This window comes from Amycolatopsis palatopharyngis, from assembly GCF_003385185.1.
In the GTDB taxonomy this organism is placed as follows: domain Bacteria; phylum Actinomycetota; class Actinomycetes; order Mycobacteriales; family Pseudonocardiaceae; genus Amycolatopsis; species Amycolatopsis palatopharyngis.
Map to the genome: position 1 here is coordinate 57672 of NZ_PQHZ01000002.1, position 57671 is coordinate 115342.

General features: G+C 68.9%; 49 protein-coding genes (2 of these 49 cut by a window edge). 15 read left to right on the forward strand and 34 right to left on the reverse strand.

What is annotated here, in order from left to right:
• On the forward strand, nt 1-619 hold the 3' portion of the coding sequence (locus D0C15_RS01630; RefSeq protein WP_116040633.1) for an NADPH-dependent 2,4-dienoyl-CoA reductase. The gene continues 1406 nt to the left of window position 1, outside the view; only the last 619 of its 2025 coding nucleotides appear in the window; the start codon falls outside the window, past its left edge; its stop codon occupies nt 617-619.
• Between the two features lie 9 nt (nt 620-628).
• Here the strand turns inward: D0C15_RS01630 and D0C15_RS01635 are convergent, their stop codons facing one another.
• Nucleotides 629-1651, reverse strand: a complete 1023-nt coding sequence (locus D0C15_RS01635; protein ID WP_116040634.1) for a polysaccharide deacetylase family protein — start codon at nt 1649-1651, stop codon at nt 629-631.
• A 132-nt stretch (nt 1652-1783) separates the two neighbouring features.
• Between D0C15_RS01635 and D0C15_RS01640 the strand changes: the two genes are divergently transcribed.
• Nucleotides 1784-3355 (forward strand): putative glycoside hydrolase, encoded by a 1572-nt coding sequence (locus D0C15_RS01640; protein WP_116040635.1) that lies wholly within the window; start codon nt 1784-1786, stop codon nt 3353-3355.
• Here the strand turns inward: D0C15_RS01640 and D0C15_RS01645 are convergent.
• From D0C15_RS01645 to D0C15_RS01675, 7 genes are all read right to left on the reverse strand, one after another.
• On the reverse strand, nt 3325-3714 hold the full coding sequence (locus D0C15_RS01645; RefSeq protein WP_116040701.1) for an allophanate hydrolase-related protein: 390 nt from the start codon (nt 3712-3714) through the stop codon (nt 3325-3327). The two genes, D0C15_RS01640 and D0C15_RS01645, sit on opposite strands and share 31 nt — an antisense overlap.
• 119 nt (nt 3715-3833) lie before the next feature.
• The gene (locus D0C15_RS01650) at nt 3834-5282 is read right to left on the reverse strand and encodes an NCS2 family permease (protein ID WP_116040636.1); all 1449 of its coding nucleotides are present in this window, start codon (nt 5280-5282) and stop codon (nt 3834-3836) included.
• A gap of 116 nt (nt 5283-5398) precedes the next feature.
• Nucleotides 5399-5902, reverse strand: coding sequence for a nucleoside deaminase (locus tag D0C15_RS01655; protein ID WP_116040637.1), 504 nt, complete (start codon nt 5900-5902; stop codon nt 5399-5401).
• Nucleotides 5903-5961: 59 nt separating this feature from the next.
• Nucleotides 5962-8298: a xanthine dehydrogenase subunit D gene (gene pucD, locus D0C15_RS01660; protein WP_116040638.1), complete on the reverse strand. Its 2337-nt coding sequence runs from the start codon at nt 8296-8298 to the stop codon at nt 5962-5964.
• Nucleotides 8299-8371: 73 nt separating this feature from the next.
• Nucleotides 8372-9730 (reverse strand): 8-oxoguanine deaminase, encoded by a 1359-nt coding sequence (locus D0C15_RS01665; protein ID WP_116040639.1) that lies wholly within the window; start codon nt 9728-9730, stop codon nt 8372-8374.
• On the reverse strand, nt 9727-10200 hold the full coding sequence (locus tag D0C15_RS01670; protein WP_116040640.1) for a (2Fe-2S)-binding protein: 474 nt from the start codon (nt 10198-10200) through the stop codon (nt 9727-9729). Before D0C15_RS01670 ends, D0C15_RS01665 begins: the two co-directional genes overlap by 4 nt.
• Nucleotides 10191-11072, reverse strand: a complete 882-nt coding sequence (locus D0C15_RS01675; protein ID WP_116040641.1) for an FAD binding domain-containing protein — start codon at nt 11070-11072, stop codon at nt 10191-10193. The genes D0C15_RS01670 and D0C15_RS01675 overlap by 10 nt, the downstream gene beginning before the upstream one ends.
• Before the next feature lie 200 nt (nt 11073-11272).
• On the opposite strand from D0C15_RS01675, the gene D0C15_RS01680 reads away from it, so the two are divergent.
• Nucleotides 11273-12796: a PucR family transcriptional regulator gene (locus tag D0C15_RS01680; RefSeq protein ID WP_116040642.1), complete on the forward strand. Its 1524-nt coding sequence runs from the start codon at nt 11273-11275 to the stop codon at nt 12794-12796.
• On the opposite strand, the gene D0C15_RS01685 is transcribed toward D0C15_RS01680, so the two are convergent.
• Nucleotides 12760-14004: a DUF6986 family protein gene (locus D0C15_RS01685; RefSeq protein WP_116040643.1), complete on the reverse strand. Its 1245-nt coding sequence runs from the start codon at nt 14002-14004 to the stop codon at nt 12760-12762. The two genes, D0C15_RS01680 and D0C15_RS01685, sit on opposite strands and share 37 nt — an antisense overlap.
• Complete coding sequence (gene aceB / locus D0C15_RS01690) at nt 14005-15585, reverse strand: malate synthase A (RefSeq protein WP_116040644.1); 1581 nt, start codon at nt 15583-15585, stop codon at nt 14005-14007.
• Nucleotides 15586-15712: 127 nt separating this feature from the next.
• Here aceB and D0C15_RS01695 point away from each other — a divergent pair, with 127 nt between their 5' ends.
• The gene (locus D0C15_RS01695; protein WP_116040645.1) at nt 15713-16495 is read left to right on the forward strand and encodes an IclR family transcriptional regulator; all 783 of its coding nucleotides are present in this window, start codon (nt 15713-15715) and stop codon (nt 16493-16495) included.
• 14 nt (nt 16496-16509) lie between these two features.
• Here D0C15_RS01695 and ftsY read toward each other — a convergent pair whose 3' ends face one another.
• Nucleotides 16510-17991, reverse strand: a complete 1482-nt coding sequence (gene ftsY / locus D0C15_RS01700) for a signal recognition particle-docking protein FtsY (RefSeq protein ID WP_116040646.1) — start codon at nt 17989-17991, stop codon at nt 16510-16512.
• A gap of 227 nt (nt 17992-18218) precedes the next feature.
• Here ftsY and D0C15_RS01705 point away from each other — a divergent pair, with 227 nt between their 5' ends.
• Both D0C15_RS01705 and D0C15_RS01710 read left to right on the forward strand, forming a co-directional pair.
• A complete protein-coding gene (locus D0C15_RS01705; RefSeq protein ID WP_116040647.1) occupies nt 18219-19460 on the forward strand; it encodes an anhydro-N-acetylmuramic acid kinase in 1242 nt (413 codons plus the stop codon).
• Nucleotides 19447-20955, forward strand: coding sequence for a sodium:solute symporter (locus D0C15_RS01710; RefSeq protein ID WP_116040648.1), 1509 nt, complete (start codon nt 19447-19449; stop codon nt 20953-20955). Before D0C15_RS01705 ends, D0C15_RS01710 begins: the two co-directional genes overlap by 14 nt.
• A gap of 90 nt (nt 20956-21045) precedes the next feature.
• Here the strand turns inward: D0C15_RS01710 and smc are convergent, their stop codons facing one another.
• Together smc and D0C15_RS01720 are read right to left on the reverse strand one after the other, a co-directional pair.
• Nucleotides 21046-24663, reverse strand: a complete 3618-nt coding sequence (gene smc, locus D0C15_RS01715) for a chromosome segregation protein SMC (RefSeq protein WP_116040649.1) — start codon at nt 24661-24663, stop codon at nt 21046-21048.
• A gap of 125 nt (nt 24664-24788) precedes the next feature.
• The gene (locus D0C15_RS01720; RefSeq protein ID WP_116040702.1) at nt 24789-25076 is read right to left on the reverse strand and encodes an acylphosphatase; all 288 of its coding nucleotides are present in this window, start codon (nt 25074-25076) and stop codon (nt 24789-24791) included.
• A gap of 245 nt (nt 25077-25321) precedes the next feature.
• On the opposite strand from D0C15_RS01720, the gene D0C15_RS33900 reads away from it, so the two are divergent.
• Nucleotides 25322-25999, forward strand: a complete 678-nt coding sequence (locus D0C15_RS33900; RefSeq protein WP_162829871.1) for a hypothetical protein — start codon at nt 25322-25324, stop codon at nt 25997-25999.
• A 3-nt stretch (nt 26000-26002) separates the two neighbouring features.
• Here the strand turns inward: D0C15_RS33900 and D0C15_RS01730 are convergent, their stop codons facing one another.
• Together D0C15_RS01730 and D0C15_RS01735 are read right to left on the reverse strand one after the other, a co-directional pair.
• Nucleotides 26003-26719, reverse strand: coding sequence for a response regulator (locus tag D0C15_RS01730; RefSeq protein WP_116040651.1), 717 nt, complete (start codon nt 26717-26719; stop codon nt 26003-26005).
• The gene (locus tag D0C15_RS01735; RefSeq protein WP_116040652.1) at nt 26716-29301 is read right to left on the reverse strand and encodes a DUF4118 domain-containing protein; all 2586 of its coding nucleotides are present in this window, start codon (nt 29299-29301) and stop codon (nt 26716-26718) included. The genes D0C15_RS01730 and D0C15_RS01735 overlap by 4 nt, the downstream gene beginning before the upstream one ends.
• 381 nt (nt 29302-29682) lie before the next feature.
• Here D0C15_RS01735 and D0C15_RS01740 point away from each other — a divergent pair, with 381 nt between their 5' ends.
• Both D0C15_RS01740 and D0C15_RS01745 read left to right on the forward strand, forming a co-directional pair.
• Nucleotides 29683-30984: an ROK family protein gene (locus D0C15_RS01740; protein WP_116040653.1), complete on the forward strand. Its 1302-nt coding sequence runs from the start codon at nt 29683-29685 to the stop codon at nt 30982-30984.
• 215 nt (nt 30985-31199) lie between these two features.
• Nucleotides 31200-31721, forward strand: a complete 522-nt coding sequence (locus D0C15_RS01745; protein WP_116040654.1) for a YflT domain-containing protein — start codon at nt 31200-31202, stop codon at nt 31719-31721.
• Nucleotides 31722-31779: 58 nt separating this feature from the next.
• Here D0C15_RS01745 and D0C15_RS01750 read toward each other — a convergent pair whose 3' ends face one another.
• The 10 genes from D0C15_RS01750 to rsmD all read right to left on the reverse strand — a co-directional run bounded on the left by D0C15_RS01750 (nt 31780) and on the right by rsmD (nt 38912).
• On the reverse strand, nt 31780-32952 hold the full coding sequence (locus D0C15_RS01750) for a DUF1700 domain-containing protein (RefSeq protein ID WP_116040655.1): 1173 nt from the start codon (nt 32950-32952) through the stop codon (nt 31780-31782).
• 30 nt (nt 32953-32982) lie between these two features.
• The gene (locus tag D0C15_RS01755; protein ID WP_116040656.1) at nt 32983-33306 is read right to left on the reverse strand and encodes a PadR family transcriptional regulator; all 324 of its coding nucleotides are present in this window, start codon (nt 33304-33306) and stop codon (nt 32983-32985) included.
• Nucleotides 33307-33393: 87 nt separating this feature from the next.
• Complete coding sequence (gene mutM / locus D0C15_RS01760) at nt 33394-34257, reverse strand: bifunctional DNA-formamidopyrimidine glycosylase/DNA-(apurinic or apyrimidinic site) lyase (protein WP_116040657.1); 864 nt, start codon at nt 34255-34257, stop codon at nt 33394-33396.
• A 6-nt stretch (nt 34258-34263) separates the two neighbouring features.
• On the reverse strand, nt 34264-35010 hold the full coding sequence (gene rnc / locus D0C15_RS01765) for a ribonuclease III (RefSeq protein WP_116040658.1): 747 nt from the start codon (nt 35008-35010) through the stop codon (nt 34264-34266).
• 19 nt (nt 35011-35029) lie between these two features.
• Nucleotides 35030-35212, reverse strand: a complete 183-nt coding sequence (gene rpmF / locus D0C15_RS01770) for a 50S ribosomal protein L32 (protein WP_091672203.1) — start codon at nt 35210-35212, stop codon at nt 35030-35032.
• 88 nt (nt 35213-35300) lie between these two features.
• On the reverse strand, nt 35301-35921 hold the full coding sequence (locus tag D0C15_RS01775; protein ID WP_116040659.1) for a YceD family protein: 621 nt from the start codon (nt 35919-35921) through the stop codon (nt 35301-35303).
• Nucleotides 35922-36024: 103 nt separating this feature from the next.
• Nucleotides 36025-36744 (reverse strand): flotillin family protein, encoded by a 720-nt coding sequence (locus D0C15_RS01780; RefSeq protein ID WP_116040660.1) that lies wholly within the window; start codon nt 36742-36744, stop codon nt 36025-36027.
• A 104-nt stretch (nt 36745-36848) separates the two neighbouring features.
• Nucleotides 36849-37550 (reverse strand): ribonuclease domain-containing protein, encoded by a 702-nt coding sequence (locus tag D0C15_RS01785; RefSeq protein ID WP_116040661.1) that lies wholly within the window; start codon nt 37548-37550, stop codon nt 36849-36851.
• A 235-nt stretch (nt 37551-37785) separates the two neighbouring features.
• Nucleotides 37786-38268 (reverse strand): pantetheine-phosphate adenylyltransferase, encoded by a 483-nt coding sequence (coaD, locus tag D0C15_RS01790; RefSeq protein WP_116040662.1) that lies wholly within the window; start codon nt 38266-38268, stop codon nt 37786-37788.
• Between the two features lie 80 nt (nt 38269-38348).
• Complete coding sequence (gene rsmD, locus D0C15_RS01795) at nt 38349-38912, reverse strand: 16S rRNA (guanine(966)-N(2))-methyltransferase RsmD (protein ID WP_211323060.1); 564 nt, start codon at nt 38910-38912, stop codon at nt 38349-38351.
• Between the two features lie 285 nt (nt 38913-39197).
• On the opposite strand from rsmD, the gene D0C15_RS01800 reads away from it, so the two are divergent.
• From D0C15_RS01800 to D0C15_RS01810, 3 genes are all read left to right on the forward strand, one after another.
• Entirely contained in the window at nt 39198-41351 is a 2154-nt protein-coding gene (locus tag D0C15_RS01800; protein WP_116040664.1) for a HelD family protein, read from the forward strand.
• Nucleotides 41352-41597: 246 nt separating this feature from the next.
• The gene (locus tag D0C15_RS01805; protein WP_245975518.1) at nt 41598-42563 is read left to right on the forward strand and encodes a glutamate ABC transporter substrate-binding protein; all 966 of its coding nucleotides are present in this window, start codon (nt 41598-41600) and stop codon (nt 42561-42563) included.
• Nucleotides 42564-42669: 106 nt separating this feature from the next.
• Entirely contained in the window at nt 42670-43650 is a 981-nt protein-coding gene (locus tag D0C15_RS01810; protein WP_116040704.1) for an LLM class flavin-dependent oxidoreductase, read from the forward strand.
• Between the two features lie 14 nt (nt 43651-43664).
• On the opposite strand, the gene D0C15_RS01815 is transcribed toward D0C15_RS01810, so the two are convergent.
• The 3 genes from D0C15_RS01815 to D0C15_RS01825 form a co-directional block, all read right to left on the reverse strand.
• A complete protein-coding gene (locus D0C15_RS01815; protein WP_116040665.1) occupies nt 43665-45236 on the reverse strand; it encodes an adenylate/guanylate cyclase domain-containing protein in 1572 nt (523 codons plus the stop codon).
• Nucleotides 45237-45380: 144 nt separating this feature from the next.
• Entirely contained in the window at nt 45381-48755 is a 3375-nt protein-coding gene (locus D0C15_RS01820) for a pyruvate carboxylase (RefSeq protein WP_116040666.1), read from the reverse strand.
• Between the two features lie 103 nt (nt 48756-48858).
• Entirely contained in the window at nt 48859-49818 is a 960-nt protein-coding gene (locus D0C15_RS01825; protein ID WP_116040667.1) for a S8 family peptidase, read from the reverse strand.
• 213 nt (nt 49819-50031) lie between these two features.
• Between D0C15_RS01825 and D0C15_RS01830 the strand changes: the two genes are divergently transcribed.
• Entirely contained in the window at nt 50032-50226 is a 195-nt protein-coding gene (locus tag D0C15_RS01830) for a hypothetical protein (protein ID WP_116040668.1), read from the forward strand.
• Nucleotides 50223-50954, forward strand: a complete 732-nt coding sequence (locus D0C15_RS35385; protein ID WP_116040669.1) for a peptidoglycan recognition protein family protein — start codon at nt 50223-50225, stop codon at nt 50952-50954. Before D0C15_RS01830 ends, D0C15_RS35385 begins: the two co-directional genes overlap by 4 nt.
• Before the next feature lie 21 nt (nt 50955-50975).
• On the opposite strand, the gene recG is transcribed toward D0C15_RS35385, so the two are convergent.
• Both recG and D0C15_RS01845 read right to left on the reverse strand, forming a co-directional pair.
• Nucleotides 50976-53126, reverse strand: a complete 2151-nt coding sequence (recG, locus tag D0C15_RS01840) for an ATP-dependent DNA helicase RecG (RefSeq protein WP_116040670.1) — start codon at nt 53124-53126, stop codon at nt 50976-50978.
• Nucleotides 53127-53272: 146 nt separating this feature from the next.
• Nucleotides 53273-54937 (reverse strand): DAK2 domain-containing protein, encoded by a 1665-nt coding sequence (locus D0C15_RS01845; RefSeq protein WP_116040671.1) that lies wholly within the window; start codon nt 54935-54937, stop codon nt 53273-53275.
• A gap of 181 nt (nt 54938-55118) precedes the next feature.
• On the opposite strand from D0C15_RS01845, the gene rpmB reads away from it, so the two are divergent.
• Complete coding sequence (rpmB, locus tag D0C15_RS01850) at nt 55119-55310, forward strand: 50S ribosomal protein L28 (RefSeq protein WP_116040705.1); 192 nt, start codon at nt 55119-55121, stop codon at nt 55308-55310.
• 108 nt (nt 55311-55418) lie between these two features.
• Here rpmB and D0C15_RS01855 read toward each other — a convergent pair whose 3' ends face one another.
• The 4 genes in view from D0C15_RS01855 to D0C15_RS01870 are tightly spaced (at most 32 nt apart) and all read right to left on the reverse strand, a layout consistent with a single transcriptional unit that may run on beyond the window.
• A complete protein-coding gene (locus D0C15_RS01855) occupies nt 55419-56096 on the reverse strand; it encodes a uracil-DNA glycosylase (RefSeq protein ID WP_116040706.1) in 678 nt (225 codons plus the stop codon).
• Nucleotides 56097-56128: 32 nt separating this feature from the next.
• Nucleotides 56129-56650 carry a gamma carbonic anhydrase family protein gene (locus D0C15_RS01860; protein WP_116040672.1) on the reverse strand — a complete coding sequence of 174 codons (522 nt, stop codon included), beginning with the start codon at nt 56648-56650 and terminating at the stop codon, nt 56129-56131.
• A gap of 30 nt (nt 56651-56680) precedes the next feature.
• Nucleotides 56681-57157 (reverse strand): GNAT family N-acetyltransferase, encoded by a 477-nt coding sequence (locus D0C15_RS01865; RefSeq protein ID WP_116040673.1) that lies wholly within the window; start codon nt 57155-57157, stop codon nt 56681-56683.
• Between the two features lie 22 nt (nt 57158-57179).
• On the reverse strand, nt 57180-57671 hold the 3' portion of the coding sequence (locus tag D0C15_RS01870) for a thiamine-phosphate kinase (RefSeq protein ID WP_116040674.1). It continues 507 nt past the right edge of the window; the window shows 492 of its 999 coding nt (coding positions 508-999); the start codon falls outside the window, past its right edge; the stop codon is at nt 57180-57182.

The window sequence follows — 57671 nt, forward strand, 5'->3', positions numbered from 1 at the left end:
CGTCGTACCCCGCACGCCCGCGATCCCCGGGGTCGACCACCCGACCGTCTTGTCCTATGTGGATGTTCTACGTGGTGCGCGGGTGGGCCGCAGGGTGGCCGTCATCGGCGCGGGTGGTATCGGCTTCGACGTCTGTGAGTTTCTCACCAGCACGGACAGTTCCGCACTCGACGTCAAACGGTGGCGTGCGGACTGGGGTGTCGGCGATCCGGAGATGGCCAGGGGCGGTGTCGAAGGGGTGACGCGGGCGGCGCCGTCCTCGCCACGCCAGGTGTATCTGATTCAGCGAAAGACCAGCAAGATGGGCGCGGGACTGGGCAAGACCTCGGGATGGGTGCACCGGACGACGCTGCGGAACAAGCAGGTCGAGATGATCACCGGCGCCGGTTACCGCCGGATCGACGACGAGGGTCTGCATCTGGAGGTCGGGGCGGAGCAGCGCGTACTCGCCGTCGACAACGTCGTGGTCTGCACGGGCCAGGAGCCGCTGCGCGATCTGGCCGGGGATCTGCGAGCCGCCGGGGTGCGCACGCATCTCGTGGGTGGCGCCGACGTGGCCGCCGAACTGGACGCGAAGCGGGCGATCGACCAGGCGACCCGGCTCGCGATCACGCTGTAGGGCAGCGGCTCAGTAGGCCACGGCCCTCGCCGCGAACCGCTCGGCGGGCGATCCGGTGCCCTCCGGATAGGAAATGACCTTCGGGTCCCCATCGGAGGTGTAGCGGCCGCCGGGATCGGCCTCGAGTTCGTCGAGCCAGACCGTCGAGCCGTACTTCGCCTCCTCGCCGTCCGCGCCCTGGGATCGAATCCGCGGGATGGCCTCCGGATCGAAGTCCACCGAGTACGGCGAAGGAGCCGGGTTCGCGCCGACGAGCAGCGCACCGGCGTAGTCGTACCCCGTCCCGCGCAGCACGAGTCCGTCCGTCCCGGACCGCGCGCCGAACGGCAGTGCCAGCGTGGTGGGGCGGTAGCCGGGCAGCGCCTGCCGAATCGCCTCGTCACCGCGTGCGATGTCCTGCCGTGCTTCGCCGTCCGAGACCGAGCTCAGATTCGTGTGCCCGTATGTGTGGTTGCCGATCTCGAAGCCGTGGCCGTGCAACCAGGCCAGTGCCTCTCGGCCCGCGGCACCGCCTCCGAACGGATCGGCGTTGATGTAGAAGCTCGCGACGGGACGAAAACCCGGATTCGCGGCGGCCACCTCCTGGAGGATTCGCACGGCCGTTCCCTTCGCGGGCTCGCCGTCCTGGCCGAGGGCGAACGTACTGGGGTCACCGTCGTCGAATGTCAGCACCACGGGGTGCTTGCCGGCGGGAATGTCGATCTTTCCAGTGACGAAGTCCGCTGTGGTGATCGGCACGTAGTCCGTCCGCGCCAGCCGTTCGAGTTCGGCCCTGAAATCCGCGGGCGTGCGGTCGTAGACCGAACTCGGTTTCGCGATGATCCGGTGGTACATCAGCACCGGAACCACACCGAGTTCGTTCGCTCGTACGTCCGCGGGTCGCACGGCGGCGACCGGAGGCTGTTGGTCCCCGGAGGCCGGCGCGGGGCTGCTGGATCCGACCAGCTCCTCGACCGGTGGGGACAGGCCTCCGCCGCAGCCGGTCAGGAGCAGCACTGTCGTCGCCGAGGCGATCAGCCGAGGAATGCCCATACCAGCAACGTAAGAGCGGGACCTCCGCCACGCAGTCCAATCACTCGACCGGGGGGATCTCGCCGATCGGTGGGAAAACGTCGTCCTACGGGTACTCGGACAGCACGACCGCGCGAGACCGGAGGTGGAGTGATGGCGTCGAGTTCCTTTGTCCGGAGCACCCTGCTCGTTCTCGCCGCCGCGGTACTGGCCGCCGCGGCGGCCGTCGTGTCGGTGGCGATCACGATGCGACCCGACGTCTCCGTGACCGCGCTCGGCAACGGCGACATCGTCACCCCGGCTGTGCTGGACGAGGTCACCATCAGCACGAGCGGCGACATCGAACGCGCCGAGGTCCTGCTCGACGGAGCGGCGGCACCGGTCGAGCGGGAAGGCGATCTGCTGCGGCTGAACGCACCGGAACTCGCCGAGGGCGTGCACACCCTCGTGGTGCGGCTCCCGCACCGGATCGCCGCACTTCCAGCAGGCGAGTCGCTGCGCATCTTCTCCGTGGACAGGACTCCACCCGAACTGTCGGTCAACCCCGTGGAACCGGTAGAACCGAACGTCGCGGCCCAGGTCCACGGCAGCGCGGGTAAGGCTTCCTCCGTACACGTACAGGGCAAACCGGTGCCCCTGGCCGAGGACGGCACCTTCACCGCGCGCACCGAACCCGGAACCACCACCGTCACCGTCGAGGCCAGGGACAAGGCCGGCAACGCCGCGACCGAGGAGATGGGCATTCCCGTACGCCACCCCGGAATGCGCGCCGTGCACATGAGCGCGAGCGCATGGAGTGCCCCTTCGCTGCGCGACCCGGTACTGCAGCTGGCCAGGGAGAAGCGCATCGACACGGTCCAACTGGACATCAAGGACGAGAGCGGGGAGATCGGCTACCAGTCCGCGGTCCCGCTCGCACGGGAGATCGGCGCGACCCGCGACCACTACGACGCCAGGGCCGCACTCGACCAGCTGCACCAGGCCGGCGTCCGGGTGGTGGGCAGGATAGTGGCGTTCCGGGATCCGATTCTCGGCAAGCACTCCTGGGAGAACGGGCACCGGGACCGGGTCGTGCAACGGGCGAACGGCACCCCGTGGACGGGCGGGTACGGCGAGTACGCGTTCACCAACTTCGCCAACCCCGACGTGCGCGCGTACAACGTGGCGATCGCCGAGGAGGCCGCCAAACTGGGATTCGACGAGATCCTGTACGACTACATCCGCCGCCCGGACGGCGCGATCGCGCAGATGCGCTTCCCAGGGATCACCACGACTCCCGAACAGGCGGTCGCGGACTTCGTCGGGCAGACCCGCCCCGTCGTCCACCGGCACGGGGCGCTGCTCGGTGTCTCGGTCTTCGGAATCGCCGCCACCCGCCCGACCCAGATAGCCCAGGACATTCCAGCCATGTCCGAGCACGCCGACTACGTCGCGCCCATGGTGTACCCGTCGCATTGGGGCCCGGGCGAGTACGGAGTCGCCAACCCGGAAAGCGAGCCGTACGCGATCACCAAACGGTCGCTGCAGGACTTCGCCAAGCTGGCGGCCAAGGGGGACGGCTCGACGGCCGTCATCCCGTGGCTGCAGGCGTTCAGTCTCGGTGAGGCCTACGGTCCGGAGGAGATCAGGGCACAGATCAAGGCGGCGGCGGACGCCGGGATCCAGTCGTTCCTGCTGTGGGACGCGAGCTGCCGTTACGATCCGGAGGCACTCGTCCCACGGTAGGCCCGCCAGTCCCCGTAGGCCGTGATGTCCACCAGCTCCGGACTGTCCACGAACGACTGACGCAGTACGGTGGCGAGACACGAAGCGCCATCGGAGAGTTCGATGACACCGATCTCCAGTTCGGGCGGCTCGGCCGGAATCAGGTGCTCCCGCAGAACGGCCAGGGGCAGGTCGTAGACCTCGCCGAGCACACTGCCCCCGCCCTCGGCGACCTCGTACATGGCCGGGAACCGGTCGCCGACGGAGAAGTACCGGTACCTGGGCGCACTGCGCGCGACACACAGCAGGGGCGCGCCCTGCAACTGTTCGTGCAGCGGCCCACCGCGCATCCCGCCACCGTTGAGGAACATCAGTGCCATCACGAGCCCTTTCTCGAGCGTCTTGGTCAAGAGTCGGGTGATGCGGTCACCGGTTCGCCCGCTGTTCGTGCCTCACGGGCACACCCCCTCGGCACGAAACGCGGTCCCGTGGCCCGGCATCATCGCACCGCGGCGGTGATGCCCTCCACGGCGAAGTACAGGAAGAACACCAGTGCCAGCGAGCCGAGTATCCAGCCCACCTCACCCAGCCTGCGCTTGGCCACCTTGATCAGTACGAAGGAAACCAGTCCCGCGCCGATACCGTTGGTGATCGAGTAGGTGAAGGGGATTATCGCGATCGTCAGGAACACCGGGATCGCGAAGTCCATGTCCTGCCACGGGACCTTGGCGCACTGCGCCATCATCATCCCGCCGATCACCACGAGCGCGGGGGCGGCGGCCTGCGCCGGCACTACCGCGGCGATCGGGGTGAGGAACAGGGTCGCGGTGAACAGGCCACCGGTGACCACACTCGCCACACCTGTCCTCGCCCCTTCACCGACACCTGCCGCCGACTCGAGGAAGACGGTGTTCGGTGAGGAACCAGTGACGCCGCCGGCCAGTGCGCCGAACCCGTCGACCATCAGGATCCGGCCCATTCCCTGTACCCGGCCGTTCCGGACCAGCCCGGCCTCCTCCGACACGCTGGTGATCGTCCCCATCGCGTCGAAGAACCCGGACAGAACCAGGGTGAACAGGAACACGGTCGCGGTGACCGCCCCGGCCGAGGCGAACCCGCCGAACAGGTCCACCTGCCCCAGCAACCCGAAGTCCGGGCTGGCCACCAGGTGATCCGGAATGGACGGTTCCACCAGACCCCATCCACTCACCGCGAAGATCTCGTTGACCGCCACGGCGAGCACGGTGGCGGCAGCGATGCTGATCAGCACCGCACCGGCCACTCCCCGGCTCACCAGCACGACCATCAGCAGCAGGCCGATACAGAACACCGCGATCGGCCAGCCGATCAGGTGCCCGCCCTCGCCCATCCGGACCGGTACGGTCGAATTCGCCGAGTCCGGCGTCCTGGTCACGAACCCGGCACTGACCAGGCCCACCAGGGCGATGTAGAGACCGATACCGACGGTGATAGCGGTCTTCAACGGCATCGGTATCGCGTTGATGATCTTCTCGCGAATGCCCGAGACAGCCATCAGCACGATGCAGACACCTTCCAGCACCACGAGCCCGAACGCCTGTGCCCAGGTCATCGTGGGAGCGAGCTGGAAGGCGACGATGCCGTTGACGCCGAGTCCCGCGGCGAGCGCGAGCGGGGCGTTGCCGACGATGCCCATCAGGATCGTGGTGACGCCCGCGGCCAGAGCGGTCGCGGTGGTGATCTCCTCGGTGGTCAGCCTGGCACCGGTGATGTCGGCCGACGCCCCGAGGATGAGCGGGTTGAGCAGCACGATGTAGCACATGGCGACGAAGGTGGTGATTCCTCCACGCACCTCTCGGCCAAACGTACTGCCCCTGACAGATACCTTGAAATAGCGGTCGATGGCCGAAGCTCGTCCTCGCCCGGGTTCGGGCGGTTGATGCGGCCGTTGCGTGCGCAGCTCGGTCACGGCAGTCCTCCACGTCGTTGTGGCCTGGATTCTGGGCGTGCTGCATCGCCAGCCCTGCCGGAGCCGGGCTGTCGCGCGGGTGATCTGGTGCGGTTCGCGTGCGGTGGCGCGAGCGGTCAGTACTCGCGCTTGTCCGGCTTCTCCTGCCACGCGGTGAACGGGGCGATATGCCCCAACTGCTCTGTTGTGGACAGCTGGCCGACCGGCATCGGCCATTGCTCCCTCGGCTTACCGAAGAGGTCGTAGAACTCGCGATCGTCGAAGCCGGCCGCCGCGGCGTCGTCGCGGTCCGCGCCGTAGAGCACCCGGTCCACCCGGGCCCACAGCGCGGCCGAGAGACACAGCGGACACGGTTCACAGGAAGAGACGAGTACACAACCGTTCAGCCGGAAGTCTCCGACGGCGGCACAGGCGGCGCGGATGGCGACCACCTCGGCGTGCGCCGTCGGGTCCAGTGTGGAGGTCACCTCGTTGGTGCCGGTGGCGATGACCCGCCCGCCGGACACGACGACGGCACCGAAAGGTCCACCGCCCTTTGCCACGCTGGCCGTGGCGAGCCGCACCGCCTCGTCGAGCCATTCCCGCTCGGCGGACTGGGTACTGGGCAGGCTTACACCCATGGATGTGCTCCTTGCTCTGCTGGGATCTGGTCTGTTCTGGTTCCGGCCGCTGCCGCTCATTACGCGCCGTCGAGTCCGGTGATGTGCTCGGGTCGAACCGGCACCCTGGGCAGCGCCCTGCCGGTGGCCGCCCTGATCGCGGCGACGATGGCTGGGGTGGAAGAGATCGTCGGTGGCTCGCCGACACCACGCAGTCCGTACGGGGCGTGCGGGTCGGCCCGTTCCAGTACGTCGATGTCCATCGGTGGCATGTCGAGCACCGTCGGGATCAGGTAGTCGGTGAAGGACGGGTTGCGGATGACCCCGTCCTTGATCTGGATCTCCTCCATCACGGCGAGACCAAGCCCCTGTGCGGACCCGCCCTGGATCTGACCGAGGACCGCCTGCGGATTCATCGCTTTGCCGACATCCTGCGCGCAGTCCAGCGCGATCACCTTCACCAGACCCAGCTCCGTGTCCACGTCGACCACGGCCCGGTGGGCGGCGAAGCCGTACTGCACGTGGGCGTCGCCCTGCCCGGTCTCCGGGTCGAGTTCGCGGGTGGGCCGGTGCCGCCACTCGACCGTCTCGTCGAGCACCTCCGAGCCGAGCACCTCGGCCAGTTCGGCCAGGACGGCACCCTGCGAGTTGACCAGCTTTCCCCCGGTGACGTCGAGTTCGCCACCACCCTCGCCGAACTCCGCCCTGGCACGGGCGAACAGCCCGGTGCGGACCGCGAGGCAGGCGGCTCGCACGGCACCTCCGGTGACATAGGTCTGCCTGGAGGCCGAGGTGGAGCCCGCGTTCCCGATCGTGGTGTCCATCGGCTGGATCGTCACCTGTTCCACACCGAGTTCGGTACGCACGATCTGCTGCATGACGGTCACCAGGCCCTGCCCGACCTCGCATGCGGCGGTGTGGACGGTGGCGGCCGGCTCCCCGCCGACCACCTCCAACCGCACCCGTGCCGTGGAGTAGTCGTCGAAGCTCTCCGAGAAGCAGATGTTCTTGATGCCGACCGCGTAGCCGACCCCGCGTACCACTCCCTCGCCGTGCGTGGTGTTGGAAACCCCGCCTGGCATGCGGCGCAGGTCCACGGTGCCCACCGATTCTCGTGTGTCCGAGTCTGCTGTCGACGATTCGGCGGGCAGCGGCTTGCGCTGCACCCTGCGCAGGAGTTCTTCGACCGGGGCCGCGGAGTCGACCACCTGTCCGGTGGGCATCACCGTGCCCTCGCTCATGGCATTACGCACCCGGACCTCGACCGGGTCGAGTCCACAGGCAGCAGCCAGACGATCCATCTGCGACTCGTACGCGAACGCGGCCTGCACCGCACCGAAACCTCGCATGGCACCGCAGGGCGGGTTGTTCGTGTAGACACCCCAGCAGTCCACGGTGACGTTCGGAACGTCGTAGGGCCCCACACCGAGAGTCGCCGCGTTGGCGACCACCGCGCCGGTGGAGGAGGCGTATGCGCCACCGTCGAGGAAGATCCGGGCCTTGACGTAGCGCAGCCGCCCATCGGCGTCCGCGCCGTGCTCGTAGTGCAACGTCGCCGGATGCCGGTGCACGTGGCCGTAGAAGGACTCCTCGCGGTTGTAGACCATCTTCACCGGTTTCCCGGTGTGCAGGGCCAGCAGGCAGGCGTGCACCTGGATGGAAAGGTCCTCGCGGCCACCGAAAGCGCCACCGACCCCGCCGAGAGTGAGGCGGACCTTCTCCGCGGGCAGCCCGAGCGCCGCGACGATCTGCTGCTGGTCCACGTGCAGCCACTGCGTCGCGACGTACAGGTCGACGCCGCCGTCCTCGGCGGGCACCGCCATTCCCGACTCCGGCCCGAGGAACGCCTGGTCCTGCATCCCCACCTCGTAGGAGCCGGTCACCACGACGTCCGCCTCGACGCTCTGCTCTCCCCTGCGGATCGGCACGTGGCGTACGACGTTGCCGCCGGGATGCAGGTCAGGGCCCTCCTCGTCGGTGACCGCCCGCTCGGCGTCGGTCACCGGCTCGAGCACCTCGTAGGAAACCTGGATCCGTTCCATCGCCCTGCGAGCGGTCTCCGGATGATCGGCGGCCACGATCGCCACCGGCTCCCCCTGGTACCTGACGACCTCGGCGGCGAGCACCGGCTGGTCGGGATGTTCCAGCCCGTACCGATTGACCCCGGGGACGTCCTCGTGGGTCAGCACGGCGTACACACCGGGCACGGCCAGCGCCTTACTGATGTCGATTCCGCCGATGCGGGCGTAGGGATGCGGACTGCGCAGCGTCGCGCCCCACAGCATGTCCTCGTGCCAGAGGTCGGATGAGTAGGCGAACTCACCCCGAACCTTGATCACACCGTCCGGCCGTTGTGGACTTCCGCCGATACCGCTCGCGGTGTTCGTCGCGGTGTCAGTCTGGGTGGGCGCGTTCATGTCCCCTGCCTCATTCGACGGCGGGCCGCACATCGCTTGGTGCCGTACCCGATCTGGTCACGGTGACAGTCGCTCATTCCGACTCCCTAGACGTTGCCAGCCGCGCGCTCGCGGCGCGCAGCTCGTTGCTGATCACGGACTCGTCCACGGTGCGCAGTTCTCCTTCGGCGACGACGGTCTCCCCACCGACCAGCAGCAGCGCCAGCGGCGGGAGCGTGCCGAGCACGAGTGCGGCAACCGGGTCGGCGATTCCGCTGTGTGCCAGCCCATCGAGGCGCCAGACGGCGAGATCGGCGAGCTTGCCCGGCTCCAGCGAGCCCAGTTCGCGTTCCCTGCCGAGGCACCGCGCTCCGCCCATGGTGCCCAGCCGCAGTGCCTCGCGGACGGTGAGCGCGCTCGGCCCGCCACGCTGGCGTGCCTGCAGCAGCGCCTGGTGCAGTTCCTCCCCGAGCCCGCCGGACTCGTTCGAGGCCGCGCCGTCGACGCCTAGCCCCACCGGTGCCCCGGCGTCGAGCAGATCGCGGACCGGTGCGATTCCGGTGCCCAGCCTGCCGTTGGAGGTGGGGCAGTGCGCCGAGCCGGTACCGGTGGCGCCGAGCCGCAGGATCGCGTCCGGTGCCAGGTGCACGGTGTGCGCGAGCCAGACGTCCGGGCCGAGCCAGCCGAGTTTCTCGGCGTACTCGGCAGGCGAACAACCGTTCTCCGCGCGGCACTGCCGTTCCTCGTCAAGGGTCTCGGCAAGGTGGGTGTGCAGGCGGACGCCATGGGCGCGGGCCAGTTCGGCGGCGCCGGTCATCAACCGCTCAGTGACCGAGAACGGCGAACACGGGCCAACCGCGATCCGGACCCTGGCGGTGGGCTCCGGATCGTGCCAGGTGCTGATTGCCCGCTCCGTGCCGAGCAGGGCGCTCTCTGTGTCCTCGACCAGGTTGTCCGGCGGTAGTCCGCCGTCGGACTCCCCCCGGTCCATCGATCCGCGCACCAGGTGAGCGCGCACCCCGATCCGGTGCGTCGCCGAAACCAGCGCGTCGAGCTGGTCGCCGCCATCTGACGGAAAGACGTAATGGTGATCGGCAACGGTGGTGCAACCGGTCGTGGCGAGCCGGGCGAGTCCGGCGGACGCCGCGGTATGCGTGATCTCGGCGTCCAGCCCACCCCACACCGGGTACAGCTCGACCAGCCACTCGAACAGTGTGGAGTCGGCCGCGAGCCCCCTGGTCGCCCACTGGTAGAGATGATGGTGGGTGTTCACCAGGCCCGGGGTGACCAGGCAGCCGCCGGCATCGACGCGCCGGTCGGCGGCACCGGGTGCGGGTCCTGGACCGACCGAGACGATCCGGTCGTCCTCGACGAGCACGTGGCCCGACGGGTACTCCGTGTCCTGATCGTCCACAGTGCAAACGGCGGCGTTCTCGATCGCGACGCGGGTCACGACTTACCCGCCTTCTCCGCCGCCGCATGGCGGACGGCGTCCAGGATCTTCTCGTACCCGGTACAGCGGCAGAGGTTGCCGGCCAGTGCCTCGCGAATCTCCTCGTCGGCCGGTTCGGGCACGCGGTTCAGCAGATCGTGCGCCGCCACCACCAGTCCCGGTGTGCAGAAGCCGCACTGCACGGCGCCACAATCTACAAAGGACTGCTGCACCGGATCGAGGCGGTCCCCCTCGGCCAGCCCCTCGACCGTGCGTACCTCTCGCCCCCGCACCTGCCCCGCAGCGACCAGACAGGAGCACACCGGAACCTCGTCCAGATACACCGTGCACGAGCCGCACTCGCCCTGTTCGCAGGCGTTCTTCGAGCCGGGGAGGCCGAGCCGCTCGCGCAACACGTACAGCAGGCTCTCGCCCTCCCAGACGTCGTCAGCCTGCCTGGTCTCACCGTTGACCGTCACGTTCACGCGCATGCTCTGCCTCCAGTTTGGAATTCCGACCAGGCCCAGCCGAGCGTGCGCCTGGCGAGAACGCTCAGTGCGTGTTTGCGGTAGTCCGCGCTGCCGCGCACGTCGTCGATGGGATTCGCGGCGGCTGCGACGAGCTCACCGAAGCGTCTGCGCACGGAGTCGGAAATACCGGCGCGGGTCTCCCACAAACCCGAGGCGGTGAGTTCACCGGTGAGGAACTCCTCCGCTTCGGAAGCGTGGCGCGGTGTCGGTGCGGCGGAGCCGACGGCCGCGGCCACCCTGGCCTCATCCGGGTGCAGGGCGATCGCGAAGGAACACACCGCGATGACCATCGCGTTGCGGGTGCCCACCTTCGCGAACTGTTGTGGGCCGGCTGTTGCGGGCAGGTGCACCGCGGTGATCAACTCGTCCGGCTCCAACGCATGCCGCTTCACCCCGAGGTAGAACTGCTCGGCGGGGACAAGCCTGGTCCCCCTTGTCGATGCCGCCTCCACCTTCGCGCCCGCGACCAGCAGCACCGGGTGTGTATCGCCCGCGGGCGAGGCCGCACCGAGGTTGCCGCCGACGGTCCCCCTGTTGCGGATCTGCGGGGAGCCGACCGTCCTCGACGCCATCGCCAGCGCGGGCAGCGTGGCACCGAGTTCGTCGATCACCCTCGTGTAGGGCACCCCGGATCCGAGCCGGATGAGCCCATCGGTCTGCTCCCACTCGGCCAGTTCGCCGATCCCGGTGAGATCGAGCAGCGTCTCCGGACGTCGATGGTCGAAGTTGAGTTCGACCATCACGTCCGTGCCGCCCGCGATCGGCACCGCGTCCGGCCGTTCGGCCTTGACGGCGAGTGCCTCGCCGAGTGTGGCGGGACGGAGAAACTCCACCGTTGCTCCCCTTCGTCGGGTTCGCACTTTCCCGGGAAAGTGCGGTTCAGGAGGTCGCACTTTCCCGGGAAAGCGCCGGTCCGGCTGGTGTGTGACCTGCTGCACAAGTAGACACAGTCGGACCCGCACCCGGCAACGGCGCCGCAGTATGAAACCGCGGCTGGTCAAGGCCCTTCCCTTTGTGCTTTTCTACAAACCTGATGACGCCGGTGCGAACGCTGCTCGAGATCCCCGAACTCCGGCTGCGGCTGCGCAGCGGGGCCACACTGCTGGACCGGGAGGTCAGCCGGATCTACGGGACCGAACTCCCGGACCCCAGCCGCTACCTCTCTGCGGGTGAACTCGTGCTCACCGGGCTGCTCTGGTGGCGCGACGAAGACGACGCTGAACCGTTCGTCAGCGCCCTGGCCGACGCGGGCGCCACCGCCCTCGCGGCGTCCGGCGCGGACACGGATGGGATTCCCACCGAACTCGTGCGCGCGTGCGAGCGGCACCGCATCCCGCTGCTCGAGGTGCCACCCGATCTGTCGTTCGCCGTCATCACCGAACGGGTGGTGCTCGCGCTGGCCGGCGACCGCGAGGACAGTCCCGGTGCGCGCAAACGGTTGCTGTCGGCGGCGACCGAGCACGCGTCACTTCCCGAGCTGCTGCGGCACGGGGCCGCCGAACTGGACGCACCGTGCTGGGTGCTGTCGGCCACCGGCCGGATCGTGGCGTCCGGCGGCCCGGAACCGCTCGACGCGACCTCCGCCGCACGAGCGTTTGTCGAGGCGGGCGGTCGCACGGTCGTCCAGAATGGACTCACGTCGCTACCGCTCGGCGACCGCTCGCCCCTGCCCTGGCTGCTGGTCGTGGGAGGCGACCGGGCCGACCGGCCACCCGCGCGGGCCGCGGTCGCGGAGGAACTCGCGAGTCTGGTGGCGCTGGATCGCTCCCGGAGCGAGCAGATCCGCGGGGTCACCGACCGGCTGGCCGCGCCTTTGCTCCGTCTGGTCGGCGGGGCCGCGCTGAGTGAAGGCGAACTCTCCGGCGGTCTCGGCGCCACCGGGCTGACCACGGACACGGCACTGCGGGTCCTGCTGCTCCGCGCACCGGAACCGGTGCGCGGACTCGGCGTGCAACTGCTGGTGGAGCTGCTCGCCGAGCACCCCGGCCGGTCGTTCGTCGGCGAGCTCACCCAGCAAGGCGATCAGGCGTGCGCGCTGGTCGAGGCGGACGAGTGGCCGCAGGACTGGGCGGAGACGGCGACCGCGGCACTGTCGGCTGTGGAACCGCTGCTACGCGGGGGCCAGGTCCTGGTCGGCATCGGTGGTCCGGCCACGATCGCCGGTTTGCGCGGGGCGAGCGAGGAGGCCCGCCACGCGTTGGCGCTGGCAGCGCGAGGCACCGACCGGATCGCCGTGGTTTCGGGTGAGCAGATCGGCACGCACCAACTGCTGCTCGCCGGAGTGGCCGACGAGCTGAGGCACTCCGTCCGCAGGCGGACGCTCGGCCCGCTACTCGCCTACGACGAGGCCCAGCAGGGCGATCTCGTCCGCACGGTGCGGGTGTTTCTGGAGTGCTCCGGTTCCCCTGGCGCGGCGGCGAAGGCGTTGCATGTGCACGTCAACACGCTGCGCTACCGCATCACACGGGCCAGCGAGCTGCTCGGCAAGGACCTCACCGACTTCCCCACGCAGGTGGACGTCTACCTCGCGCTGTGCATCTCCGACCGGGAGGCGTAGGCGTCGAGATCGTTCCTGCCCAGGTTGGTGGCCTCGGCGACCTCTGCGGGATCGAACGCACCACAGTCCAGACCGCGGACGAGGAAGCGCGCCAGTGCCTGTGCCGTGGCCGGCTCGTCGAGGACGCCACCGCCTGCCTGCTCCGCGTACGCCCGCAATCGTTGTGCCGCAGCGGAAAAGCCGTCGCGGAAGAACCCGTAGGTGGCCGCGAACCGGCTCGGGAGCTGATGCGGATGTAGATCCCAGCCCTGGTAAAAGCCGTTGCCGAGGCTGCGTCGCACCAGCCGGACGTGCTCTGCCCACCCGGCGTGCACGTCCACTGCCGCACCGACTGGAAGCCTGTTAGTGGAGCCGTCGGACAGCCGCACCCCCGTACCCGCGGCGGCGACCTGCATGAACGCCTTCGCGAAGTCCGCGGCCGAATGGTCCATACGCTGATCCGCCGCGCTGATGCCAAGAGCCGCGCTGTAGTCGTAGGTGCCGTAGTGCAGACCGGTGCATCGGCCCTGGGCCGCACGGAGCACGGCAGCGACGGCGACCGTGCCGTCCGGGGTGAGGATCGACTGCGGTGTCTCGATCTGCACCTCGAACCGTAGTGCCCCTTCAGCCAGCGAGTGTGCCTGTTCGAGCGCGGCCAGCACCTCTACGGCCGCGACCACCTGTGCCACGGCCGTCACCTTGGGCAGGGTCACCACGAACCCGTCCGGCAGACCCGAATCCCGCAGCAGTCCCTCGAGGAAGAGGTCCAGTGTGCGAATGCCGCGATGGCGGGTGGCCGCCTCGAAGCTCTTGAACCGGATTCCGGTGAACGGCGGCGCCGACCCGGCAGCGACCAGCCCGGCGAGGACGCGTCCCGCGTCCCGAGCCGCGGAGTCCTCCTCCTCGTCGGGCCGATTGCCGTAGCCGTCCTCGAAGTCGATCCGCAAATCCTCGACAGGCTCGGCGCGCAGCTTCTCCCGCACCCGCTCGGCCACGGCCGCGTCCATGGCCAGCCCGTCGCCGTGCTGCTCCAGCACGTCGCGGGCCTGCGCGCCCCACTTCTCGACCACGTCGGCCGAGAAGTGGGGCGCGGGCACATAGACGGTGTGTACCGGCTGGCGCCCTGCTGGCTCACCGGGATACAGCGCGGCCACCTGGGCGTCCGCCTCCGCGAGGCGGGCGTCGGCGGCCGCGTAAACGCTGTGCGGGAGCCGGCCTGCCGGTGCCACCTACTGGATCCGCTCGTAGGCGGCCAGTGTCAGGAAGTCGACGTACTCCTCGGCCAGAGCGACCTGCTCGAACAGCTCGACGGCCGGTTCGAGCAACTCGGCCGGGACCTCACCGGCGAGTTCCTTGTGCACGTCCTCGATCACCGAGCGGACCACCGGCTCGGTGACCTTCTCACCGTTGTCGAGCTCGGTGCCGTTGCGCACCCACTGCCAGACCTGCGAGCGGGAGATCTCCGCGGTGGCGGCGTCCTCCATCAGGTTGTGGATACCGGCCGCACCATTGCCGCCCAGCCAGGACGCGAGGTAGCGAATGCCGACGTCAACGGCCGCACGCAGCCCGGCCGCGGTCGCGCTGCCCTCGGTGGAGGCGACGTCGAGCAGCTGCGCTGCGGTCACCTGCACGTCCTCGCGGGTCCGATCGAGCTGGTTCGGCTTGTCGCCGAGGACCCGGTCGAACTCCTCGCGGCAGATGTCGACCATGCCGGGGTGCGCCACCCAGGAACCGTCGAAACCGTCACCGGCCTCGCGGCTCTTGTCGTCGCGCACCTTGGCGAGCGCCTTCTCCGTGACCTCGGGGTCGCGCCGGTTCGGGATGAACGCGGCCATGCCGCCGATCGCGAAGGCGCCGCGCTTGTGGCAGGTCCGCACCAGCAGCTCGGTGTACGCGCGCATGAACGGCGCGGTCATGGTCACGCTGTTGCGGTCCGGCAGCACGAACTTCTCGCCCGCGTCGCGGAAGTACTTGATCACGCTGAACAGGTAGTCCCAGCGACCGGCGTTCAGCCCGGAGGCGTGCTCGCGCAGCTCGTAGAGGATCTCCTCCATCTCGAACGCCGCGGGGATCGTCTCGATCAGCACGGTGGCCCTGATCGTGCCGTGGTCGATGCCCAGCTCGGCCTCGGCGTGGCTGAACACGTCGTTCCACAGCCGCGCCTCGAGGTGGCTCTCCATCTTCGGCAGGTAGAAGTACGGACCTGCGTCGTTCGCCAGCAGGGCGCGGACGTTGTGGAAGAAGTAGAGGCCGAAGTCGACCAGCGCACCGACGGCCCTGCGCCCACCGAAGGTCAGGTTCCGCTCGTCGAGATGCCAGCCACGGGGGCGGACCACGATCGTGGCGTGCTCCACGTCGTCGCGCAGCTGGTAGCTCTTGCCCTCCGGGGTGGTGAGCTCGACCGTCTTGCGCACCGCGTCGTGCAGGTTCACCTGCCCGGACACCACGTTGTCCCAGTGCGGGGTGTTGGCGTCCTCGAGGTCGGCGAGCCAGACCTTGGCGCCGGAGTTGAGGGCGTTGATCGTCATCTTGCGGTCGGTCGGGCCGGTGATCTCCACCCGCCGGTCACGCAGCGCGGGCGGGGCCTCGGCCACCTGCCAGTCCGACTCGCGGACCTCGCGTGTCTCGGGCAGGAAGTCCAGCTTCCCGGTGCGCGCGGCCTCCTCACGCTTATGGGTGCGCGCCTGGAGCAGCTCGTCGCGCCGGGCGGCGAACTTGTCGTGCAGATCGGCAAGGAACTGCAGCGCCTCGGGCGTCAGGATCTCGTCGCCGCGCTCCACCGAGCCGCCCAGCACCTGCACTTCGGACATGCGAACACCCCACTGTGACTTTTCAAAAAGACGTCCATACGTTTTTACATCTCGGACTATAGTTTCTGCATAGCGGAAGCTCAACGGCGGTGTGATATCAACAGCGTTGTGACGAAGGGAGCAGCCTGTGGCGCCGCAGAAGTCCACCCGTGACGGTAGTACCGGCGTTCAGTCCCTGCAGCGGGCGTTTGAGCTGCTCGAGCACCTGGCCGACACCGGCGGCGAGGCGAGTCTTTCCGAGCTCGCGTCGACATCGGGGCTGCCGATGCCCACCATCCACCGACTGATCCGCACACTGGTGGCCCTGGGATATGTGCGGCAGAACACCAACCGGCGCTACGCGCTGGGCGCACGACTGATCCGGCTCGGGGAGAACGCGAGCCTGCAGTTCGGCAGCTGGGCGCGCCCGTTGCTGACCGAACTGGTCGACGAGGTCGGCGAGACCGCGAACCTGGCCGTGCTGGAGCGCGACGAGGTGGTGTACGTCGCGCAGGTGCCTTCACGGCACTCGATGCGGATGTTCACCGAGGTCGGCCGCAGGCTGTTGCCGCACGGCACAGGGGTCGGCAAGGCGATCCTGTCCGTGCTGCCGCCGGAGCAGACTCGGGCGCTGCTCGCCCGCACCGGCATGCCCGCGTACACCGAGCACACCTTCACCGAGCCGGACACACTGCTGCGCCATCTCGCCACCGTCGCGAAGCAGGGGTACGCCCTGGACGAGAGCGAGCAGGAGCTGGGCGTGCGCTGTGTCGCGGTGCCGATCGACGGGGCGCCGACACCCGCCGCAGTTTCGGTGTCCGGCCCGGAGGGCAGGCTCACCAAGGAGGCTGTCAGCCGGATCGCCCCGGTGGTGCAGCGCATCGCCAGAGACCTTTCGGCCCAGCTGGGCACGGACGCCGCCAGCGCGTAGCGATCCGGATTCGCTCAGCCGAGCAGGGCGTCCACGAACGCGGCGGGCTCGAACGGCGCGAGGTCGTCGGGCCCCTCGCCGAGGCCGACCAGCTTGACCGGGACACCGAGCTCACGCTGCACCTGGAAGACGATGCCGCCCTTGGCCGTGCCGTCGAGCTTGGTCAGCACGATGCCGGTCACGTTCACGACCTCGGCGAACACCCGCGCCTGCGCGAGCCCGTTCTGTCCGGTGGTGGCGTCGAGTACCAGCAGCACCTCGTCCACCTCGGCCTGCTTCTCCACCACCCGCTTGACCTTGCCGAGCTCGTCCATCAGGCCGGTCTTCGTGTGCAACCGGCCCGCGGTGTCGATCAGCACGGCATCAACGCCGGTGTCGATACCGCGTTTGACGGCGTCGTAGGCCACGGCGGCGGGATCGGCACCTTCCTTGCCCCGGACAACCTCGGCGCCGACGCGCTCCGACCAGGTCTGCAACTGCTCCGCGGCCGCGGCACGGAACGTGTCGGCCGCACCAAGCAGCACCTGCCTGCCCTGGACCACGAGCACGCGGGCCAGCTTGCCGGTCGTGGTGGTCTTGCCGGTGCCGTTCACGCCGGCGATCAGGACGACCGCAGGACGCTTCCCTTCGGGGCCGCCGGTGTGCGGAAGCGCGCGCACCGAGCGGTCGTCGTCGCGGCCGAGCGCGTCGGTGAGGACGTCCTTGAGCACGACGCGTGCCTGTTCGGAGCTGCGTACCCCACGACTGGACAGTTCGGTGCGCAGCTTCTCGACGATCTCGGTGGTGGTCGCGGAACCGAGGTCGGCGATCAGCAGCGTGTCCTCGACGTCCTGCCAGGAATCCTCGTCGAGGTCGCCCGCGCCGAGCAGGCCGAGCAGGCCCTGCCCGAGAGAGGAACGTGATTTGGACAGCCTGCCGCGCAGGCGTTCGATCCGCCCGCTCGCGGGCTCGATCTCCTCCACGGGCTCCGTGGGCCCAGCGGGCTCGGTGAGCTCAGTGGGCTCTGCGGGAGCAGCGGGCGGCTCCACCTCGGTGGACGCCGGCGGCGCGGGTTGAGCAGGTACTGCGGGCGGTGCCGGCTCAGCCGCCTCGACGGTGGCCGGATCCTGTGTCGCCGTATCGTCGGACGCCGGTTCCTGCTCGACCTGGTCCGGCAGGCCCACGTCGACGATGCCACGGCGGGGCGCGTCCCTCGGCACGGAGGCGTCGTCGCCGACGCCGGGCTGTCCGTCGACCTCGGTGCGATCCCCCGCGGGGTGCGGTGGCGCGGCGGGAGGGGCGGTGTCCTCCTCGGTGGCGCGTTCGGTTCCCCCCGGAGCGAGACTGATCCCGCCGCCCGCCTGGTACCCGCCGCCCTTCGGCTTCTCCCGCTCGGGGCGGTCCGGCTCATCGAGGCTGATCTTGCGCTTACGGGCGATCGTCAGCCCTGCGACAAGGGCGATCGCGAGCAGCACGACGACCGCGACAATGATCCAGAACCACAGGTTGCTCGACACGCGGCCATCCTCGCATCCGACCGGCGCGGGAGCAGGATGCCCCCAATGTGGCATTGGGGAACTCCAACGTCCCGAATGCCGCATTGGGGAACTCCAACGTCCCCAATGCCACATTGGGGAACTTCCCCGACACGCCAAGTGAACGCGTAACTCCTTGCAACTCTTTTCGGACAAAAATCAACGAAACATCTTGTGCTACGACGGGGCGGTGGACTAGACCACATCTCGTGACGAACCCCGATGAAGGCCTGCGGGTCGTCGGACTCATCTCCGGCACCTCCATCGACGGCATCGACGTGGCGGCCGCCGAGTTCCGGGCCGACGGCGAAGAGCTGATCCTCGTTCCGCTCGGCTGCCTCGAAATCGACTATCCGGAACAGCTGCGGGACGACCTGCTCGCCGCCCTTCCTCCCGCCGCCAGCAGCGTCGAGCGACTCACCCGGCTCGACACCGAGGTAGGCCAGGCCTTCGCCGCGGCCGCCCGCACCGGGATCGACCAGCTCGCCGGTGGACACGCCGACCTGGTGGCCTCACTGGGACAGACGGTGTTCCACTGGGTCGAGGACGGTTCGGCCAAGGGCACACTGCAACTCGGCCAGCCCGCATGGATCGCCGAGCGAACCGGACTGCCGGTGGTCGCGGATCTCCGGGCCCGGGATGTCGCCGCGGGCGGCCACGGCGCACCGCTGGCCAGCACACTCGACTCGCTCTGGCTGCGCCCGCTCGTGGACGAGACCGGGCGCGCGGGGGCGGCGGTGAACGTCGGCGGCATCGCGAACATCACCGTGGTCACCGCCGAGGGTGAGACCCTGGCTTACGACACCGGTCCCGGAAACGCCCTGCTCGATCTCGCCGCGGCGCGGGTCAGCGGTGGCAGCCTGCGCAGCGACCTCGACGGTGCACTCGCCGCGCGCGGCCAGGTGCGCACGGACCTGCTGGATCGCCTGCTGAGCGATCCTTACTATCTCGCGCCGCCGCCCAAGTCCACCGGCAAGGAGCATTTCCACCAGTCGTACCTGGACGAGGCATTGGCCGGACTGCCAAGCGTCGGCGACCACGATCTGCTCGCAACCCTCACCGAGCTGACCGCGACCACGATCGCCGCGGCCTGCAGGGAACACAAGGTGGACACGGTCGTCTGCTCCGGCGGCGGCGTCGCCAACCCGATCCTGTTGGCGGCCGTGCGCGCCGCCCTCGACGGGAGCACGGTGACCACCAGTGGCGAGATCGGCCTCTCCAGCGCGGGCAAGGAGGCCTACCTGACGGCTCTGCTGGGATGGCTGACCTGGCAGGGACTTCCGGCGAACGTACCGGGCGCCACCGGCGCTCGCGGCACACGGCTGCTGGGCAGCATCACTCCCGGCGCGGACGCCCTTCGCCTCCCACAGCCACGACAGACGGCAATCAGCCGCTTGCGGGTAGCGGCCGATCCCACGGACACGGTAGGAGATAGCCATGCGCGCCCTTGACCTCGCGATCATCGTGGTGTTCCTGGTGGGAACACCACTACTCGGCATAGCAATCGCCGGGAAACAGCAGTCCTCCTCCGATTACTTCGTGGGCAGCAGGAAGGTTCCCTGGTGGGCGGTCACCTTCTCGGTGGTCGCCACCGAGACGTCCACGCTGACCGTGATCAGCGTGCCGACCGTGGCCTACCTCGGCAACATCACCTACCTCCAGCTGGCCATCGGTTATCTGATCGGCCGGGTACTGGTGGCGTTCGTGCTGTTGCCCAAGTACTACGCGGGCGACCTGGTCAGCGCGTACGGGTTCCTCGGCAAACGGTTCGGCAGCAGCATGCAGGGCACGGCATCGGTGACCTTCCTGGTCACCAGGCTGCTCGCCGACGGAGTCCGGCTCTTCGCGACCGCGATCCCCGTCAAGGTGATGCTGGCTGTGTTCGGAGTGGACGCGCCGTACTGGATCATCGTCGCGGCGATCGCGCTCATGGCGGTCATCTACACCACCCTCGGCGGGATCAAGGCCGTCATCTGGATCGACGTCATCCAGATGGGCATCTACGTCCTCGGCGCGGTGTTCGCCCTGGTGATCCTGACCGGGAAGCTGCCGGACGGCTGGCTCGGCGCCGCGTTCGACGCGGGCAAGTTCCAGCTCTTCGACTTCTCCTCCGACGTCGTCACATCGCACTACGCCTTCATCACGGCGGTGGTCGGTGGCGCACTGTTCGCCATGGCCTCACACGGCGCGGACCAGCTGATGGTGCAGCGACTGCTGGCCTGCCGCAACGTCAAGGAAAGCCAGAAGGCCATCATCGCCAGCGGTGTCGTGGTGTTCTTCCAGTTCGCCCTGTTCCTCGTCGTCGGCACGGCGCTGTGGTCGTTCTACAAGGGACTGGCACCCGCGGACATGGGGATGGAGGCCAGCGACGAACTCTTCCCCACGTTCATCGTCAACGAGCTGCCTTCCGGTCTCTCCGGACTGCTGGTCGCCGGCATCCTGGCCGCCGCGATGAGCACGATCTCGTCCTCGCTGAACTCGCTGTCCACCTCCACGGTCAGCGACCTGTACCAGCGCTTCTCCAAGCGCAAGCTGGCGGACAGCGCGATCCTGAAGCACGCGAGGGTGTGGACCGTGGTCTGGGCGTTCGTCTTCATCGGGTTCGCGTCGCTGTTCACCACGACCGAGCAGCCCGTGGTCGAGCTTGGCCTGAGCATCGCCAGCTACACCTACGGCGCACTGCTGGGCGCGTTCTTCCTCGGCATGCTGGTGAAGCGGGCGAGGGAGGCCGACGCGATCGTGGCCTTCCTGTCGACCGTCGTCGTGGTCGCCGTGTTCATCCTCGGCGTGGAGTTCACTGTGGATGGTGAACAGAAGACACTGGCGTTCCCGTGGTATGTACCGCTCGGCGTGATCGTGTCGCTGGTCGTCGGCGGGCTGCTGTCGCTGCGCCACCCCAAGGACACCCCGGATCCGACCCAGCCTGAGCAAGCCCGCGCCGCCTGATCCACCGCGCACCCCCTCGCGCTTTCCCGGGAAAGTGCGATGGGGTGCGCGTCGCACTTTCCCGGGAAAGTGCGAGGGGGGTTGAAGACCTCAGGCGGGAGCGGGTTCGGGCTCCGGTTCGATGACCACGCCGTCATTGCGCAGGCGCTGGGAGATCACCTTGGTGATGCCGTCCCCCTGCATGCTCACGCCGTACAACGCGTCGGCGATCTCCATCGTCGGCTTCTGGTGGGTGATGATGATGAGCTGCGAGCTCTGCCTGAGCTGCTCCAGCAAGCCGATGAGCCTGCGCATGTTCGTGTCGTCCAGCGCGGCCTCGACCTCGTCCATCACGTAGAACGGCGAAGGGCGAGCTCGGAAGATCGCCACCAGCATCGCGACCGCGACCAGCGACTTCTCCCCGCCGGAGAGCAGCGAGAGCCGCTTCACCTTCTTGCCAGGGGGGCGAGCCTCGACGTCGACGCCGGTGGCAAGCAGGTCGTTCGGCTCGGTCAGCACCATGCGCCCCTCGCCGCCGGGGAACAGAACCGAGAAGACGATCTCGAACTCCCGCGCGACGTCCTCGTAGGCACCCGCGAACACCTCGAGGATCTTGTCGTCGACCTCCTTGATGACGGTCAGCAGATCCTTGCGGGTCGCCTTCAGGTCCTCCAGCTGCGTGGACAGGAACTTGTACCGTTCCTCCAGCGCGGCGAACTCCTCCAGCGCCAGCGGGTTGACCTTGCCCAGCAGGGCCAGGTCCTTCTCCGCCCGCTTCGCGCGCCGGGTCTGCGTATCGCGGTCGTACGGAATCGGCTGCGGGGCCATGACGGTCTCCCCGCGCTCCTTCGCGGCTTCGTACTCGGCCATCTCGCCCGCACCGGGGGGCACCGGGACATCCGGGCCGTACTCCGCGATCAGGTCGTCGAGTCCCATGCCGAAGTCCTCGGCGATCTTGGTCTCCAACTGCTCCAGCCGCAGCCGTTGCTCGGCCCGCAGCACCTCGTCACGGTGCACGGCGTCGGTCAGCTTCTCCAGCTCACCGGACAGTTCCCTGACCTTGCTCCGCACCTGGCTCAGCGCCGACTCCCGCCGCAGCCGCTGGCTCTGGATCTCGTCGCGCTCGGCGGCGGCACGCTGCAGTGACACCTCGATGCGCTCGAGTGCGGTCTCCCCGCCGTTCACCACGGCCGCGGCGATCTCGGCGCCACGAGCCCGAGCGATCCTGGCCTTCTCCGCCCGCTCCCGTGCCTGCTGCTCGGCCTGCGCGGCGCGGCGCAGCGCATCGGCCCTGCCGGCGATACCCCTCGCCCGTTCCTCCGCGGTGCGCAGCGCCAGCCTGGCGTCGACCTCCTCCTGGCGCACGGTGGCCAGCGCACCGGCCGCCTCGTCCCGCTCACTGGTGTCGGGATCCTCGTCGACCGGCTGCTCGGCGACCGCGGCGAGTCGCTCCTCCAGCTCACCGAGCTGCTCCAGCGCCTGCTCCCGGCTTTGCTCGACCTTCATGCGCTGGCTACGCAACCGCTCCACATCGGCCTCGGCCGAGCGGGCGGCCTGCTGCATCCGGCTCAGTCGCTCGGAGGAGCGCGCCTTGCGCACCTTGGCCTCGCTCAGCGCTTCCTTGGCCTGGCCGACCTCGTCCCTGCGGTCCTGCTGTTCGGCGCGAGCGCCCTCCAGTTCGGCGGCCGTGCGTTCCAGCAGCCGTTCCGCGGCCAGCATGCGGTCCTGCGCCTCGTCGACGGCGGCCTGCACCTCGATGACGCTCTCGCTGCGAGCCGATCCACCGACCGCCCAGTTCGCGCCGTAAACATCACCGTCCTGGGTGACGGTGCTCAGTTCCGGGTGGGCGAGGACCAAGTCCTGTGCCCGCTCCAGAGTGTCCACAATGACCACCCGATCCAGCGCACGCTCGACGGCGGGGCGCAACGCCTCGGGTGCCGTGACCACCTCCCTGGCCCAGCGCGCCCCGGTAGGCAGCGCGGGCCAGGTGGCAGTGTCCACTGTGTACTGCTGTGCGGCGGGCAGAACGCCCGCGCGACCGGACTCGTTGTCCTTCAGGTACTTCAGCGCCGCGACCGCGTCGTCGCCCGCGCTGACAGCCACCGCGTCGGCGACCGGGCCCAGGGCCGCGGCCAGCGCGACCTCGTAACCGGCGTCCACTGTGAGCAGTGCGGCGACCGAGCCGATCAGGCCGGGCAGGTCGTCGGCCGCCCCGAGCAGCGCACCGGCGCCGTCCTTGCGTTTGAGGCCCATGGACAGTGCGTCCACCCTGGCCTTCTCGGACGCGATCTCCCGCTCCGCGGTCCGCTCCGCCAGGACAAGTTCCTCAACCCTGGCCTTGGCGGCTTCGTTGGCCCGCACCGCCCGGTCATGGCGATCCTGCAGGTCCGCGTCGTCGGACTCCTCGACCCCGCCCTCCGCGCGGGCCTGCTCGAGTTCCTCGGCGGCCTCCTCGGCGCGCGCGGAGGCCTCCTCGATACCCATGGTGAGGCGGTCGATCTCCTCCGCTGTCGCACCTGTCTTACTGCGCAGCGCCTCCACCTGGCCGGTCAGCTTCGCCAGACCCTCCCTGCGGTCGGCGATGGCACGGACGGCGGCCATATGGGCCTTCTCCGCGGCCTGTACCTCGCGCTCCAGCTGCTCCCGGCTCTGCACGGTGGCCGACAACATCGACCGGGCCTCGGTGACCACATCGGTCAGCTCTCGCTCCCGCTCGGCCACCCGATCGGCCTCGGCGAGCATCTCCTCGGGGTCGCGTCCAGCCGTACCGGTTTCCACCTCGCTGGACAGGTGCCGCTGGCGCTCCACCGCCAATCGCACGGTGCCGCGCAGCCGCTCGGCTAGCGCGGAGAGCTTGTACCAGGTGTCCTGGGCCGCGGTGAGCTTCGGCGCGTCCTCGGCCAGCGACGCCTCGAGGTCGGTCTGCTCCGAGGTCACCACCTCCAGAGCCTGCTCCACCTCAGCCCGCCGAGCCCGCGCCGCGTTCTCGTCGGCTTCCTCCCTGGCCAGCTCGGTCCGCTGGGTCACGAGGTCGTCGGCGTGCAGCCGCAGCCGGGAGTCCCGCAGCTCGGACTGCACGGCCTGCGCCTTGCGCGCGATCTCGGCCTGCTTGCCCAGCGGTTTGAGCTGCCTGCGCAGCTCGGTAGTGAGATCACCGAGGCGGTCGAGGTTCGCCTGCATGCCGTTGAGCTTGCGCAGCGCCTTTTCCTTGCGCTTGCGGTGCTTCAGCACCCCGGCGGCCTCCTCGATGAAGGCCCTGCGCTCCTCCGGCTTGGCCTCGAGGATCTGCGAGAGCTGCCCCTGCCCGACGATCACGTGCATCTCCCGGCCGATACCGGAGTCGGACAGTAGTTCCTGCACGTCGAGCAGCCTGCAGTTGCTGCCGTTGATCTCGTATTCGCTGGCGCCGTCCCGGAACATGCGCCGGGTGATGGAGACCTCGGCGTAGTCGATCGGCAACGCACCGTCGGAGTTGTCGATCGTCAGCGTGACCTCGGCGCGGCCCAGCGGAGCCCGGCCCGCGGTACCGGCGAAGATGACGTCCTCCATCTTGCCGCCGCGCAGGTCCTTCGCCCCCTGGGTACCCATGACCCAGCGCAGGGCGTCGAGGACGTTCGACTTACCCGATCCGTTGGGGCCGACGACACAGGTGATGCCCGGCTCGAAACGCAGGGTGGTCGCCGAGGCGAAGGACTTGAAGCCCCTGAGCGTCAAGCTTTTCAGGTGCACTTGGTGCTGACCTCTCCGCTGCCGGTTCGCAAAGTTCGGTGTCGGCGGAGTTTACCCGCCAGGCCCTGGAGACCGTGGGACCTGGGGCGTGATCCGGCTGTGGCTCATCGCGACCCTTGCCGAACTCAACGCTCGACGAAGCCCTCGATACCGCCCTTGGCCGCCGACCACCGCTCCACGACACGATCCACTCGTCCGGGTGACGTTCCGGAGCGCAACGCCGTCAGTAGACGCTCACAGTGTGCCTTCGGCCCCTCCGCGACGACCTCCACCCGGCCGTCGGCGAGATTGCGTGCGCTGCCCACCAACCCGAGTTCCAACGCCCTGCTCCGCGTCCACCAGCGGAAACCGACCCCCTGAACGGATCCGTGCACCCAGGCGGTCAGACGTTCGTGCGCTGTCTCGTCGGTCATGGCTCTCACGGCGTCCATGGTGCCTGACGCCTGGCGTGCGCGGAGAGTGAACAGCGAGCGCACAGCCACTCGCCCATAGTTACCCGACAGTGGTAGCGTGCCGCCGTCCGCCATTCGGGCTCACCCGTCCGAGTGCAATTGCTGCGGTCGCGGCGCTCGGAAGACGCCGAGGACCCGCACCGCTGAAGGACACGAACCGGACTGAGGATCTGCCAGCCACCACGAGCTGTACCAAGGAGCCATGCATGACGCCTGTGCCCGGGTCAGGACCGAGCCAACGGGGTGAGACCAAGCCACCCGTCGCGCCGACGGAGAAGCTCCAGCGCTCCGGCTACGCGATGCTCGCGGTGAGCGGCCTCGTCGTGGCCACCGCGTTCGCGGGTGTCGCCGAGCTGGCGGGGGGCGGCAACGCCGCGGCTGGAGGGCCGCCCGCGCAGGGCACCGCCCCGGCCGGGGGCGCCCAGCTGGTCCCCGGCAACGGTGTGCCGGGAACGGACACGATGACCGTCACCGGTGTGGCGGAAGCGGGCGAGTTGCCCTCCTCCGCCGCCACCGCTGCCCCGACCACCGTCGTGAGCATCGGTCCTGACGGCACCCCGACCACGACTGTGCTGCCGCCGAGGGCGCCGGGAACCTCGGGCGCACCTGGGACGACGCAGCAGCCGGGCACGTCCGGTCGTTCCGATCTGCCCGGCTCGACCACTAACCCGGGCGACGGCGGCGGCACCGTACTGCCGCCGTCGAGCAACGATTCGACAGAGCCCAGCAGCCCACCCCCAGAGACTTCGAGCTCCGAGCCGACGACTCCCCCGGAGTCGAGCGAACCGTCGTCAAGCGAGCCGCCATCCTCGCCTCCCGACGATGGCAGTGAGACCTCCGGGACCTCTTCCGCGACGTCGTCCTCCAGCACCACAACCGACTGACGCTCAGGGCTCGAAGCGGTAGCCCATTCCCGGCTCGGTCAACAGATGCCGCGGCCGGGACGGCTCGCGTTCCAGTTTCCTGCGCAACTGCGCCAGGTAAACCCGCAGGTAGTGCGACTCGGAGTCGTAGGTCGGTCCCCAGACCTCGTGCAGCAGCTGCTTCTGGGCGACCAGTCTGCCGCGGTTGCGGATCAGCAGTTCGAGCACACCCCATTCGGTCTTGGTCAGGTGCACCTCCGCACCGTCCCTGATGACCTTCTTCGCCGCGAGATCCACCGTGAACGAGCTGGTCTCCACGACCGAATTGGCCTCGTCCAGCGCGCTGCCCGCCGAACGGCGGACTGCCGCACGCAGCCGGGCGAGCAGCTCGTCCATCCCGAAGGGCTTGGTCACGTAGTCATCGGCGCCCGCGTCGAGTGCCTCGACCTTGTCCGCCGAGTCACCGCGCGCCGAGAGCACGATGATCGGCACGGTCGTCCAGCCGCGCAGGCCGCCGATCACCTCGGTCCCGTCCATATCGGGCAGGCCGAGGTCCAGCACGACGACGTCCGGCTTGTTCTCCGAGACAGCGCGCAGGGCCGCGGTGCCGTCGTGCGCGGTGATCACCCGGTAACCCCTGGCGGACAGGTTGATCCGCAGGGCACGAACGATCTGCGGCTCGTCGTCCACCACCAGCACCGTGCTGTTCTGGCCCGGCTGGTGTCCCTTCGTCGAGTTCACGACACCTTTCCTCCCGCCCGATAGCGTGCCGGCAGTGAGATCACCACCGTGAGGCCTCCCCCCGGTGTGTCCTCGGCACTGATCGTTCCGCCCATGGCCTCCGTGAACCCCTTCGCGACGGAGAGTCCCAGCCCGACGCCGGGAGTGCCACCCCGGTCGCCGAGGCGCTGGAACGGGGCGAAGGCCGACTCGGCCCTGCCCTTGGCCAGTCCGCGTCCGTAGTCCACGACCCGCAGTTCCACCTGGCCGGAGTGGGCGCTCGCGCGCACCGCGATCGGCCGCGCGGATCGCCCGTGCCGCAGTGCGTTGTCGACGACATTGGCCACCACGCGTTCCAGCAGTCCCGGGTCCGCCAGCACGACCGGCAAACTGTCGTCGATCTCCACGGCCACCGACTCCGTCCCGTCCACATTGGACAGCGCGTGGGCGACGACCTCCTCGTAGCCGACCGGGCGCAACAGGGGCTTGACCGCCCCGGTCGCCAACCGGGAGGAGTCGAGCAGGTTGTCCACCAGGCCGGCGAGCCGATCGGCGGACTGTTCGATCGTCTCCAGCAGTTCCTCGGTGTCCTCCATGGACAGTTCGATGTCCTGTGCGCGCAGGCTCCCAGCGGCCGCCTTGATCGACGTCAGCGGGGTCCGCAGGTCGTGACCGACGGCGGACAGCAGTGCCGTACGCAGTTCGGTGGCCTCGGCCTTGCGCTCCGCCTTCGCCGTCGCCTGCGCGAGACGCTGTTGACGCAGGACGAGCAACGCCTGCCCGGCGGCGGTTTCCAGTGCCCTTCGATCGGACGCGGGCAGGGCCCGCCCGCTCATCGTGAGGTGGACATCGGCCGTGACCGGAACATCGGCGTCGGCCTCGTCCGGTTCCGCGCAGGGCGTCACTCCAGCGTGGGCGATCCGGTGCCAGCGACCGTCACGCTTCTCCAGCAGCGCGACGGACTTCAGGCCGAAGTTCTCCCTCACCTTCTCCAGCAGCCGCTCCAGAGGCCGAGGATCGCTCAACACCGTCCTGGCATAGGTGGCGAGCAGGGCCGCCTCGGTGCGAGCGCGGGAGGCCTGCACAGCGCGCCGGGCGGCGAGATCGACCACCACCGACACCAGCAGCGCAACGACCACCATGGCGATCAGGGTGATGACGTCGCTCTGCGCGTCGACCGTGAATGTGTAGTAGGGCTGGGTGAAGAAGAAGTTGAGCAGCAGCGCCGACAACAACGACGTCAGCAGGGCGGGTCCGAGGCCGCCGACGAGCGCCACGACGACGCTGGCGAGAAAGTAGCCCACCACGGCGGTGGAGAAGTCGAGTTCGGCGCGCAGTAGCACTCCGATGCCCGTCACGACAGCGGGAAACAGCACCGCCAGTAGCCAGCCCAGACTCAGCCGCGACGGTGCCAGTTCACTTCGGACGAACCTGCGGCGACGGCGCCCACCCGCCTGCTCGTGGGTGACCATGTGCACGTCGATCGGCCCCGAGTCCTGCACGACCGCCGCACCGATGCCCTCGTCGAACAGCCTGGCGAGCCTCGACCGGCGAGAGGTGCCGAGCACCAGTTGTGTCGCGTTCACGCCTCTGGCGAAGTCCAGCAGGGCATGGCGCACGTCGTCGCCGACAACAGTGTGGAAGGTGGCACCGAGCTCGTCGGCGAGCCTGCGGCAGCGGGTCAGGGACGCGGGCCAGTCGGGAACCGCCCCCGATCCGGAAAGACCGTCCCCACGCAGGACATGCAACACGAGCAGTTCGGCGCCCGCTCTGGCCGCGATCCGGCTGGCGCGGCGGATCAGGGTCTCGCTCTCCGGCCCGCCGGTGACCGAAACGACCACCCGCTCCCTGGCCTCCCAGGTGTCGGTGATGCGCTGCTCGGCTCGATAGCGCTGCAGTGCGACATCGACCTGGTCGGCGACCCAGAGCAACGCCAGCTCCCTGAGTGCGGTCAGGTTGCCCGGCCGGAAGTAACTGGCCAGCGCCGCGTCCACCCGGGCTGCCGGGTACACGTTGCCGTGCGCCAGCCTGCGGCGCAGCGCCTCCGGGGTGATGTCGACCAGTTCGATCTGCCCCGCCGCCCGCACCGCCTCGTCCGGGATGGTCTCCAGCTCGCGCACGCCCGTGATCCGCTCGACCACGTCGTTCATGCTCTGCAGATGCTGGACGTTGACCGTCGAGATGACGTCGATCCCGGCCTCCAGCAGCCGGGTGACGTCTTGCCACCGTTTGCCGTACCGGGAACCGGGGGCGTTGGTGTGGGCCAGCTCGTCGACGACCACGACCTCGGGCGCGCGGGCGAGCACCGCGTCTGTGTCCAGTTCGGTGCGCTCGTGCCCGCGGTGCGCGACCGTACGCCTCGGCAGCACCTCGAGGCCGGCGAGCGCATCGGCCGTTAGCGGCCTTTCGTACGTCTCCACGAATCCGACGACGACGTCAGTGCCACGTTCCAGCCGCCTGCGTGCCTCGCCGAGCATCGCGAAGGTCTTGCCGACCCCCGGCGCCGCACCGAGATAGATGCGCAGCTCACCCCGGCGCGATCCGGCGCGCGCGTCCTCAGCAGGCTCCACGATCTCAGTGTGCTCCCGTCGAATGATTCGCATCGGCACGACTCGCGGCTAACTGCCCGGCGCGGCCCACCACCATCCCGAGCCGCTCACAGTCGCTCCAGCCCGCGCAGGGCGAGCGCCAGCGTCAGGAACACGCCGATCAGCAGAACGGCGAAGAGCAAGTCGGCCATGTCGTTTCGGTGCCTCTCGGTGAGCCGGTCCGATGTCGTGGACCTGGTGCGTCCGATCGTGTGGCCGATGGACCGCCGGACCCACCCGCCCTGACGACTTCTTAACGCGCCCCCGCTGCCCCCTAACGCCCCGCTGACATCCCCTACCTTCGGCTGGTTTTTTCCGGCGTAATGTCGTTCGTAAACGTAAGTAACGTCACAGGAGGTATATGATTGGACCAACCACACAGAAGGGGGCACCCGTATGGACACCAGGCCGGTTCCAGAGGCCCCGAGCACCGAGCTGCTCGACAGCTACACGAAGCTGCTGGAACTCGTCCGTACCGGTGAGGCCGAGACGAGACCAGCGCTCAGCCTCCGCACCGGCCTCGGCCGTACCGCGATCACCCAGCGCACCACCACGTTGCTGGAGGCGGGCCTGCTCGAGGAGGGCGACCTGAACCCCTCCACCGGGGGGCGGCAGGCCCGAACACTGCGCTTCCGCAAGGACGCGGGCCGGATCCTGACGGCCGAACTCGGCGCGACCGGGTTCATGGCCGGTATCACCGACCTGCTCGGCAACGTTCTCACCTTGCGCCATCGCGACTGCGACATCGCATTGGGTCCTGACCCGGTGCTCGCCGAGGTCGAGGCGACGCTGGACGAGATCCTGCGGGACACCGGCACGTCCCCCGCCCAGGTGTGGGGGGTGGGCCTCGGCCTGCCCGGCCCGGTGGAGTTCGCGACGGGACGGCCGTCCGAACCGCCGATCATGCCCGGCTGGAACAACCACCCCGTCCGGGACCGGCTGGCCCGGCACTACCAGGCGCCGGTGTGGATAGACAACGAGGTGAACCTGCTCTGCCTCGGGGAGCTGCGTACTCCAGGACTACCGCTGGGCGGCGATCTGCTCTACATCAAGATCGGTACCGGCATCGGCGCGGGCATCAGCAACGGAGGCAGGCTGCACCGGGGCGCCCAGGGCTGCGCCGGCGACATCGGGCACGCGGCGGCCTCCGACGACAGCAGTGTGGTGTGCCGCTGCGGAAAGACCGGGTGCCTCGAGGCGCTTGCCGGGGGTGCGGCTCTCGCCAGGGACGGCACGACGCTGGGGCGCTCCGGCGCGAGTGAGCTGCTCGCGGAGGTACTCACCGACCGCGGCGCGATCACCGGGGAGGACGTGACGGCAGCGGCCCGAGCCGGAGATCACCACGCCGTACAGCTGCTCGTCCAGGCCGGTAGGCGGATCGGCACGATGCTGGCGACGATGGTCAACTTCTACAATCCGTCGACCATACTGCTGGGCGGCCAGGTCGCCGACGCGGGAGATCTCTTCCTCGCGACGATCCGGGAGACCATCTATCGGCGCTCACTGCCGTTGTCCACCAGAGAGCTGCGAATCGACCGTGCGCGCCTCGGCGAGGAAGGCGGGCTGGTCGGCGCCGCCTACATGGTGCTCGACGAACTGTTCTCCAGCCGTCACTTCGGCCAGTGGCTGCCGAGCGGGACACCCGCGGGCATGCCGGAGATGCATACGACGAACGGCAGGAGCGGAATTCTCGCCTGAGAGGGCATGGTGAGAACGGCGGATGCCGAGGTCACAGCGATCCGAATGCACAGACAAGCGCACAGACAAGCGCACAGACAAGCGCACAGACAAGCACTGAACCTGAGCATCGGCTGATAGTCGACTGTGAAGTTCCGGCAGCGGGCACAGATACGGGCAGTCTCGACGTTGACCAAGGTGTAACACCCACAGATGTAGTTGCCGAGGTGAGGACCATGACCGCCGCATTCAGCCGGACCGCGTTCGCCGGACCGTCGAAGGGGCCGACACTGCCGACCCTGCCCGAGGGCTGGCCCATCGGCTCCTACAACTCCTACGCCGAGGCGCAGCGAGCCGTGGATCATCTCGCGGACAACGCCTTCCCGGTCGAGGATGTGACGATCGTCGGCGTTGAGCCGATGCTGGTCGAACGGGTCAAAGGCCGGCTCACCTGGGCCAAGGTGCTGACCGGAGGAGCGGCATCGGGTGCCTGGTTCGGGCTTTTCGTCGGACTTCTGCTCAGCCTGTTCACCCCGGACGGTGGCCTGCTGCCGATCGTGATCGGCCTCGTCGCAGGTGTCGGCTTCGGGCTGGCGTCCTCGGCGATGGGGTACGCCGCCACTCGCGGCAGGCGCGATTTCGTGTCCCACAGCCAGCTGGTCGCCAGCCGCTATGACGTGCTCTCGATGCCGCGCAACGCCGAGCACGGGCGCGAAATGCTCGCGCGGCTCTCGATGAGCTCGGCGGCGGTGAACTAGCAACGCCGAGCGGAACGAGGAGCGAGCGGCCCCCGACGCCACTCGCTCCTCGCCCCTGCTACTTCCCGGCCGGCGGCTGGGGCGTCACCTGTTTGGGGATGACCGCGGAGAACGGCACCCCGGTGTCCTCCCTGCACGTCGGCCGATAGGCGTTGTAGCCGTTGTAATAACCCTGGTCGTCGTACGCGCCGTACTCGATGTGCGGGCGCGGGAAGCGATTGTCCTCACCGAGCTGCATCTGGCTACCGGTGCTCTTGTCACAGCCGTAGCGGGCCGTCGTGATGGGATTGCCTTCGCCGTCGTAGAGGTAAACGCCGGTCAGCGGCTTGCCCTCGGAATCGAACACGTAGATGTTCTCGACCAGTTCATTGCCATAGGTCAGTTCGTTCGGCCCTGAGGAGTACGTACCCGTGGAGTAGTACGGGTCACCGGAGATGCTCCTCGCGTACACCAGTTCCACGAACTGGCCCGAAAGTCCAAGCAGGCTGCCCACCACGAACGCGGACACCGGCAGGCTCACCCAGAGCAGGCGGCGGTCGGTCGCGGACTTCGGCCCGGCCCACAACACGGCCACTCCGACGGCCAGGAACACCGGCAGCGCGAGCACCGCACTCACGCTTCCCAGCAACAGCAGCACGCCAAGTCCGACCAGGACGGCGGCGCACAGCAGCCACCACGCGGGCCGCAACGACGCGAGGTAGCGCAGGACCGACCCGCCCTTGCTGCTCTCGCCCCGGCCCACGGCGGTACTGATCCGGCGCATCTCGGGAAGGTCCTCCATAGGACGAATACCGTGCTGCCACACGTACCACGCGCTCGCACCCAGCACGGGCAGCAGGACGATGAACGGGAACAGGTAGTCGTCGGCCAGGTTGACGGCGACCGCGAAGCCGGTGAGCAGCACGCCGAACACCCCGAGCACGAGGCCCCACAGCGCCAGCCGGGCACCCAGCTGGCGCTTCGGCTCCGCCGCGGCCCGCGCCGTCTCCTCCACGGGAGCGGCGGGGTAGCCACCGGCTGCCCGCAGCTCCGCGGCGTAACTCTCCGGCGAGCCGAGCCGCTCGATCAGCGCGGCCAGCGTCGCGGACTCCCCCAGCTCCGTGCCGATGTCCTGCAGGTGCGGGCGGACGTCCTCCAGGATCTCTTCCACCTCGACAGCTGGCAGGTCGGCCAGCGACGTCCTGACCCGCGCCAGGTAGTCGCGCACCCCACCCGAGTTCTGTGTGCTCATGTGTTTACCCCTGTGTCGTGTTGCGGACGTTCATGCCGCCTCGCCCAGCAGGTCGTCCATCGTCTTGGCGAACGAGTGCCAGGTCCTGCCCGACTCCGCCAGTCTCTGGCGCCCCAACTCGTTCAAGCTGTAGTACTTGCGGTGCGGGCCTTCCTCGCTCGGCACGACGTACGACGTCAGCACGCCTGCCTTGTACAGCCGCCGCAGCGTTCCGTACACCGAGGCGTCGCCCACCTCGTCCAGCCCGGCCTGCCTCAGCCTGCGCAGTACGTCGTAGCCGTAACCGTCCTGCTCGCGCAGCACCGCCAGCACCGCGAGATCGAGCACACCCTTGAGTAGCTGACTGATCTCCACGTGTTCCTCCCGACTTGCGTTCTGGACAGTACCACGCATTCCGCAGTAGCGCGCACAGCACTGGCTCGCAGACCGTAACGGGGGAGTTCAGCGAGTGCGGCGCGGCCTCGGCTGGCAGCGCGGGCAGGAGAACGAAGACCGGTTCATGAACGGGTCACGCCGGATCGGTGTGCCGCAACGGCGGCAGGGCAGACCCTCCTGCCCGTAGGCGTCCAGCGCTCGGTCGAAGTACCCGGACTGCCCGTTGACGTTGACGTAGAGCGCGTCGAAGGAGGTACCACCGGCACGCAAGGCTTCGTTCATCACCTCGGTCGCGGACTCCAGCAGTGTCCGAGCCTGGGCCGCCGTGAGCCGATCGGCCGGGCGGGCCCAGTGCAGCCGCGAGCGCCACAGCGCCTCGTCGGCGTAGATGTTGCCGACACCCGAGACGAGGGTCTGGTCGAGCAACGCCCGCTTCACCTCTGTCCTGCGTGAGCGCAGTGCCCGAACGCCGTGGCGGGGATCGAACGCCGGATCCATCGGATCGCGTGCGATATGGGCGATTGTCTCCGGCAGCAGTGTGCCGTCGGACTCGACGAGATCGGCGAGCGCGAGACCACCGAAGGTCCGCTGGTCGACGAAACGCAACTCAGGACCGTCGTCGTCGAACCGCATCCGGACCCGCAGATGCTTCTCGTCAGCCGCGGTCTCGGGCTGGACCCGCATCTGACCGCTCATTCCTAGGTGCGCGAGAACCGCGGAGTGATCGGCGAGTTCGAGCCACAGGTACTTGCCCCGCCGACGAGCTGCCACGATCCGAACGCCGGCAAGGCGGCCGGTGAAATCCGCCGCACCGAGCACATGGCGGCGGATTGCCCTGGGATGAAGTACCTCGACCTCGGCGATCGTGCGGCCGGCGACGTGCTCCTGCAAACCGGCCCTGACGACCTCCACCTCGGGAAGCTCAGGCACTCGCGCTTACCCCTGAGCCGCGCCGTCGGACCCCAGTTCCGCGGACAATGCGCGCCACGCGGACTCGGCGGCTTTCTGCTCGGCTTCCTTCTTGGTGCTGCCGTCACCGTGTCCGAGGTCGCGACCCGCGACCAGCACGATGGCGGTGAACTCCTTGCGGTGGTCAGGTCCGGTGTCCTCGACCTTGTACTCCGGCACACCGAGCCCGGCCGAAGCCGTGAGTTCCTGCAGACTGGTCTTCCAATCCAGACCTGCCCCGCGCAGCGGCGCCTCGGCCAGCAACCCGTCGAACAACCGGTGCACGAGCATGCGGGCGGTGTCGATGCCGTGAGCCAGATAGGCAGCACCGATCACGGCCTCGAGACCGTCAGCGAGAATGCTCGCCTTGTCCCGGCCACCGGTGAGCTCCTCACCCTTGCCCAGCAGCAGGTGTGCACCCAGCCCACCCTCGCCGAGACCCCTTGCCACCCCGGCCAGCGCGTGCATGTTCACCACGCTGGCCCGCAACTTGGCGAGCTGTCCCTCGGGCAGGTCGGGATGCTGGTTGTACAGGTGGTCGGTGACGACCAGACCGAGCACCGCGTCCCCGAGAAACTCCAGCCGCTCGTTCGGCGGCAGGCCACCGTTCTCGTACGCATACGAACGGTGCGTGAGCGCAAGGGTCAGCAGCTCGGCGTCGAAATCGACGCCGAGCGCCTCGAGCAATGGCGTGGGGTCAGCTGCCGGACCGCCGTGTGACGACTTTCCCCCCATTATCTGTGAACCGGCCGTCTCAGGCGGGCTCGACGACCTGGCGACCGTCGTACTGACCGCAGGTGGGGCAGGCGGTGTGCTGCGGCTTCGGCTGCTTGCACGCGCGGTTGGAGCACGGCACCAGGTGCACGGCGCTCGTCTTCCACTGGGCGCGGCGCGAGCGGGTGTTGGAACGCGACATCTTCCGCTTCGGGACGGCCACGACTGGTTCTCCTCATCAACATTTGCTCGCGGACGCGAGCGTTTTCGTCATCACCGGCGCGGACGGTTACCCGTGCACGGCTGCTCTCTCAAGCGTTGTCGTCGGCACCGCTCGCCGGAGTCTCATCGTCGGTCCCATTCGAGGTACCTTCGAGACGTTCGACCAGCGCGGCCCACCGAGGATCTATGGTCTCATGCCCGTGTCCGGGCTCGAGATCGGCCCACTTCACGCCGCACTCGGCGCATAGACCTGGGCAGTCCTCGGTGCACAGCGGCACCTGGGGCAGTGCGAGCACCAGCGCGTCCCGCACCGCGGGCTCGAGGTCGATCCGGTCGTCGACCAGCCTGCTGACCTCGTCCTCGTCGGTGGTGGCCTCGGTCGTCGAGTCCGGGTACGCGAACAGTTCGGTCAGTTCGACCTCGACCTCATCGCCGATGGGATCCAGGCAACGTGAGCAGTGCCCTGTGGTCGGCGCCATCGCGGTCCCCGTCACCAGCACGCCCTCGACGACCGATTCCAGCAGGAGGTCGAGATCGATCTCCGCACCCTTGGGCACGATGATCACGTCGGGCACACCGAGCGAGACGTCGAACGGCGCCTGACGCTGCAGGGTGCGACTGAGGCCGGCACGGCGGCCGAGTTCGCGGGTGTCGACGACCCACGGGCTGCGCGCATCGAGGTGGCCGGTGGCAGTTCTGTTCTCGGGCATCGTTCTCTTCACGCGTGTCGGGTGGTACTGGCGCAACCCGTCCAGCGTACGCGAGTTCGAACCGGACGCCCACGGCGCGGTTACGGTCCGGATCGACCAACTACTACTGGTAGTCGTACACCGGTGTGCGCTGTCCTGCCGCGACACCGGGGGCGCGCAGGTGGTTGCGGCCCGAATCGACCGTGCGCAGTGTCGTCGCCAGCAACTCGGAGAACTCGGCCAGCTTGCCGTCTACATAGGCGTCGCACTCGGTCCGTTGCCGGTCCGCCTCGCTGTGCGCCTCGTCGACGATGCGGGCGGACTCGGCGTGGGCGGCCTGCACGATCTCGGTCTGGGAGACCAGTCGCGCCTGCTCACCCCTGCCCTCGTCCACCGCGCGGTCGTAGGCGTCCCGGCCCGCCTGGATCATCCGCTCGGACTCGTGGCGCGAACGCTCGGTCAGGTTCTGGTACTCGGCCTGCCCGGCCGCCACGGCGCGGTCGGCCTCGGCGTGCGCATCGGCGACGACCTGCTCCGCACGTGCCTGCGCCTCGGCGACCATCCGCTCCGCCTCGGCCTGGGAGTCCGCGAGCAGCCGCTCCGCCTCGGCGCCGGCACCGCCCACGGTCGACTCGGCCTCGGCGCGGGCTTTCGTCAGGATCTCGTCGCGCTTGTCGAGCACGTCCTGGGCGTCGTCGACCTCGCCGGGCAGCGCATCCCGCACGTCGTCCAGCAACTCGAGGACGTCGCCACGCGGCACGACGCAACTGGAGGTCATCGGCACCCCGCGTGCCTCTTCCACGATCGTGACGAGCTCGTCCAGAGCTTCGAACACCCGGTACACGGCAACTCCCTAGTGGCCATTCATCCCCGTACGGCTGTGACCAGTTTGCCTGGTCACCCCCGTAATTCCGGGCAGGCGGCGACTACCGGGCGTGTCTGTCGCAGTCAGGCGCCGAGGTCCACCGCGAGGAAGCTGCGGTAGTGGTCCGGGGTGTAGGCGAACTCGCCGCCCTCGCCCGAGATGACCCTGTCGTCGTCGCCGACCCGGTGCAGCTCGTAGTAGCCGGAGTCACAGGAGGGCAGCACACCTTCCCGGTTCTCGTAGGTGATGCCGGTGGCGCCTTCGCGGACGTCGTCGATGACAGCCCGTGCGGCGGCGGACAGCGCGGAGTAGGCGACGCTGTCCAGTCCGGACAGGTCACCGCACGAGCTTCCGGGCTCTCCTTCGACGTCGATCAGGACGAAGCTGGCGTAGTGATCTGCGGTGTAGAAGTACTCGCCGCCCGAACCCGTCACGATCCGGCGGGCGCCGCGATCCGGGCTGCCCGGCGTCGACACGGTGTACTCGTGGTAGTAGCCGGACGAGCAGTCCGGAAGCAGGCCCTCCCGGTTCTGGAACACCGTGCCGTCCCGGTCCGGGTACGGGAACGGTCCACCGGACTGGATGAGGTCGTAGGTCTGCCCGGCCTCCGGCGGGAGCGCCGAGAGCGGAGTCGTTTCGAAGCCCGAGGTGTCGCCACACTCCGCCTGGGAGCCCACAGCCGGAGCCTGGGCCGGCAGGGCTTGCGCGGCGGCACCGAAACCGCCGAACAGGGCGACGAGAAGCACGAGCAGGGTCGCGGCTGAACGTGTCCTTATGTTGGCCATTTTCCGACCGTAAGCCACAACAGTGATCGCCCGATAGCGCTCAGGTGAATTCTGCGACAGCCTGCTGGGCAACGCTTGCCGTGGCGATGGTGCCCCGGAGAACGCGCGCGGCGGAGCCCACGAGCGGGGAGGCGGGGCGTGTGACGTGCGGTGGTGATGTCTCGGACTCCAGGTCCGAGCCCCGCCGAGTCGATCGTGACGCGCGTTTGCCAACCGACACCGACGAACGGAGGGGTCAGCCGCGCTCCGCGAGCCGCTCGGTCAGACGCTCGTGCACGTATTCCGGCACCATCTGCGCGACATCCCCGCCGTAGGTGGCGACCTCCTTGACCAGTGAGCTGGACAGGAAGCTGTAGGACGGATTGTTCGACATCAGCAGGGTCTCGACGCCGGACAGTTCCCGGTTCATCTGAGCCATCTGCAGCTCGTAGTCGAAGTCACTGACCGAGCGCAGGCCCTTCGCGATCGCCGCGATGTCGTGCTGCCTGCAGTAGTCGACCAGGAGCCCGTGCCAGGAGTCCACCCGCACGTTGGGCAGCTTGGCGGTCACCTCGCGCAGCATCTCCATCCGCTCTTCGATGGAGAACAGGCCCTTCTTGCTCTTGTTGATCAGCACGGCGACCACGACCTCGTCGAAGAGGTTGGACGCGCGCTCGATGATGTCCAAATGACCGTTGGTCGCCGGGTCGTAAGAGCCGGGGCACACCGCTCGCCGCATGGCGCGGACGCTACCAAGCCGGGCGCACGGCTGCGCGGTTTGTGATGAACCTGTCCCTCTCCGGCCCGCCGCCGAATCGCTCAGCCCGCGTACTCGGCGCGGAACAGCGCGGTGTCGCCATAACGTCTGCTGCGCAGCGGCTCGAAGCCGGTGGGCCAGTCCGGCTCGCCATCGCGCTCGGCGCGTTCGACGACGACGAGCCCGCCCGCCGCGATCCAGCCGCCGCGGGACAACGCGCCGAGTGCGGCGGCCAGTTCCGGCCCCTCTACCGCATAAGGCGGGTCGGCGAGCACCAGATCGAACGGCGCGGCCGGGTCCGTCCCCGACTCGGCCAGCACCTGGTCCACCCGCCCGTGCCGCACCCTGCCGCCGAGACCGACCGTCGCGACGTTGCCACGCAGTACCTCGGCGGCCACGCGGTCCGCCTCCACGAACAGCGCGTCCGCGGCGCCGCGCGACAACGCCTCCAGCCCCAGCGCACCGGAGCCGGCGTACAGATCGAGCACCCGTGCCCCGTCCAGTTCGCCCGCGACCTCCAGTGCGTTGAAGAGCGCCTCGCGGACCCGCTCGGAGGTGGGCCGGGTACCGCGCGGCGGCACCCGCAGCCGCCTGCCACCCGCCTGTCCGGCCACGATCCTGGTCACCCCGACATCTTGACTCATGGACGGCCAGGAGGTTTGCGGGCATTACGGCCGGCAGGGGCCGGTCGGAGCTTGCCCCCGCTGTGACAACGCTCTTCCGCCACCGCAGGGGCGGCTCGTGGCGGGCGTATGCGAGGGAGACACCAACGGCAGGCGAACCAGCGACTGTGCGCCACCCGGCATCGAACAGGGCGGCAGGTGTGTTTTTAGCCGGGACCTGGTGAAGTGCCCGCGCGAGTTGCGTATTGTCGTTCTTCCCCCTCCCGACTTGAGCTGCTAGGAGCCTGCGTGTCGGAACCTCGGGTCAGAAGAGCCGAGATCGCTGTCGAACAGAACCACGTCGATCGCGTCTACGCCCGTCTCGCGGAACTGCGGACGCAGGCGGAGTCGATGCGCACGAAGGGCTACGAGATCGGCCACGGCGCACAGCGGGAGGCCGTGTTCGAGCAGGCGTCGATGCTCTTCGAGCGCGACATGATGGTGTTCCACGCCACCCAGACACTGCAGACCCTCGATGCCGAGTACGAGGGCCTGGTTTTCGGCAAGCTGGACTACTCCGGGGCCGACGCCTCCCAGGACACCGAGCCGCTCTACGTCGGCAGGCTCGGCATCAGGGACGCCGACTTCGACAACCTCGTCACCGACTGGCGCGCCCCCGCCGCCGCCGCCTTCTACCAGGCGACGGCCGAGGAACCGATGGACGTCGTGCGCCGCAGGGTGATCCGGTGTTCCGGCCAGAAGGTGCTCGACGTCGACGACGACGTGTTGATGGCGGACGCCGTGCCCGAGGACATGCGGATCGTCGGCGAGGGCGCGCTGATGGCCGCACTGGGCCGGGCCCGTGGCGAGAAGATGCGCGACATCGTGGCCACCATCCAGCGTGAGCAGGACGAGGTGATCCGCGCACCATGGCGCGGGGTGACCGAGATCACCGGCGGCCCCGGCACCGGCAAAACGGCGGTCGCGCTGCATCGCGCCGCCTATCTGCTGTACCGGTACCGCAAGCAGCTCGGCGGGGCGGGCGTGCTGGTCATCGGCCCTTCAGGGGTGTTCACCACCTACATCTCCAGGGTGCTGCCCTCGATGGGCGAGACCAACGTGGAGCTGCGCGCGCTGGGTGAGGTACTCGACGGCATCGAGGCGACCCGGCAGGACGCCGCCCCGCTCGCCGCGATCAAGGGCTCCCTGCGCATGCGCAAGGTGCTGCTGAAGGCACTGCGGGCCATGCCGCCGGAGGCACCGGACGAGATGCGGATCGTCTACCGGGGCGAGGTGCTCAGGCTGGATGCGCGGGAGCTGGACAAGGTGCGGCGCAAGGTACACACCCAGGGGGGTCCGCCGAACCGATCCAGGATCCGGGCGGCCGAGTCCCTGCTCAACGCCCTCGCCGACAAGGCCGAGGAGTACGCGAGCGCCGACGGCAGGACCATCGAGCGTGCCGAGCTGATCAACGACCTCGGCGAGCGGATCGACTTCCACCGGTTCCTCGTGACGTGGTGGCCGGTGCTCTACCCGGCCCAGGTGCTGGGCTGGCTGGGTGACGAGCGCAGACTCGCCAAGGCGAGCAAGCACGTGCTCTCGCGGGACGAGATCAGCCTGTTGGCCGCTTCCATGAGCGATCGCACGCGCGGCTGGTCGGTGGCCGACATCGCACTGCTGGACGAGCTGCGCGTGCTGCTCGGTCCCCCGCCGAAGCGTCGCAGGCGGGACAGCAGGCTCGAGCTGGACGCCGAGCAGACTCGCGACAGCACGACAGTCCGGGACCGTCACCGTCCCGAGCACTACGACGAGTACTCCCACATCGTGGTGGACGAGTCGCAGGACCTCTCGCCCATGCAGTGGCGGATGATCGGCCGGAGGGGGCGATACGCGAGCTGGACCGTGGTGGGCGATCCCGTGCAGAGCTCGTGGCCGGACCCGGAGGAAGCCGCGCAGGCCCGGGACACGGCGTTCGGCTCGCGGACCGCGCGCAGGCGCTACACGCTGCGGACCAACTACCGGAACTCGGCGGAGATCTTCGAACTCGCCGCGAAGGTGGTCGCCGGGCACGCCGAGGCAGGCGACCTCCCCCACGCCGTACGCACGACCGGGCTCGTACCGGAGGTCCGCACCATCGAACGGGGCACGGCCGAGGGCGCCGTGCAGGCCGCGGTGAAGGAGCTCCTCGGCTCGGTCGAGGGCACGGTCGGCGTGATCTGCGCCATGGACCGGGTCGGCGAACTGCGGCGGTGGTTGCGCGGCCAAGCCGACGAACGCCTCAAGATCGTCGGCAGCCTGGACTCGAAGGGACTCGAGTACGACGCGGTGGTCCTGCTCGAACCCACCGAACTGATCACCGAGTCGACGACCGGTCGCAGGGTGCTCTATGTCGCCCTGACCCGGGCCACCCAGCAACTCACCGTGCTGGCCTCGGATCCGGACTGGCTGCCGGATCAGGACTGAACTCCACAGCGGACGGCCCGGCCGGCAACAGAGAGCACAAAGGCAACTACGCGCGTTTTCAGGCCGGAGTTGGTTTGTCACCGACTATTCGGCTCGATGAATTGGACGACACCACCGTTCGGAATTCACCCCAAAGTGCGTACCATTCACGACGGCCGTATTCCGTGAGCGGCTCCGCTCAAGCAGCCCGTCGATGCAGATCCATCAGGCGGGCGAACATCGCAAGCCGAGATGGAGTGTGTCTCGATGACACTGTTGACTTCCATGCTGTCCCCGTCCGCGCGCCGCGGTTCAGCGCGCCGGGTGCGGACCGCCGTCGGCGCTGTCCTCGTACTGGTGGCCGTCGCCGCCTGCACGTCGGAGCCGGCGCAGCAAGCTCCGAGCGAGGACGCTTCGTCAGGTGCTCCCAGCCTGCTGGACCTGGCACCCGTTGCCACCGCGGAGGAACTCGGCTCCTCCAGTACGGCGCAGGCGATCAAGCGCCGCGGGGAACTCCTCGTCGGCGGCGAGGTGAACATGCCGTTGCTGTCGCAGCGGAATCCGACGACGGGACAGACCGAAGGCTTCGACGCCGCGCTCAGCAAGATGCTCGCGAAGTACATCATCGGCGAACCGAACACGAAGATCATCAAGTCCACTCCGGAGACACGCGAGGCACTGCTGCAGATCAACACGGTCGACGTGGTGATCCGGATCTACTCGATCACCCCGGCACGAGCGGAAAAGGTTTCGTTCGCGGGCCCCTACCTCACCTCGGGCCAGGCCATTGCCACGTTGAAATCGGAAACGAACATCACCGAGCCGGAAGACCTCAACGGCAAGACGGTGCTCGCGGTCAACGGTGCCACCAGCGTTGCGGCCATTCGGGAGTACGCCCCTGAGGCCGAGATCAAGACCTTCGACACGGCGCCGGAGTGCATCCAGGCACTGGAGGACGGTACCGGTGACGCTTACGTGCACGACCTGACTCTGCTGGCGGGATTCGCGTTCCTGAACGAGAAGATCCAGGTGGTCGGCGAGCCGTTCACCAGCGAGCCCTACGGAATCGGTCTGCGCCACGGCGACCAGGAGTTCAAGCAGTTCATCAACACCTGGCTGCAGAAGATCGAGGACGCCGGGCTGTGGGAGCAGGCATGGCAGCAGTCGCTCGGCACCGTGGTCGCGGGTGACCCGCCCGCGCCGCCCGCGATCGGCTCGGCAGCCGGTTCCTGAGCGACCAGAGCCTGGTCGCAAGGGCTGCCCACGGACGGGAAGCAACGCAGGTACTTTCGCGTTACACACAGGCGTGACTTCCGAGCCGAGCACCAGCCTGCCCGAAATACCGCTGTCCGTTCTGGACCTTTCGCCGATCAACAGCGGCTCCGACGCCGCGACCTCCTTTCGTAACACGGTGGATCTCGCGCGGCACACGGAGTCGCTCGGCTATCGCCGGTACTGGCTCGCCGAGCATCACAACATGCCGGGCATCGCCAGTTCGGCGACCGCTGTCCTGATCGCCCAGGTCGCCTCGGCCACCGAGCGCATCAGGGTCGGCTCCGGCGGAGTGATGCTGCCCAACCACGCGCCGCTCGTCGTGGCCGAGCAGTTCGGCACCCTGGAGGCGTTCCACCCCGGCCGCATCGACCTCGGGATCGGCAGGGCCCCGGGGACCGACCAGCGCACGGCGGTCGCGTTGCGCGGCTCGGCCGCGGCACTGTCCGCCCAGGAGTTCCCCCAGCAGCTGACGGAGCTGATGGAGTACTTCGAGCCGGAAGAAGGCCGGGCGGTTCGCGCCGCGGTCGCCGAGGGCAACCGCCCGCCGGTCTGGCTGCTGGGTTCGAGCGGTTTCAGTGCACAGCTCGCGGGGATGCTCGGTCTGCCGTTCTCCTTCGCCCACCACTTCAGCGCGCAGAACACCGGTCCGGCACTGCGGATCTACCGGGATGCGTTTCAGCCGTCCACCGTGCTGGACGAGCCGTACGTGATGCTCGGAGCCTCGGTGATCTGCGCCGAAACCGACGAGCACGCACAGTGGATCGCCGGGCCGTCGGGGGTGACGTTCCTCAGCCTGCGACACGGCAGGCCGATCCCGCTGCCAAGTCCGCAGGAGGCCGCCGACTACCCGTACACGGATCTGGACCGGATGTTCATCGAGGAGCGGATGGCGAGCAATATCGTCGGCTCCCCGGAGACGGTCCGCAAGGGTCTCGACGACCTACTGGCCGAAACCGGCGCGAACGAGCTGATGATCACCACGATGGTCCACGGCCACGAAGACCGGCGCCGCTCCTACGAACTGGTCTCCGCCCTGGCCGGCTGACCCCCGGCCGGGGGTCATCTCGCACTTTCCCGGGAAAGTGCGGGAGTTTCGGTCACCGGGGCCGCGACGCGGGTGGGCTCGGTGCGGCCGCGCAGGGTGGTCTCGTCGATCGGCGTCCAGCGCCCTGCCTCCGCCTGGTCCGCGTGTTCGACCGCACGCATCGAGGCCACCACCCTCCCCGGAACGGACTTGGCCAGCTCGGTGAGCCGCGCCGCCTCGTTCACGGGGTCGCCGATCACGGTGTACTCGTATCGGTTCTCCTCGCCGATGTTGCCCGCGACGGCCGGGCCTGCCGCTACGCCGATCCCGGCCTCACATTCGGTCACCTCGGCCCGCAACCGCCTGCCCATGGACCTTGCCGCGGCCAGTGCCTGTCCCTCGGGGTCGGGCACGCTCGTGGGAGCGCCGAAGACGGCGAGTGCGGCGTCGCCCTCGAATTTGTTCACCGAGCCGCCGTGCTCGTGCACCTCGGCCACCACCACCGCGAAGAAGCGGTTGAGCACGGCGACCACCTCGGCAGGCGGGTGTGTTGCGGCCAGCGTGGTTGACCCGATGACGTCTACGAACAGCACGGCGACCTCCCGCACCTCCCCGCCGAGTTCGATGTCCTTCGCCAGCAACGCCTCCGTGGCGACCTCGTGACCGACGTGCCTGCCGAACAGGTCGCGGATGCGTTCGCGCTCCCGCAGCCCGTCCACCATCCGGTTGAAGCCCGCCTGCAGGAGTCCGAGTTCGGTCCCGTCGAACACCACCACTTCGGCGCCGAGGTCCCCGCCCTGCACGCGGGCCAGCGCGGAGCGCACGGTCCGGATCGGCGCCACGGTCGCCCGCGCCATCAGCAGCACGATCAGGAAGCCGAACACCAGGATGATGCCGCCGAGCACGAGGATGTTGATCGAGAGCCGGGTGGCCGAGACGTCACCCCTCGCGAGGGCGAACAGCGCGACCAGCATGAGTCCGGTCAGTGGCACCCCGGAGCCGAGCGCCCAGGCCATCAGCACTCGCATGGTCACTCCGGCGACCATCCGCCTGCGCGGGGCTGGGCCGCTGGAGAGGGCCCTGGCGGCGATCGGCCGGAGGGCGAACTCGCTGAGCAGATAGGCGTTCGCGCAAACGACGAGCCCGCCGAGGCCGACGGTGAAGCCGACCTTGAACACCGCGTCGGGAAGTTCGAAGGCGTAGATCGTGGTGAACAGGATCGTGCCGCCGAACCAGAGGGCGGCCTGCAGCCGGAACAGACGGATCGGCACACGCAGCGTCGCCCTGCGTTCCCGTTCGGTAGGCAGCCTGCCCTCCAGCACCCACCGCAGCGTGCGCAGGGCCCTTCTGGTTCCCCAGACGACGCCGATCACCAGCGCGAACACGATGTAGGCAGGCAGCGCGACGAAGTGGACCAGCGTGAGGTCCCCGACGAAGACGCTGGGGCCCGGAAGCACGATCGTCACCAGCGTCACGACGGCGACGATGCCGACCAGGTTGGCGATCACCAGTGACGCGGTGAGCAGCAACTGCACCCGCAGGCGCAGCACGGAGTCCCGCTGGTGCACCGACCCCAGCAGCCAGGACCCGAGCGGGCTCACGCTCATGCTTCCGGTGCCACCCCGCTCACGCCGGCACCGCCCAGGGGAGTTCCCCAATGTGGCTTTCGGGAACTTCAACGTCCCCAATGCCACATTGGGGAACCTCAACGTCCCCAATGCCACATTGGGGAACTTCTACCGGCGCCGTGCTCACTCCAGCACCACCAGCAGGTCTCCACCCTCGACCTGCTGGACGGAGTTGATGGCCAGGCGGGAGACCTTGCCGGCCTCGGACGCGGTGATCGCGGCCTCCATCTTCATCGCCTCGATGGTCGCGACCGTCGCGCCTGCCTCGACCTCGTCGCCCTCCCCGACCGAAAGGGTGACCACTCCGGCGAACGGCGCGGCGATCTGCTTGGGATCGGACTTGTCCGCCTTCTCCGCCGCCGGCAGGTCGGCGGCCACCGAGGTGTCACGGATCTGGATCGGCCGCATCTGACCGTTCAGCGTCGCCATCACCGTGCGGATACCCCGCTCGTCGGCCTCACCGATCGCCTCGAGCTCGATCAGCAGCCGTACGCCCTGCTCGAGGTCGACGGCATGCTCCTCACCGGGGCGCAGCCCGTAGAAGAAGTCCTTGCTCGGCAGCACGCTGGTGTCGCCGTACGCGGCCCGATGCGTTTCGAAGTCCTTGGTGGGGCCAGGGAACAACAGGCGGTTCAGCGTTGCCCTCCGGTCCGACGCCAGGCTCTTGTTGTCCTCTTCGGACAGCTCGACCACCGGCTTGGGTTCGGCACGGCCCTCCAGAGCCTTGGTCCGGAACGGCTCCGGCCAGCCACCGGGTGGGTCGCCGAGCTCGCCACGCAGGAAGCCGATCACCGAGTCCGGGATGTCGTACTTGTTCGGCTCCGCCTCGAACTCCTCGGGCGAGACACCCGCACCGACGAGATGCAGGGCGAGGTCCCCGACCACTTTGGACGACGGCGTGACCTTGACCAGGTGTCCGAGGATCCGGTCGGCCGCCGCATACATCGCCTCGATGTCGGTGAACCGGTCACCGAGGCCGAGTGCGATGGCCTGGGTGCGGAGGTTGGACAGCTGACCGCCGGGGATCTCGTGGTGGTAGACGCGGCCGGTCGGCGACGCCAGTCCCGCTTCGAACGGCGCGTAGATCTTGCGCACGATCTCCCAGTAGGGCTCGAGATCGCCGATTGCCTGCAGGTCCAGGCCGGTGGGCCGGTCGGAGTGATCGGTCGCGGCAACGATCGCCGAAAGGGATGGCTGCGAGGTGGTTCCCGCCATCGAGGCCACGGCCCCGTCGACCGCGTCCGCGCCTGCCTGCACCGCGGCGAGGTAGGTGGCCAGCTGACCACCGGCAGTGTCGTGAGTGTGGATATGCACCGGGAGGTCGAACTCCTTGCGCAGCGCGGAGACCAGCCGTGCCGCCGCGGGTGCGCGCAGCAACCCCGCCATATCCTTCACCGCGAGCACGTGCGCTCCGGCGTCGACGATCTGTTCGGCGAGGCGCAGGTAGTAGTCCAGTGTGTACAGCTTCTCGCCGGGATCGGAGAGGTCCGAGGTGTAGCAGAGCGCCACCTCGGCCACTGCCGACCCGGTCTCCCGCACGGCCTCGATCGCGGGCCGCATCTGGGAGACGTCGTTGAGCGCGTCGAAAATGCGGAAGATATCGATTCCCGTCGCGGTCGCCTCCTCGACGAAGGCGTTCGTCACCTCCGTGGGATACGGCGTGTAGCCGACCGTGTTCCGGCCACGCAACAGCATCTGCAGACAGATGTTGGGCACGGCCTTGCGCAGTGCGGCCAGCCGCTCCCACGGATCCTCCGCGAGGAAGCGCAGCGCCACGTCGTAGGTCGCGCCGCCCCAGCACTCGAGGGAGAGCAGTTGCGGCACGGTGTGGGCCACCACAGGCGCGACCGCGAGCAGGTCCTTGGTGCGGACCCGGGTGGCCAGCAGGGACTGGTGCGCGTCACGGAAGGTGGTGTCGGTGACCCCGATCGTCGGGGATTCACGCAGCCAGCGGGCGAACCCCTCGGGGCCCAGTTCGAGCAGCCGCTGCCGGGAGCCGGCAGGGGGTTCCTGATCCGCGATCTCCGGCAGCTTCTCCGCCGGGTTGATCAGCCGGGGCCGTTCGCCGTTCGGCTTGTTCACCGTCACGTCGGCGAGGTAGGTCAGCAGCCGCGTGCCGCGGTCGGCGGAGTGCCGCGCGGTCAGCAGGTGCGGGCGCTGCTCGATGAACGACGTGGTGACCCGGCCCTGCTGGAAGTCCGGATCGTCCAGCACCGCCTGCAGGAACGGGATGTTCGTCGCCACACCGCGGATGCGGAACTCGGCGAGGGCTCGGCGGGCCCGCCCGACCGCGGTCTTCAGGTCCCGGCCGCGGCAGCTGAGCTTGACCAGCATGGAGTCGAAGTGCGCGCTGATCTCGGTGCCGGCGAAGGCGGTACCGCCGTCGAGGCGGATACCCGAGCCGCCGGGTGAGCGGTACGCGCTGATCATCCCGGTGTCCGGCCGGAAGCCGTTGGCGGGATCCTCGGTGGTGATCCGGCACTGCAGAGCCGCGCCGCGCAGATAGATCCGGTCCTGGGAGAGACCGAGGTCCGCGAGTGTCTCGCCCGCGGCGATCCGCATCTGCGACTGCACCAGGTCCACGTCGGTGACCTCCTCGGTCACGGTGTGCTCGACCTGGATGCGGGGGTTCATCTCGATGAAGACGTGGTTGCCCTCGGGGTCGAGCAGGAATTCGACCGTGCCCGCGTTGCGGTAGCCGATCTGCTCGGCAAAGGCGACCGCGTCGGAGCAGATCCGGTCCCGGAGTTCGGGATCGAGGTTCGGGGCAGGTGCGAGCTCGATGACCTTCTGGTGCCTGCGCTGCACAGAGCAGTCCCGCTCGTACAGGTGGATGACGTTGCCCTCGCCGTCGGCGAGGATCTGCACCTCGATATGCCGCGGATCCACCACGGCCTTCTCCAGGAACACCGTCGGGTCACCGAACGCGGACTCGGCCTCACGCGCGGCGGCCTCGATGGACTCGCGCAGCACCTTCGGCTCGCTGACCCGGCGCATGCCCCGCCCGCCACCACCGGCGACCGCCTTCACGAACAGCGGGTAGCCCAGCTCCTCCGCGTCCGCCATCAGCTGGTCGATGTCCGAGGACGGCTGCGAGGACCCGAGTACGGGCACACCCGCGGCGCGCGCCGCGGCCACCGCCCTGGCCTTGTTGCCGGTCAGCTCGAGGATCTCCGCGCTGGGCCCGACGAATGTGATTCCTGCCTCTTGGCAAGCGCGAGCGAGGTCGGGGTTCTCCGAGAGGAACCCGTAACCCGGGTAGACGGCGTCGGCACCGGCCTTGCGGGCCGCTTCGACGATCTCCTCGACAGACAGATAGGCACGGACCGGGTGTCCTTCTTCCCCGATCTCGTAGGCCTCGTCGGCCTTCAGCCGGTGCAGCGAGTTGCGGTCCTCGTGCGGGAACACGGCGACGGTGCCTGCGCCGAGTTCGTAGCCTGCACGGAACGCACGGATGGCGATCTCACCACGGTTGGCGACGAGTACCTTGCGGAACATGCCGGTCCTTCCCTTGTACGGATCGGTAGATGGCGCACGTTACCGTCTGACTCCCGGTGGGCGGGAGTTCCGTACCAAGTGATGGACATCATTGCGGTGTGTCCTACGGCTGCACACTCCCGGTGAACAGCAGGCGGTTGGCCGTTCCGTCCGGCACATCCGTGAGCGCATCCTCCGTCGCCGCGGCCACGATCGCCGCGCTGACCTCGGCAGGTGTGGCGTCCGGATGCTGCGCCCGGTAGAGCGCCGCCGCGCCCGCGACATGCGCCGCAGCCGTCGAGGTACCCGACTGCACGGAGACGGCGCCGCCGGTGCTCGGCGCGGGAATCTCCGCACCAGGGGCGAAGAGGTCCACCGCGGAGCCGGAGTTCGACCGCGCGATCGCGGCGTCGTCACGGTCGGCCGCCGCGACGGTCAACGCCTCGGCCACCCTGCCCGGCGAGAATTCGGCTGCCGACGCTCCGGAGCTACCCGCGGGCACCGCGACCGGCATCACTGTGGCGAGTTCGCGGACGGCCTCGTCGAGCGCCTCCTCCGGCGGACCACCGATACCGAACACCGCGACGGCCGGCTGGGTGGCGTTCACCGTGACCCACTCGATTCCGGCCAGGATGTCCAGGAGATTCCCGGCACCGTTGTCGTCGAGCACCCGGACCGGCATGATCCGCACGTCCTTGGCGATACCGTGCCGCTCGGCGCCGATCACTCCTGCCAGGTGGGTGCCGTGCCCGTTGCCGTCGGTAGCGTGATTGTCGTCGTCGACGAAGTCCTTGCCAGGCCACACCCGCCCGTCGAACTCCGGATTGGTGCCGTCGACACCGGTGTCGATGACGTAGACGGTCACCTCGCCCGCTCTCGCCGGGTAGCGGTACAGCTGGTCGAGACCTTCACGCTGATCGATCCGATCCAGGCCCCAGCTCGGCGGATCCGCCTGCTCCCCCGGCTCCGTCACCGGGGGTTCGACGGGCACCGCTGCCGCCGATGGCACCACCAGCCCCGTCCCCGACGTCACAAGAACAACCGCCGTCGTCGCGAGCACGGCCCGTGCGCCTCGAAGTCCCATGCGAAGGGCTTACCCGCTGTGGGCTGGCCCGGCAACGCGAGCGTTCCCCCGATCGGGGCCTGCGACATCGAGCAATGTGGCGGGCTGCCCCCAAAATAAAGCCAAAATCTTTCCGGCGTTGATTGTCTCCAGTATCCGGTTGTACGATCAACGCATTCAGCCGAAATTGATTCGGCAGATTCTTCGTCGTCTCGCGTACGAAACGAGAAAAACATGTCCGAGATCGAGCGTTCGAGGCGTGCGTTTTTCGCCTCGGCCGGAAAGACACTGACCGCGGCAACCGCACTGTCCCTGCTTCCGGCAACTGCTTTCGCGGCGGCCCCGGCCGGCCGCACGGCAGGAGTCGACGCCGCGACCGGCGAGCCGCTCGACGCCGGAATCGACTGCGACCGGGAGCGCCAGCTATGACGACCGTCGTGACCAGGGCACAGTGGGGAGCGCGCGCGCCGCGCAACGTGTCGAACAACATCACTCCCGCAAACGGCGGTGTGGCGATCCATCATGTCGGCACCGGCTCGGTCGCCAGGCCCGACCATTCGCAATGCGCGGCACAGGTGCGCGGCATCCAGAATTTTCACATGGACGAAAAGACCTGGTCCGATATCGCGTACACCTACCTGGTCTGCGCGCACGATCACATTTTCGTCGGCCGGGGAAAGAATGTGCGAACGGCCGCGAACGGATCGAGTTCCGGAAATCAGAACTGGTACGCGGTATGTGGCCTGGTGGGCGACGGGGACGCGATCGGCGAAAAACTGGTCGACGCCTACAAGTCAGCCATCGTCGACCTGCGTACCTCCGGCGGCGCAGGACGAGGAGTCACCGGCCACCGGGATCACGTCGCGACGACCTGTCCCGGCGAGAAGCTGTACGAGATGGTCACCGAAGGGACGCTGACCCCCGGCCCCGGCGTCGCGCCGCCGTGGCCGGGGATCTACCTGAGCTATCCGCCGATCATGCGCGGCAGCAGCGTCACGACGTGGCAGAAACAGATGCGAGTACGCGGCTGGTCCATCACCGCCGACGGAGCGTACGGCCCCGCTTCGAAATCCGCGTGTACCTCGTTCCAGCGCGACAACGGCCTCACCGCCGACGGCATCGTCGGACCGGCCACCTGGGACGCCACCTGGGCCTGACGGCGGCGAGCCAGCACGCTGTCAGGTCTTCTCCAGGTACTCGGCGCGGTCGGCGTCCACGACGTCGGCCACCAGGTGCGCGAGGCCGAGGTGCTCACCCAGCGCCGGGTCCTCTGCGACGATCCGCTGGGCGCACTCCCGCGCCTCGGCGATCACGTCCTCGTCGCGCAGCAGCGACAGCTGCTTAAGCCCCGACCGCTTCCCGGACTGTGCCGCGCCGAGGATGTCGCCCTCCCTGCGCAGTTCGAGGTCCAGTCTGGACAGCTCGAAGCCGTCCAGTGTGGATTCCACCGCCGCGAGCCGTTCCCGGGTCGCGGTACCGTCCAGTGCTTCGGTGACCAGCAGACACAGTCCGGGAACCGAACCGCGGCCGACCCGCCCACGCAGCTGGTGCAGCTGGCTTACCCCGAAGCGATCCGCGTCCATGATCACCATCACGGTCGCGTTGGGCACGTTCACGCCGACCTCGATGACCGTCGTGGCGACCAGCACGTCCACCTCGCCCGCGGCGAACGCCCGCATCACCGCGTCCTTCTCGTCACTGGGCAGCCTGCCGTGCAGCACCCCGACGCGCAGCCCCTTCAGCGGGCCCTCGGCCAGTTCCGGCGCGATGTCCAGCACGGCCAGCGCCGGACGTTTCTCGGACTTGTCCGAGGCCGGTTCGTCGCCGATCCTGGGACAGACCACATAGGCCTGATGTCCCTTGCGGACCTCCTCGGCCACCCGCTGCCACGCCCGGTCCAGCCAGGTCGGCTTCTCGGCGGTCGGAACAACCGTGGTGGAGATCGGCGAACGGCCGGCGGGTAGCTCGCGCAGGGCGGAGATCTCCAGATCCCCGTAAACGGTCATGGCGACCGTGCGCGGGATCGGCGTCGCGGTCATCACCAGCACGTGCGGGCTGGTGAAGTCCGCTCCCCTCGAGCGCAACGCGTCCCGCTGCTCGACGCCGAACCGATGCTGCTCGTCCACCACGACGAAGCCGAGATCGGCGAAGGAAACGGTTTCCTGGATCAGTGCGTGCGTTCCGACGACGATGCCAGCCGCCCCACCTGCGATGTCCAGCAGCGCCTGCTTGCGTTCTTTCGCCGACATCGAGCCCGTGAGCAGGGTGATCCTCGTGGCGATATCAGCACCACCGAGTTCGCCCGCCATGGCGAGGTCGCCGAGTAGTTCGCGCAGGGAACGCGCGTGCTGCGCGGCCAGTACCTCGGTCGGCGCCAGCATCGCGGCCTGCCTGCCCGCGTCGACCGCCTGCAGCATCGCCCGCAGCGCGACGATGGTCTTACCGCTACCCACCTCGCCCTGCAGGAGCCGATTCATCGGATGCTCGCCCGTGAGGTCGGTGGCGATCTTCGCGCCGACCTCGCGCTGGCCCTCGGTGAGTTCGAACGGCAGGCGCTTGTCGAAGGTGTCGGCGAGTCCGCCCGGCTTGGGCGGGCACGCCGGCGCGGGCCGGGACACGGCCGAGTACCTGCGCTGGGCGAAGATCAGCTGGACGGCCATCGCCTCGTCCCACTTCAGCCTCGTGCGCGCCGACTCGAGTGCCGCCCAGTTCTCCGGCCGGTGGATATTACGCAGCGCCGGGTGCAGGTGGTCGAGGTCGTACCGCATACGCAGCCAGTCCGGTAGCGGGTCCTCCTCGGGTTCGAACGTTCCGAGTACCTGCTGCACAGCCCTGCCGATCGACCACGACGGCATTCCCTGCGCCGCCGGATACACCGGGATGATCTCGGCGAGAAAGCTGTCCACCGAGGACATGTCGTCGTCGTCGATGAGCTCGTACTCGGGATTGGCCAGCTGCAGGGTGTTGCGGAAGGCGGTGACCTTTCCGGCGAACAACCCGGTGCGGCCGGGCCGCAGCTCCCGTTCCCGCCACGCCTGGTTGAAGAACGCGCAGGACAGCCTGCGGTGGCCGTCGGTGATGGTCATCTCCAGGATCGAGCCGGGACGCGCGCGCATCCTGCGCTTGCTCACGTGCTCGATCCTGGCCATCACCGTCGCGTGCTCACCGATCTCGAGACCCGCGATATCGGTGAGTTCCCCACGTGCGGCGTAGCGCCTCGGGTAGTGCCGCAGCAGGTCACCCACGGTGTGAATGTCCAGTGCGGACGCCAGCGCCTTCGCGGTCTTGTCGCCGACCAGTGAGGTCAACTTGTCGCGCAGCCCGCTCATTGTCCGATCTGCCTCGCTCGTCGCTCCAGGATGTGCACAGTGTCATATTCAGCTGAGGGTGTTCCACACGACGCACGTCACCGCCGCACGCAGCTCACCTGGGCCACCCCCGTCCGGCCGATCGTGAACAACCCTCACGGCCCCGATCACTCCACGCCGATCAGCAACACCGCATCGGTCGCACCACTGGAATAGCACACCAGTTCGACTTCCGGTCGTTCGGCACGCAGGCGAAGACCGAGGACGGCGCCGATGTCCGGCGGTGCCGCCGTCCCGGTGAGGACGGTGACGAGTTCGCCACCGAGGTCCAGCATCCGGCCCAGCACGTCCATCGCGGCGGCGAGGACGTTGTCCGCCGTGGCGGGGCCCGGCCCGATCAGCTGGACCTCCCCGTCGACCAGGCCCAGCACATCGCCGGTGTGTGCCCGTCCCACCCAGGTGATCGCCTCGGAGTCAGCCACCCGCAGCTCACCGCGCCGGGTCGCCGCTGCCGCCTCGGCCATGGCGACGACATCATCGTTGGTCCGCCTGGCGATGTCATGCACGGCCAGCGCGGCCAGCACCTGCACGGGCGAGGCACACGGGACCACGACGATGTCGCGTTCCTCCAGCATCGCGTGCCCGGCGATCCGGTCGGCTGCCGCGGTGAGTTCCATCCCGCCAGGCAGCACGGTGACGTGCGCCGCGCCCGTACCGGTGATCAGGCCGAGCAACTCCTCCGCATTCGGCACCTCCCCGGTACCCACGGCGAGTACCCGCACGCCCTCGGCATGGATCAGCGCGGCGAGCTCGTCCCCGTGCACGACGGCCACCACCGCCCGGTCCCTGCCGGGCTCGGCGGGTTCGGGCGGCGGATGTGCGAGCAGTGGCTCGACGCGGATCCGGTGTGGCCTTCCCGCGGAAAGACCCGCCTCGATCGCGGCCCCGATATCCCCGCAGTGCACGTGGACGGCGTAACTGCCCGCGCCGTCCCCCGCCACGGTGACGCTGTCCCCCAGTTCGCTCAGCGCCGCCCGCAACCTCGCCAGGGGGTCAGGTGCGGTGCCGCCGGTGCCGTTGACGTCGTCGAGGCTGTTGACGCCGTCGAGCAGGTACATGACCTCCCACGCTTGCACGGTCATCAATTCCAGCGGGGCAGCGGGGACGTTCGCCATGCCCCTTGGCGCGGTCAGTGTGTGCTGCGGCTCGGTGGTCCGCCCGGTGAGGACGCACACCAGCGCGTCCAGCACGGCGAGCAGCCCTCGGCCACCGGCGTCGACCACACCCGCCGACGCGAGCACCGGCAGCTGCGCCGGGGTGCGTTCGAGGGCCGTCGCCGCGGCGGCCGCGGCCGTTGCCGCGACCTCGGCGGCCGTAGCGGCCGCAGCGGAGGGCTCGGACACCGTCACCGACACCGCATGCAGCACGGTGAGCATGGTGCCCTCGACCGGCCTGGCGACCGCCGCCGTCGCCACGCTGTCGGCCCTCGTCAGGGCATCGGCCAGTGCGGGACCATCAAGGCTTTCCCGGCCGGGACCTGCCGACTCCGCGAGCCCGCGCAGCACCTGCGACAGGATCACGCCGGAGTTTCCCCTCGCGGCACGAACCGCTCCACGCGCCAGCACGCCCAGGGCCGCGCCCACATCGGCCGACACGGTTTCCGCGCGAAGCGCGTCCCTGGCCCCGGTGACGGTGTACAGCAGATTCGAGCCGGTGTCGGAATCGGCGACGGGATAGACATTGATGCCGTTGATGTCCGCACACAGCACATCGAGGCTGCGCACGCACGCGTCGGCCCATTTCGCCACCGCCGCCGCGTCCACCCTCGCCACCGCCTGTCATCATTGCCGGGCAGCACCCGGTTCGTTTGAAGTCTTCGAGGTCCACGGCGAGGGTATCGACCCCGTTTCGACCTCTGAGAGCGCACCGGCTACGCTGTTCGAGTTGCCCGGCGCCGCCGGGTCAGCGCTAGTAAGAGCTCAGCGTTTCCCCAGATTTCGAGGAGTGTTCGACGTGGCTGCCGTGTGCGACGTCTGTGGCAAGGGGCCCGGCTTCGGCAAGTCGGTCTCACACTCCCACCGGCGTACCAACCGTCGGTGGAACCCGAACATCCAGACCGTGCACGCCAAGATTGGCATCTCGCAGCGCAAGCGGATGAACGTGTGCACATCCTGCCTCAAGGCAGGTAAGGTCGTTCGCGGCTGAACCCCAGACTCTCCAATGGCCCGGTGGATCTCGATCCGCCGGGCCATTGTTGTATCTCGGCGTGGTTGTGTCCCGGAGTGGTTGCGTCCAGGCGTGGTCGTGCCGGAGTCAGGGCAGCTTCCAGTCCAGCGGCTGCGCGCCCTGTTCGGTGAGCAGGGCGTTCGCCCGGCTGAACGGCTTCGACCCGAAGAAACCGTTGTACGCCGACAGCGGGCTCGGATGCACCGACTCGATGCAGGGCACCGGCGCCAGCAGCGGCTTGAGTTTGCGCGCGTTGCTGCCCCACAGGATCGCGACGAGCGGGCCACCGCGCGCCGCGAGGGCCTTGATGGCCTGTTCGGTGACCTCCTCCCAGCCCTTGCCCTGATGTGAGTTCGGCGTTCCGGGGCGAACGGTGAGGGCGCGGTTGAGCAGCAGCGCCCCCTGCTCGGTCCACGGGGTGAGGTCACCGTTGGACGGCAGTGGGTGGCCGAGGTCGTCGGCGTACTCCTTGTAGATGTTGACCAGGCTCTTCGGCAGCGGCCGGACGTCCGGCGCGACCGCGAAACACAGGCCGATGGGGTGTCCGGGCGTCGGATAGGGGTCCTGGCCGACGATCAGCACCCGGACATCGGCGAACGGCTGCTGGAACGCACGCAGCACGTGCTCGCCCGCCGGTAGATAGCGGCGTCCCGCCGCGATCTCGGCGCGGAGGAAATCCCCCATCGCGGAGATCCGGTCCGCCACCGGTTCGAGGGCCTGCGCCCAGCCTGCTTCGACGATCTCGTGCAGCGGTCGTGCGGTCACGGGCAGCGACTCTAGCGCACCGGCGACGGGAGTCAGTCCAGGCGCCGGAGTTCGGTTCGGAACCACTCGCCGCGCTTGACGTAGCTCTCCACCACCGCCTGGATCTTGTCCGGCCCGAACGAGGTGTTCGGCCGGTTCTTCGCTGGCACGCCGAGTGCCACCTCGCCAGGCCCGACCCTGCCGCCGTAGGACAGCACCGCGCCCGCACCGACCATGCCGCCATCGGCGACGACGCTGCCGTTCAGCACGACCGCCCCGGAGGCGATCAGGCAGCCGCTACCGATACGAGCGCCCTCGACGTGCACCGCGTGGCCGATCGCCGAGTTCGGCCCCAGCACCAGCGGGTCCCGCTCGGTGCAGTGCAGCACGCTGCCGTCCTGCACGTTGGACCGCTCACCGATCTCGATGTACCCGTGATCTCCACGCAGCACCGCCTGCGGCCACACCGAAGCGCCGGGCCCGATCCGCACGTCGCCGATCACGGTCGCGTCGGGATGCACATAGGACTCGGGGTGGATACTCGGTCGCAGCTCACCCAGTGCGTAGATCGGCATCGTCTCTCCTCATATCGATCCGGCCACGCCTCAGTCCACCAAGGACTTCGCGAGACAGAGACTGCGTTCGTCGTTCTTGTACAGCCCGAACTTCTGCATGTCCCGGTAGCCGCAGGAACGGTAGAGCGCGATGGCCTCGGGCTGTTCGGTCCCGGTCTCCAGCACGGCTCGCGACCGGCCGGCCCGCACCGCCGTCCGCTCGAGTTCCGCCAGCACCGCACGGGCGTAACCGCGGCCCCGCGCGGCAAGCGCGACGTACATCCGCTTCAGTTCGGCGTCACCCGGCTGAAGCGCGGGTGGCGGGCCGTCGTGGGCTCGCCACGCCCCCGTAGCGACCGGAGTGCCGTCCTCGTACCCGACGAGGAACAGCCCTCGGGGCGGGGCGAATTCGGCTGGGTCCATCGGACTGATGTCGGGTTCGCCGTAGCGGCGGACGTACTCCTGCTGGACCTCGTCCATCAGCTTCCGGGCATCCGGATCGTCGTAGGGCACCACGCGAATCTCCACCCGGTCACGATAACCGGCAGGATCAGCGCCAGTGCTCCCAGCCGGAGACGCCCTCGTAGGGTTGCCCGTCGACGGTCACGCCGGTGTCCGGCAGCAGCACCGTGCCGATCTGCACCCATCCTTCCGGTAAGTCCGTGTACGAAGGGAACGTCGCCGCCAGCGCGTGATCCTCGCCACCGGTGAGCACCCAGCGCAGCGGATCGGCGCCAAGGGCCGTCCCGACGTCGACAAGCCGCTGGTCGACGGTCAGCCGCGCGGTCTGCACGTCGAGGCCCACCTCGGAGGCCGACGCGAGATGGCCGAGATCGGCCAGCAGCCCGTCGGACACGTCGATCATCGACGTCGCGCCCGCGACCGCCGCCGCCGGACCTGCCTGGTACGCCGGTTGCGGGTATCGCTGTGCGTTGACGACCCCCACTGGCGAACGGAATCCACGCCCGAGCACCGCGAGCCCGGCGGCCGCCCAGCCCAGCCTGCCGCAGACGGCGAGGATGTCGCCCGGCCGCGCGCCGGA

Bases quoted from the DNA above. Each gene is read 5' to 3' on its own strand.
- D0C15_RS01635 (WP_116040634.1), bottom strand. From the start codon at position 1,651: ATGGGCATTCCTCGGCTGATCGCCTCGGCGACGACAGTGCTGCTCCTG.
- D0C15_RS01640 (WP_116040635.1), top strand. From the start codon at position 1,784: ATGGCGTCGAGTTCCTTTGTCCGGAGCACCCTGCTCGTTCTCGCCGCC.
- D0C15_RS01645 (WP_116040701.1), bottom strand. From the start codon at position 3,714: ATGGCACTGATGTTCCTCAACGGTGGCGGGATGCGCGGTGGGCCGCTG.
- D0C15_RS01655 (WP_116040637.1), bottom strand. From the start codon at position 5,902: ATGGGTGTAAGCCTGCCCAGTACCCAGTCCGCCGAGCGGGAATGGCTC.
- pucD (WP_116040638.1), bottom strand. From the start codon at position 8,298: ATGAACGCGCCCACCCAGACTGACACCGCGACGAACACCGCGAGCGGT.
- D0C15_RS01670 (WP_116040640.1), bottom strand. From the start codon at position 10,200: ATGCGCGTGAACGTGACGGTCAACGGTGAGACCAGGCAGGCTGACGAC.
- D0C15_RS01680 (WP_116040642.1), top strand. From the start codon at position 11,273: ATGACGCCGGTGCGAACGCTGCTCGAGATCCCCGAACTCCGGCTGCGG.
- aceB (WP_116040644.1), bottom strand. From the start codon at position 15,585: ATGTCCGAAGTGCAGGTGCTGGGCGGCTCGGTGGAGCGCGGCGACGAG.
- D0C15_RS01710 (WP_116040648.1), top strand. From the start codon at position 19,447: ATGCGCGCCCTTGACCTCGCGATCATCGTGGTGTTCCTGGTGGGAACA.
- D0C15_RS01720 (WP_116040702.1), bottom strand. From the start codon at position 25,076: ATGACCGACGAGACAGCGCACGAACGTCTGACCGCCTGGGTGCACGGA.
- D0C15_RS33900 (WP_162829871.1), top strand. From the start codon at position 25,322: ATGACGCCTGTGCCCGGGTCAGGACCGAGCCAACGGGGTGAGACCAAG.
- D0C15_RS01735 (WP_116040652.1), bottom strand. From the start codon at position 29,301: ATGCGAATCATTCGACGGGAGCACACTGAGATCGTGGAGCCTGCTGAG.
- D0C15_RS01740 (WP_116040653.1), top strand. From the start codon at position 29,683: ATGGACACCAGGCCGGTTCCAGAGGCCCCGAGCACCGAGCTGCTCGAC.
- D0C15_RS01745 (WP_116040654.1), top strand. From the start codon at position 31,200: ATGACCGCCGCATTCAGCCGGACCGCGTTCGCCGGACCGTCGAAGGGG.
- D0C15_RS01750 (WP_116040655.1), bottom strand. From the start codon at position 32,952: ATGAGCACACAGAACTCGGGTGGGGTGCGCGACTACCTGGCGCGGGTC.
- rnc (WP_116040658.1), bottom strand. From the start codon at position 35,010: ATGGGGGGAAAGTCGTCACACGGCGGTCCGGCAGCTGACCCCACGCCA.
- D0C15_RS01775 (WP_116040659.1), bottom strand. From the start codon at position 35,921: ATGCCCGAGAACAGAACTGCCACCGGCCACCTCGATGCGCGCAGCCCG.
- D0C15_RS01785 (WP_116040661.1), bottom strand. From the start codon at position 37,550: ATGGCCAACATAAGGACACGTTCAGCCGCGACCCTGCTCGTGCTTCTC.
- coaD (WP_116040662.1), bottom strand. From the start codon at position 38,268: ATGCGGCGAGCGGTGTGCCCCGGCTCTTACGACCCGGCGACCAACGGT.
- D0C15_RS01805 (WP_245975518.1), top strand. From the start codon at position 41,598: ATGACACTGTTGACTTCCATGCTGTCCCCGTCCGCGCGCCGCGGTTCA.
- D0C15_RS01815 (WP_116040665.1), bottom strand. From the start codon at position 45,236: ATGAGCGTGAGCCCGCTCGGGTCCTGGCTGCTGGGGTCGGTGCACCAG.
- D0C15_RS01820 (WP_116040666.1), bottom strand. From the start codon at position 48,755: ATGTTCCGCAAGGTACTCGTCGCCAACCGTGGTGAGATCGCCATCCGT.
- D0C15_RS01825 (WP_116040667.1), bottom strand. From the start codon at position 49,818: ATGGGACTTCGAGGCGCACGGGCCGTGCTCGCGACGACGGCGGTTGTT.
- D0C15_RS01830 (WP_116040668.1), top strand. From the start codon at position 50,032: ATGTCCGAGATCGAGCGTTCGAGGCGTGCGTTTTTCGCCTCGGCCGGA.
- D0C15_RS35385 (WP_116040669.1), top strand. From the start codon at position 50,223: ATGACGACCGTCGTGACCAGGGCACAGTGGGGAGCGCGCGCGCCGCGC.
- recG (WP_116040670.1), bottom strand. From the start codon at position 53,126: ATGAGCGGGCTGCGCGACAAGTTGACCTCACTGGTCGGCGACAAGACC.
- D0C15_RS01860 (WP_116040672.1), bottom strand. From the start codon at position 56,650: ATGCCGATCTACGCACTGGGTGAGCTGCGACCGAGTATCCACCCCGAG.